This window comes from Streptomyces sp. JJ38 (genome assembly GCF_019303475.1).
Taxonomy (GTDB): Bacteria; Actinomycetota; Actinomycetes; order Streptomycetales; family Streptomycetaceae; genus Streptomyces.
In genome coordinates this window covers 172,446-228,623 of the sequence record NZ_JABLSI010000001.1, presented here as the reverse complement: position 1 = coordinate 228,623, position 56,178 = coordinate 172,446, and the positions used below count along the sequence as shown (strand labels likewise).

Below are 56,178 nucleotides of genomic sequence, written 5' to 3'. Positions count from 1 at the left end.
GGCATGCGTAAACCCATCGCCAGTGTGGCGACAATCGTCGTACTCGCAGGCTGCTCGGCCGACGGCAGCAACAGCGTAGACGTCAACTCAACCAAAGATCTGGTCGATTTGCTTCAGAGAACCACCCACTTCGATTACAACGTCATCGACACGCCCGCAAATCTCCTCGACGTGGCAGATATCGCCGTCGTCGGCGAGGTCGTGTCGGTCGATTCGGCCCTCCAGGACAAAGGATCCGGCCCGCCCGTCGGTGCCGTGATTGTGGGCCTACGTGCCGTGGAGACATGGAAGGACGGCCCCTCGATTAACGGCAACACGGTGTACTACTGGTTCAACCGTCCCACCGAGGTCGATATCTCGCACTACCAGAATGGTCTCCCGCTGGGTACCCGCATCGTGCTGTTCGCTCACGAGGACACCGGCGTGAAGCTCATCGAGAGTACCGCCGAGTTCGATACCCTCTACTCCGCTCACCCGCAAGGCCACATCATCGAGAGCGAAGACAACCACACGGTGAATGTATGGGCGTCGGAGAACGAGAACCTACCCGAATGGGAGGGACTCGACACCGTCGCGGAACTGCGGCAGGCCACCAACAGGCCGTAGTCGCCATATACCGCCCGCAGGCGTGCGCTTCGGGTGACGGCCCAGGGGCGAGCCCTGGGCCGTCACACTGCCGACGGGAAGACGGGCCCGCGACGAGCGTCCCGACCCCCGGCATTGCGAACCGGGGTCGCCTGTCAGCCTCTCCCGACAACGAGGCTATCGAGCGCGTCGTAGTCCAGGGCACCCCAGATACGGCGGACGCCGACGGCGGCAAGCTCCTTGACGCCTGAGCCACCCGGCCCGGCCTTGGCGTTGACCAGAAGGAGTGAACGCTCGGTCAGCGTTGCCAGCGCGTCGAGGTCCAGCAGCCCGGGAACGAACAGGTCTTCCACCCCGTCCACAGCGGACCCCATGGCACGGGCGAGGACGTCCGCCAGACGACCGTCGAGCTATCCCACCCCGAAGAGGTAGACGTCGGCACGGCGGCTTACGACGAGCCCCGGCAGCCCGTCCTGCTCCGCCCGCACTGGCGGAGCGGGACGGGGCGGTGCCCCCGGCCACCGCCCCGTCCTCGCTTTAGTCCTCACCTGTGGCGATACCTTCGGCCCCGCCTACTCCACCTTCAACTCCCGTGCGACATGGGCCCACTGCTCCAGCTCGACCACGCTTCCGAACATGGCTTCCACCGCCTTCCCGATCTTCCGGGTCGGCTTCCGGGCACGGCTGCTCATAGTGCCGAACATCGCAAGCAACTGCCGAAGCCCCTGCATGCCGGACGCCGCTTCCCGGATGTCACCGGCCATTTCAACCACCTGGTCGAGCATGCGCACCGTGCCGTCGGGCCAATCGGCACGCGGCATGTCCCGCACCCACTGGATGCCGGCCCCCGTGACGTCTACGGTGACCTTCATGCGTTCCGCGAAGCGCAACGCTGCCGCCTCCAGTTCCTCGGCTGGCCCCTCGATCGCGGCGGCGAATCGGTTGACGGCCGCGAGCCGGGCACCCATCGGGGTGCCCGGCTGCCCGGACCGACGGATGTCTTCCTGGGACACCTCAGCCATCGCAGCCAGATCCGCGATCGCCACCTCCACCTCCGTCATAGCCTCGGCGATTGACTCCATCTCCGCTTCGGCGAGGGCCACTTGATCGAGCAGTCCGGGAGGCTCAGCCTCGGAGGCCACCGGCTTACCGCAGGCGTCGCCCAGCGCTTGCTCCGGCACTCTCGTGGTCCCGGTCATCGCAGTCCTCCCGGCCAGCGTCACCGGCTGGTACGGGCCCGAGCGCGGGGCGGCCAGCACCTCCGGGAATCGCTCCGCCAGCGCCGCCGTCAGCTTCTCGCGCGCTTCGGCGGATCCCACCGGCAGAGCGGAGTGAACGATGGAGGGAAACATTCCGTCGGCAAAAGGTGCCGCGCCCGTCTCGCCGAGTTGCACGGAGTAGAGGCCGAACGCGTGTCGGATGCGAAGCCCGTGGACAACCTCCGGGCTCCGACCGGTCAGGTCCGCGACGAGGATGTCTGCCGCGGTGAGGTGACGGATCCCGGATTCGCTGAGCGCCCCGTTCTCCATGACATGGTCAGCCCGGATCAGGGCCAGGTCGAGCTGTCGGCATACGGGCCTGACGACGTCCTCGTAGAACGCGGTGCGCGTCCCAAGCGCAAAGCACGTGGGCATGGTCGGTCTCCTCAACACAGGGACTAGCTGGCACAGAGGCAGCGCGGGGGCGGGCGATCACTCGAAGAGAGTCAGCGCGACGCCGTCAGCGAGGTCGTCGGCGTAGATCGGCCGCTCCTCGATACCGAGGGCCCGCATGAGATCCACAGTGCGAACCCGATGGCGGCGGCCGACACGGATCGTCTCGCAGGGAAAAGTGCCGAGCCGCACCTGCCGGTACGCGGTAGCCAGACATATTCCGAATGCCCTGGACGCGGTTCTCAAGTCCACGCTCACCGGGAGGTTCATGACCTCTCGGAAGGACAACGGCGTCTGGTCACGGTCGCTCACGTTCGCCTCCCGACGCTCCGCAGGGACAGCGAGCCCACCCGGCGCCCCCGGCGCGGCAGCTCGGTTCCGGTGGCCACGTCGCTCAGTCCCCAGGCCCGGGCCAACGCCCCGACGCGTACGCCCTCCACACGATGTGCCGGAACAGTGATCCGCACGCTCGCCGTGAGGCCATCGGGTCGGCCGGGAGCGTCGAACTCCGCCTGCCAGACACCTTCCGGCGCATGTGTCCCGACAGCGGCGGCGGTGGCCTCCACATCCTCGACCGCCGACTCCCCGGCTCCGGATCGCGCCGCTTCCCAGGCCCGCCGGCATGCTGTGCGCAGCAGCTTGGTCCCAGGATCCGGGGTCTCCGGTCCGATCTCCCGCAGCGCCTCCAGATAGCCGACCAGCAGCTCCGCTTCAACGTCGGCTACTTCGGCTCGGAGCCGGCGGACGATCCGGAACACTGTCCGGTACAGCCCCGGGAGCCCCACCCACACCGCGGCAAGTGGCCAGCGCTCCCGGTCGGTGTCTCGCCGGGCCAGTTCCGCGAGGCGCAGCCACACCGCGTGTCGTGCCTCGGATTCTGCCGACGTGTCGAACAACATCCGGCGCGCCTGCTCCAGGGTGAGCGACATCGCCGGACCGGCGCTGTACCACTCGGCTTCCACGTCGATTCGCAGCTCCGACAGCAGTCCCAGTTCCGTGACCCTGTAGTCGATTACGTCAAAGAGCCGGGGCGGCGGTCCGGTCAGCCCCCTCATGAGGTCCCCTCCTTCGAGACGTTCTTGCTGTGCCATGCCGCTAGGGCCCGCTCGGCGAGATCTCTGCCGGGCGTGGCGTCTCCGCTGCGCTCAATGGACAGCAGGAGACGCAGAGCGCCGGGCTGGCGGGTGTCGACCAACCGCGCGAACAACTTCTCCAGCGGTGGACGGGGCGTCAGCCCCTGCTCCGTCGCGCTGCACCAGCCCAGGAGCGCATCCCGCATCGCGTAGAACGACCTTGCCTCGTTGAGCGCGCGCACGAGGAGTTCCAGCACCGCGTCCGCGTCCTCGCCATCGCTCCTCAGTTGCTCACCGAACCAGGCAGGATCCGCGTGCAGTAGCGCGGAAGACGCCCGCGTGGCCAGGCGGCCAACGACATCCTCGCCCCGCGACCAGGCGATCAGGCGACGGACGTAGGTACGCCGGTCCTCGGGCCCGCCAGCGGAGAAGAGCCGAGCCAAGGCGGTGACCACAGCAGCGCACGTCGGCGTCTCGACCGTGTCTGACCGGTCGACGACGCGCTGCAGCAGCTCCAAGACGTCCTCGGATGCCAGTGCCTCTCCGGCCCAGCCGCAGGCGTGGGCAACGGCAGTGCGCAGGGCGGGTTCGGCCGCCATGCTCCATTCGCCGAGCACCTGACGCGCCACAGCCCCGGCCTCGGTGTGCCGCAGTCCATTGGCCAGGCACCGGGCAGCCACGCCGGGGCCCGACGGCGCGAGGGGCACGACTACATCACCCATCAAAGTCAAGGTCCGGCCGCCGGTCCTGGCGGCGAGGCCCGACAACACCCGGGCGGCCTGGCTGATCTCCTCGTCACCCTCAGCCGTCATGGCAAGCCAGCGGTGTAGCGAGGGCAACAGCTCCGGGTGTTCTCCGCACACGAGATCCCACACCGCCTCCGCCACGGCAGGCCACAGCAGTTCGACTCGCTCGTCTCCATGAGGTGTGGTCACAGGTCTGGTCCGGATGCGGCGCAAGACCCCCGGCTGGAGGCGTCGCGGGAGCACCGTTGACACAGCATCCGGATTCGGACCAGTAACGAGAAGGTGGCGCAGAGCCCCAGCCCGGTCCATGACTGTGCTCGTCTCCAGGCCACTGTGGGCGCACACGGACAGCAGGAGCGTCAGCGCTTCCGTGTCCTCCTCGGACACGGCCAGCAGTTCAGCGGCCTCCGCCTCGGCGAGCGCGGAGGTCACCGAGCCCGGACACGGCTCGCCTTCAGGAGCGGACCGGACCACTGCCTCCGCCACCGAGACCGCATGCCCCGGGGGCAGCTCAGCGGGTAGCAGGCCGCTGAGCACGTCGAAGCCGAGCGCCTTCATGCGCCGTTCTCGCTCGCCGGGGTCCGGGCACAGCTCCGTCAAGTGAGCGGTGAAGACATCCCTCGGGTCCGGTGGCACGTGCCGGAACACCGGAAGGCCGTGTTCCCTCCGCAGTGCCCTGACCAGACCTGGCTCCTCCACGAGCACGATGACGAGTCGCGCGCCCGCGCCCGTGACCCGTTGTTCGAGGTTGGCCAGATCCCACGGGCGCAGTGCACGGGGGTCTGCAGGGTCCATGACCAGGTACCCGTGCACCCCGTCCGGCGCAGGACGCCAGTTGACCAGGTCGGTGTGCCCGTCGAGTTGGACAAGGGCAGGCTTCTCGTGCCCGTGGGCGAGCATGTTGAGGGCCGCAGTGCGGCGACCGGTGCCCTGCGCACCCACGAGCAGCAGCAAGCCGGATTCGAGTGCGCCGAGCCCCTCGGCGTGACCGGAAGGCGGTACGAAGACGCGCCGGGCCCTCCGGAGGTCCTGTGACCGTACCGGCCCTTGTCGGGTCGGTGCGGTCATCTCGTCCGCCGCTGCCTCGGCCACCTTCGTGTAACGCTGCCCCCCGTTGACGACACCGGCGTTCACCACACCGTTCGCAACGACCAACAACGAGCGGTCCTGGAAGAACTCCGGTGGGATGCCGCCGAGCGGATCCTCCGGCCTGTGCCCCTCATCAGTCATCTTCGACACCCCACGCCTCGCCCTTCGCGACAGTGATGTCCGTGACGTGCTGCCCGCCGTGCACAATGCCGGTGTTGATGATCCCGCCATCGGCGCGCATCCCGCCGGTGTACGGGTTCAACCGTGCGGGCGCGGGATTCTCGGGACGCAGCAGCGCGGGCGGGCGGCCGGACTCCTGCGGCCGCACGCCGGCCTCTTCGCCTCGCAGGGCGCTGTGCGTTCCTTCCCCAATGCCGGAGAGTTCGGTCGCGCTTTCGTCATGCTCACGCAATTCATTCCTCCAGGAACGCTCATCGGTCGACATGCCTGACGACCGGATTCTCTGACACAACGAGATTCCCAGGAATTCAGGGCTTCATCCGCTTCACCAGTGCACAGAAGGAGTGTTGGTGGCCACAAACCGAACAGGGTGACCCGGAAGCGGGCACCGGGATGCACCTGGGAATAGGCATCGCAGGCCCGGGGAACAACAAGAATGGGCAGGCCACCGGAGCGGCCTGCCCATCCCCTTCGTCTATCCGTTCCTCAGCCCGGCTCAGCTCTGCGTATCGGGCTGTCAGCTCCCAGGATTTGGCATGCGATGACCGAGGGCCGTCACCCGCTCGTACAGGAGGTGGGAGAGTTCCTCGCGTTCCTGCTCCGACAACATGCCGAGCAGTGCGGCCATCTCCTCTTGCCAATCTGTGTGGGGCGCGAGGAGGTCCTGGTGCGCAACGGCCCAGTCCACTACCTGGCTCACCTGGTCGGGACACCGCAGGAGCCACAGCGCCGCCAATGACGCCGGCCCGTTACGCAAAGCCTGGAGACAGAACTCGTACTCGCCTCGTCGATTGACGGTCCAGGAATCGGGCATAGGAGCATCGCTCAACCGCCCGAGAATCAGCTCGTCCGGCGATTCCCGGCGTCGCACGTCGAAAACCCTGTAGGTCAGGCCGACCGCGTCCAGACGTTTCGGGTCACCGAGGTGGCGCAGGATGTCCTGCGGGCCCAGTTCGCGCTGTGCCCCGCGCCGGGTCTGATCCAGGATGGTCAGAGCGCGGGTGAGCTCGACGCTCACAACATGCCAACCGTGCACAGTGTGGGACTGCACCACCCGCACGGGGTCATGCACCCACCACGAGACATACAGATCCATGGACTCGGTTCCGTAGACGGTCGGGAGGCCGACCGCCCGAGTATGGAGCCGCTCCGTCAGATCTACCTCGAAAGCGTCCGCATAGCCGCCTCCCAGCCGGGGTGACGGCACGTCGTCGGCGAGCGGAAGGTCTCCACCTGGCTCGCCCGGCACACCGACTCGCGAAAGCAGGTAGTACTCACCGGCCCGGTCTCGAACGACGAGCGCACGCCCCCGGGGCGACACCCACCGGTACCGCAGAATCGCCCGCCATGGGGCTGTGTTCATTCGCTGGAACAGTCCGTCGGAAACCACTTCACTCATGCCTGCGTCCTCCCTCGTCGCCATCGGGTGAGGGCTTTCTGAGCGATGTCCTGTCCCACGAGCCGAGACGTGCCTGACTGGTCATCGCGATCCAAGTCGACGAAGAACCGGAACGCGCCGTGGTCCAGCGGGTTGGCCAGCGCGTGTACCAAGTGCTCGACCGCACACGTGAGATCCTCGTCCCACCTCGCGTCGGAACACCAGCGGAGCAGGACGCGGCTCGTCGCGTCGAAGGTCTCCGCGGAGTTCAACGACGCCCGCACCATGTCCACGATGCGCTCACTGGTTTCCGTCCGCGCTGCCAGCTCCCGCTGGAACCACCGGGGTGAGGCGAGGAGGGCTGGGAACACCGCCAACAGCGAGGCGGCTCCATTCGGCGGATCCGCCGCCCACCGGGCCAACTGTTCGAACACACGTTGCTCCTCGCCTGCGTAGAATAGCTGAGCCAGCGCCGTGCCCACCGCAGCCGACACCACCGCGTCTTCGGCGCCGCTTCCGGTGCCGAAGGCCACCTCACCCAACAGCCGCAAGGCCGCCTCGGGGCGGGACTGCCCGAACGTGTCACCGCAGGCATGCGCCACAGTGGCCCGCAGATACGGATCGCGCCGCCTGCTCCACATACTGAGCCGATGCCACACCTCCGTCGCCAGAACGGGGTCCTCCGCCGCGAGGCCCAGGGCGTGAGCCGCAATTCGTCGACTGGAGCCACGCTCGGACGCGGCCAGCTTCCCGATGTGCTCCAGCGCCTGACGGCCGCCTCCCCAACGCGCGGCCAGGCCCATCACCCGGCCCACCGGCTGGGTCAGCTCCGTGCGCCGACCGTCCACGTCAGCGAGCCAGCCCACCAGCAGATCGGAGAGCGGACCATACTCTCGCCACACGTGCCGGAGAACCGCCTCGGCCTGCTGATGCCGGATGAACGTCACGGCCTCCACGACGTGGGCATAGCCTCCGTCCGTCCGGATCTCCCGAGCACCGGGCTTCGCACCCACCGCCCGTAGCAAATCCGTCAGTGACCGGCGGAAGACGAACGCCGGATTGTCTCGCTCCTCTTGCCCGCCCTCGTCACCCTCCTTGGCAGGTATCCGCGCGGTCAGGCGCCCGTCCGCCAGCTCCAGCAGCCGGTCCGCCTCTTCTCTGACGACCCGCTGGTCCAGACCCTCGAAGACACAGACAGCCAAGAGGAAGGCCAGTCCGTAGGCGTCCTCGCGCAGTGTCCGAATCAGCTCCGGCACCTCGTCCTCCGCCCGGTAGCTGAGACGCTCCCTCAGGTCGCCCAGAGCAGCACGATCCCCGTCGGCCGCCACTACGGCCGCCACGAGTTCCACCACCTCGGCGGGCATCAGACTCGGTACGAGCAACTCGTCCAGCAGGCCGGGTTCCAAGGCCGACAGCAGCCGTTCCCGTTCGGCGGGCGGAGGTACCTCCGCCTCGAACCGTGCCTCGAAGACGCTCTCCGGAGGTGGCGGCTGACAGTCAACGGGCCGCAGGTGGAGGTTCTTCCCCAGTCCCCGCAGCAGTTCGGGATCGTCCGGCAGGACGATCACCATGACTGCCTCGGCCTCACGGAGGAGAGACCGCAGGTGCCCCAGCAGGCCCGCCGTAAGTCTGTCCGGCAACAGCCCTTCCATGAGGTAGCCACCGGAACGCGACGGTCGCCACCGGTCCAGCACCGTTGTACTGTCCAACGCCCGCAGTGAACCGGCGTCCCGGCAATGCCGAAGCAGCAGATTGAGTGCCGCGGTACGGCGACCCGATCCCGGACTCCCCGCCAGGAAGAGAAGGCCGCCGCCCAGGGTCCCGGCCGCCGCCGAGAACCACTTCGGCTCCGCGAAGCCGAAGGTCGCCTGCTCGACCTCGCTCTGCGGGATCGGTCCTTCGTGCACCCTGGCCCGGCGGCCTGTGCCCTGCTCACCGCCTACTCTCTGCCCGCCTTTGAGGCCACCGGTATTGATGTTGCCACCGGGAGCGTAGTTGAACGCGAACGTCGCACGCGCCATGTCCTCCGGTGCCGGTTCCTCGGCATTTCCCGGCCCTCCAGTCTCCGTCACCGGCGGTCCTGGTTCTTGTCACCGCGCACCTGGTCGCCTTGGAAGCCCCGGACCTGTCCCGCCTTGTTGCCGCCCACGTGGTCACCGACGGTGTGGTGGTTCGACACACTCTGCCCGCCCTGCACCGTTCCGGTATTGACGTTTCCGCTGGGTGCGCTGTTCGTTGTCCAGTGCTGCGTAACGTGGTGGCGCTCGCCGGGCCGGAGGCCGTCGTCACCTTCTGGACGTGCCTGCCCCCCGTCTCCCGGGTGTGCGCCCTGGCCGAGAACCCCTGTGTTCCGCAGGGGGCCCGATGGTGCCGGGACGTGGATCCACGCTCTCTGGGCGAACGGCTTGCCCTCGACCGTCGCCGCCACCTCGATGAAGTGGTCCGGATGACGGCCGGTGTAGCCGCTTGCGACGGCGTCCTCGTAGCAGCGGTCGGAGAGGATGGCGGCCACGTGCGTGATGTTCTCGCTGGAGGAGGCCAGCACGGCCTTGACCGGGGTCGAGTCCAGCAGCCGGTGCGTGTCGTTCCGCACGGTCCCATTGCCGCCGAACGCGTCGCCGGTGTCCGGCAGCGGGCCGACGTGCAGGCTCACACGGAGACGGATCGGCACCGTCCCATGTGAGTGGATGTTGAAGTCGGTCAGCGTCTCCTGGAGCGTCAACAGCCAGGGGTGGAGGACGAGCGGCAGCAACGTCGGGTCGAAGCCGAGGACGTAGCCGTCCCCCGTGCTGGCGGGGAAGACCCGGTCCGCCCAGACCCGTGCCAGACCGGCACGTTCGAGCGAGGTCCGGAGCAGCTCCGGCACCAGACGGCTGATGACCTCGTGCTCGATGGCGGGACGGCCGGTGAAGTCCTTGGCGTCCACCGCGAGGATTCCGCGGTACGGGGGAAGCGGGCGGCTGCGGGTGTGCGGAGCGGCTGTGCTCTGGGGCAGATCGGCATCGTGCTCGTACATCGTCGTTCCTTCGCATTGGGGGTGCGTTCGCTGTCCCCCTTGAGCTTCACGAAGGCGCGTGAGGTGTTCCGCTTCCGCAGTGCGGATGGTGCGTGATGCCGGTCACGCGCTTCTCCCCCGAGGGATGCGGCGGTCACGGAGAGCGCGCAGGCGGGCCGCGTCGAGCACCTCGACGCTCGTACGCCCCGTGCGTACGCACTGCGGGCCGAACCGTTCCAGCGCACCGCTGATCGAGTTCCGCCCCACGTTCAGATGCTGCGCCAATTCGTCCCGCGTCAAGGAGAAGACCTGCTTTGCGGAGATCTCCATCAGTTGGAGGAGAGCCGCCGCGAGCCGCCCGTCGAGGTCGCCCTCGACACACTCTGTATGTTCCCGAAGCCGGTGCAGCCCATGGATCTCCAATTCCTCAGCCAGACCGTGCTGCTTGACGAAGTCCCGGAAATCGCGCGCGGGAACGACAGACACCCGGCAGTCGGTCATCGTCTGGACCCTCGCCAGACGGACCTCGCCGGTCCGGACCGCCATCTCACCCAACACCTCACCCGGCCCGCGGAACGCAAGCAGCCGCTGCCTGCCCTCAATATCGTCGCGGACGACCTTCACCATGCCCCGGATCAACAGGAGCACGTGGGTACCCGGCTCCCCTTGACGCAGCAGGACCTCACCGGCCCTGTGCGCTCGTCGCTGGTGACCGGCCAACGCGTCCCACGCCCAGGCCGGAAGAAGGTCTCGCAGGGTCCGTCTCGCCGTCACGCATGCCTGCTTGTCCATGCGATCACACTACGCAACGAGCCGTCACGGCAGGTGCGGAATAGGGAGCCCACCGAGCCCGGGACGGTGATCTCTGACTCCGGGTCCGGCAAGCTTGTGCTCCCCCTTTTCCTGGGGACGGCCGTGCACGTCAGGCGGGTGGCGAGACATGCTCGTCTCTCTCAGTCCGCAGGAGCCCGGCCAGCGGCGCAGGCAGCCGGAGCCGCAGCACGGGCATGAGGTGCCAGCGGGCCCGATGCGGAGCCGAGGTCAGGGCAGGACAGCCAAACCGTCGAGTTCGACGAGGGCCTCCTCGTCCCACAGGCGGGTGACGCCGATGAGGGCCATGGCCGGGTAGTCGCGGCCCGCGTGCTTGCGCCAGAGGCGGCCGAGTTCGGGGGCGTGGTCGCGGTAGGCGGCGACGTCGGTGGTGTAGACGGTGACGCGGGCGAGGTCGGCCGGGGTGCCGCCGGCCGCGCGGAGTGCGGTGAGGAGGTTGGTGAGGGCCTGCTCGAACTGGGCGGGGAGGTCGCCGGGGACGATGCGGCCGTCGGCGTCCAGGGCCGTCTGGCCGGCGAGGAGGACGAGACGGGAGCCGGTGGCGACGACGGCGTGGCTGAAGCCGGAGGGGCGGGCGAGGGAGTCGGGATTGCGGCGGTCGAGGGTCATCGGTAGAGCTCCTTCGCGATGATGGTGCGCTGAACCTCGGTGGCGCCCTCGTAGACGCGGGGCGCGCGCACCTCGCGGTAGAGGTGTTCGAGCAGGTGGCCGCGTTGCAGTGCGGCGGCGCCGTGGATCTGGACGGCGGCGTCGACGACGTACTGGGCGGTCTCGGTGGCGAGGAGCTTGGCCATGGCGGAGCGGGTGGCGACGTCGGGTTCGGCGCGGTCGTAGGCCGCGGCGGCGCTGTAGACGAGGAGCCGGGCGGCCTCGACCCGGGTGGCCATCTCCGCGAGCTGGTGGCTGACGGACTGGAGGTCGCGCAGAGGACCGCCGAAGGCGTGGCGGGAGCCGGCGTGGTCGAGGGCGGCGTCGAGGGCGGCCTGGGCCATGCCGACGGCGAAGGCGCCGACGCTGGGGCGGAAGAGGTTGAGGGTGCGCATGGCGAGCGCGAAGCCGCCCCCGACCTCGCCGAGCAGGTCCTTGCGGCTGACGGGGACGCCGTCGAAGTCGAGGGTGCCGATGGGGTGCGGGGCGAGCATGTCGAGCGGGGTGACGGTGAGGCCGGGGCGGTCGGCGGGGACGAGGAAGGCGGTGACGCCGCGGGCACCGGGCTCCTCACCCGTGCGGGCGAAGACGGTGGCGAAGTCGGCGCCGGGGGCGTTGGAGATCCAGGTCTTGGTGCCGGTGAGCCGCCAGCCGTCGCCGTCGGGGCGGGCGGAGAGGGCGAGGGCGGCGGCGTCGGAGCCGGCGCCGGGCTCGGAGAGGGCGAAGGCGGCGACGGCCCGCCCGGCGGTGACCTTGGGGAGCCAGCGGTCGCGCTGGGCGGCGGTGCCGGCGAGCGCGACGGGGCAGGCGCCGAGCCCCTGGAGGGCGAGGGCCGTCTCCGCCTCGGTGCAGCCGTGGGCCAGGGACTCGCGCAGGAGGCACAGGTCGAGGGCCTGGGCCGGGAACAGGTGGTTCAGCAGCCCGAGCTCTCCGAGGGCGGCCAGCAGGGGCCGGTTGACGGCACCGGGGGCGCCGCTCTCGGCGAGGGGGCGCAGCTTCTCGGCGGCGAGGGCACGCAACTCGGCACACCAGGACGTCTGTTCGGGGTTCAGGGCGAACTGCGGCATGCGGCGAACCTCCTGATATGGCGATCTGTTGACTGTCGTCACCATCACGCTACGCTCAACGGCACCTCGGCACGCCCGGAACACCAACTTCTTCGGTTGCCGCCCAAGGGGAGAACCCGCCATGGAGCTGAGCCGGTCCGCCCACGTCGACACCTTCGCCCGCGATCACCTGCCGCCCCCGGAGCAGTGGCCCAGGCTACTGCTGGACGACGGCCCCACCGCGCACTACCCCGAACGGCTCAACTGCGGGTTCGAGTTGCTGGACGCGGGCATCGCCCGGTTCGGCGCCGACCGCACGGCCGTGCACGACGCCGACGGGCCGCGCTGGACGTACGGGGAGCTGCGCGCGGAGGTGGACCGCATCGCCCACGTGCTCACCGCCGAGCTCGGCGTCGTGCCGGGCAACCGCGTACTGCTGCGCGGGCCCAACACGCCCCGGCTGGCAGCCTGCTGGCTGGCGGTGATGAAGGCGGGGGCCGTCGCCGTCACCGTGCTGGCGGCGCAGCGGCGCGGTGAACTGCGCACGGTGTGCGAGCTCGCGCGGGTGCGGCACGCGCTGTGCGACGTGAGCGCCCTGGACGAGCTGGTCAAGGCCGAGATCCCCGGTCTGAGGACGACGGCGTTCGGCGGCGACCACGACGAGCTGGGGCGGCTGGCCGCGCGCCACGACGGGCCCTACGGCGCCGTGGACACCGCGGCCGACGATGTCGCGCTCATCGCCTTCACCTCCGGTACGACGGGGCGCCCCAAGGGCTGCGTGCACTTCCACCGCGACGTGCTGGCCGTCGCCGACACCTTCTCCACGCACGTCCTGCGGCCGAAGCCGGAGGACGTCTTCGCCGGCTCGCCGCCCCTCGGCTTCACCTTCGGCCTGGGCGGGCTGCTCGTCTTCCCGCTGCGGGCGGGCGCCTCGGCGCTGCTGGCGCAGTGGAGCGGCCCCGAGCAGATGCTGGAGGCGATCGCACGGCACCGCGTCACGGTGCTGTTCACCGCCCCGACCGGCTACCGGACGATGCTGGAGCGGCTGGACGGACACGACATCGCGTCGCTGCGCCGCTGCGTGTCCGCGGGGGAGAACCTCCCCGAGGCCACCTGGCGTGCCTGGGAGCAGGCCACCGGGCTGCGGCTCATCAACGGGATCGGAGCCACCGAGCTGCTGCACATCTTCATCTCCGCGGCCGACGAGGACGCCCGGCCCGGACTGACCGGCGTGCCCGTGCCCGGGTTCGAGGCCCGCGTCCAGGGGCCGGACGGCCTCCCCCTGCCCGACGGCGAGCCGGGCCTGCTGGCGGTGCGCGGGCCGGTGGGCTGCCGCTATCTCGCCGACGACCGGCAGCGCGGCTACGTCCAGGGCGGCTGGAACCTCACCGGCGACACCTACGTCCGGGAACCGGACGGCTACTTCCGCTTCGTCGCCCGCGCGGACGACATGATCGTCTCCGCCGGTTACAACATCGCGGGCCCGGAGGTGGAGGACGCGCTCCTGAGGCACCCGGACGTCGTCGAGGCGGCCGTCGTGGGGCGGCCAGACGCCCGGCGCGGCCAGATCGCCGTCGCCCACGTCGTCCTGCGGGACGGGGTCTCCGGCACCCCAAAGACGGCCGAGGAGCTGGGCGCCTTCGCCCGAACCGAGCTGGCGCCCTACAAGTGCCCCCGGGCGTTCGTGTTCACCACCGCGCTCCCGCGGACGCCGACGGGCAAGCTCCAGCGCTTCCGGTTGCGGGAGGCCGGCGCGGGGGACGGTGCCGGTGCCGGGGCCGGGGAAACCGGTCGGTAACCACGGCCACCGGCGATCCCTCTAGAGTGACGGCGTGGCAGAGCAGCGCACCCCCGGTTCCCTGATCCTCACGTTCTACGGCGCCTACGGGCGCGACCTCACCGCGGACGCCCGCGTCCCCGTCGCCGCGCTCATCCGCCTGCTGGCGCCCTTCGGCGTCGACGCCCCGGCCGTGCGGTCCGCCGTCTCCCGGCTGAAACGGCGCGGGCTGCTCACCGTCGCCGACGCGCGGAGCAAGGCGGCGGGCTACGCGCCGTCGGCCGCCGCCCGGGAGCTGCTGGAGGACGGCGACCGGCGCATCTACCGGCGTCCGGAGCCGGACGGGCGCTGGCTGCTGGCCGTCTTCTCGGTGCCGGAGAGCGAGCGCACCAAGCGCCACCTGCTGCGCTCCCGGCTCGCCCGGCTCGGCTTCGGCAACGCGGCGCCCGGCGTGTGGATAGCGCCGTCCCACCTGATGGCGGAGACCCGGCACACGGTCGAACGCCTGGGCCTCGACGGCTACGTCGACCTCTTCCTGGGCACGCACGCGGGCTTCACCGCCACCGAGGAGACCGTCGCGCGCTGGTGGGACCTGGAGGCGCTGGCGGAGCTGCACCGCGCCTTCCTGGACGTGCACGAGCCCGTCCTCGCGGACTGGGCCGCCCGGGCGTACGAGCCCTCGCCCGAGGAGGCGTACCGCGACTACCTGGCGGCCCTGGACTCCTGGCGCCGGCTCCCCTACGCCGACCCGGGCCTTTCGCCCGCGCTGCTGCCCGCGGACTGGCCCGGCGAGCGCTCGGCGTCGGTCTTCACCGAACTGCACGAGCGGCTGCGCGACGTGGGCGCCCGTTTCGTGGCCGAGCAGCTCACGGGGCGTGCGACGCCCCCGGCGTGACGACCCGCACGGCCGCTGCCCCGAGCGGGCGCCGGGCGTAGCCTGGAGGCATGGTCGGACGCGCATCCCCGGGCGGGCGTCCCCCGACCGGTTCGCAGCCGAAGCGGGAGCGCCGCTACTTCGCGCTGATGGCACTGTGCCTCGCGCTGTTCGTCAGCGCCTGGGCGTTCGTGCGGCTGTTCTCCGTCCCCCTGGCCATCGGCATGAGCGTGGTGGCCGCGCTGATCCCGCCGGTGGCCGTGGTGGTGGCCAACCTGCGCGAGGAGTCCGACCACTGGTTCGACGAGGGCGAGGGTGAGGACGAGAACGAAGACGGGGGCGGGTACGGGAGTGGGACCGGAGGCCGGTGACGTCCGGCGTGCGCGGCGCCGTCCGGCACATCAGGGCAGCAGCCCCGACCGACGGGCCGCCACCACGGCTTCCAGCCGGCCGTGCGCCCCCAGCTTGCGGGCCGCCGACCGCAGGTACGCCTTCACCGTCTCCGGGCGCAGACCCAGCCGCCGGGCCGCGGCCAGGTTCGTCGCGCCCTCCGCGACGCAGCCGAGGACGTCCAGCTCGCGCGGCGTCAGCGAGACCGCCGCCGGTCGGTCACGTCCGGCCGTCGCCAGCCGCCCGCACGCGGCCAGCAGTTCGTCGCGCAGTGCGGGGTCGTCGACCCTCGGGGCCAGGGCGCGCAGTTCGCCGTGGACCTCGCGCACCGTCTCCCAGGCCCCGGGGCGGCTGCCCGCGTCGTTCTCCGGTCCGGGCCGCGGGGCGCGGCTCAGCAGACGCTCGGCCTCGTCGCGCACCACGAGGGCGTGCTCCACGTCCCGTGCGGCGGCGACGACGGCGCCCACCACCCGGTCGCCCAGCGCGGCCGGGCGGCGCAGCGCGCCGTAGAGCAGGCCGCGCACCCCGCGCCGGACGACGACGGGCACCGCGACGACGGAGCGCAGGCCCTCGGCGGCGACTGCCGCGTCGTACTCGTGGCTGATGTGCCGGGCGGCCGGATAGTCCGTCACCGCGCAGGGCCGGGAGAGTGCCATCGTCTTCCCGCCGAGGCCGCCTCCGGGCGTGATGGCGAGGCCGCGCAGCGAACCGGTCGCCGCGCCGGTGAGCTCCTCGATGCGCAGCCGCGGGGCGTCGCGCAGCAGGCCGCCGAACGCGACGGGCAGGCCGGTGTCCCGGCGCAGCCGCAGCAGCGCCGCCCGCAGCACGCCCGCGTCGTCGGCTCCGCTCACGTGGCACTCCTCCCGGCCGGGGACAGTACCCCCGAACGGGGGTAGTGAGACCTGGGTCACCGATTACACGATGGACGCGGCCGGTCCCGCAACTAGGAGGACACACATGACGTCAGGCAGCGCCACGGAGGAGTTCCGGGCCGCCCGGGACTTCCTGCTGGAGCACCGGGAGGACTACGGACGGGCCTACAAGGGCTTCGCGTGGCCCAGGCCGGAGCACTTCAACTGGGCCCTGGACTGGTTCGACGTCATCGCGGAGGGCAACGACAGGACGGCGCTGCGGATCGTCGAGGAGGACGGGTCGGGGGCGCGGCTGTCGTTCGCCGAGCTGGCGGCCCGCTCGAACCAGGCGGCCAACTGGCTGCGTGCGCAGGGTGTGCGGGCCGGGGACCGCGTCCTCGTCATGCTCGGCAACCAGACCGAGCTGTGGGAGACGGCGCTCGCCGCGATGAAACTGCGGGCCGTCGTCATCCCGGCGACGCCGCTGCTGGGCCCGGCCGACCTGCGCGACCGGGTCGAGCGCGGCCGGGTACGACACGTCGTCACACGTCCCGGCGACACCGCCAAGTTCGACGACGTCCCCGGCGGCTACTCCCGCATCGTGGTCGGCGGCCGGAGCGAGGGCTGGCTGCCCTACGGGGAGGCGTACGGCTGCCCGGAGACCTTCGCGCCGGACGGGCCCACCCGGGCCGACGAGACGCTGCTGCTCTACTTCACCTCCGGCACGACGGCGCGGCCGAAGCTCGTCGAGCACACGCACGTCTCGTACCCCGTCGGCCATCTGGCGACGATGTACTGGATCGGGCTGCGGCCCGGTGACGTGCACCTCAACATCTCCTCGCCCGGCTGGGCCAAGCACGCCTGGTCCAACCTCTTCGCACCGTGGAACGCGGAGGCGACCGTCTTCATCCACAACTACAGCCGCTTCGACGCCGGCCGGCTGATGGCCGAGATGGACCGGGAGGGGATCACCAGCTTCTGCGCCCCGCCGACCGTGTGGCGCATGCTGATCCAGGCGGACCTGAGCAGCCTGCGGCGGCCGCCGCGCGAGGCCGTGGCCGCCGGTGAGCCGCTGAACCCCGAGGTCATCGAGACCGTACGCCGCGCGTGGGGCATGACGATCCGGGACGGCTTCGGCCAGACGGAGACGGCCGTCCAGGTGGCCAACAGCCCCGGCCAGCCGCTCAAGACGGGCTCGATGGGGCGCCCCAGCCCCGGCTACCGCATCGAGCTGCTCGATCCCGTGACCGGGAAGCCGGGGGCGGCCGAGGGCGAGATCGCCGTCGACCTCGCCGAGCGGCCCGTGGGGCTGATGACCGGCTACCACGGGGACGGGCAGCGCACCGCCGAGGCGATGAGGGACGGCTTCTACCGCACCGGCGACATCGGGGCCCGCGACGAGGACGGCTACCTCACGTACGTGGGCCGCAGCGACGACGTCTTCAAGGCCAGCGACTACAAGATCAGCCCCTTCGAGCTGGAGAGCGCCCTGCTGGAGCACGAGGCGGTCGCGGAGGCCGCCGTCGTCCCCGCGCCGGACCCGCTGCGGCTCGCCGTCCCCAAGGCGTACGTCGTCCTGGCCGAGGGCTGGGAGCCGGACGCGGACACGGCCAGGCTGCTGTTCGCGCACTCGCGCGCCGTCCTCGCCCCGTACAAGCGCATCAGGCGGCTGGAGTTCGACGCGCTGCCGAAGACGGTCTCGGGGAAGATCCGCCGGATCGAACTGCGGGAACGGACGGCCGAGGGGTCGGACGCCGAGTACGTGGAAGAGGAGCTGCGGTGACGCTCTCGTACGCACACGGCACCGGCACGGCGCCGCTGCTCGGCGACACCATCGGCCGCAACCTGGACCGCGCCGTGGCCGCCTGGCCGGAGCGGGAGGCGCTCGTGGATGTGCCGAGCGGTACCCGCTGGACGTACGCGGAGTTCGGGGCCGCCGTCGAGGAACTGGCACGCGGGCTGCTGGGCTTCGGCGTCGCCAGGGGTGACCGGGTCGGCATCTGGGCGGTCAACCGGGCGGAGTGGGTGCTCACGCAGTACGCCACGGCCCGGATCGGCGCGATCCTGGTGAACATCAACCCCGCCTACCGGTCCCGGGAGCTGGAGTACGTCCTCAACCAGTCCGGGGTCGCGCTCCTGATCGCCTCACAGGCGCACAAGACGAGCGACTACCGCGCCATGGTCGAGGCCGTGCGCGCGTCGTGCCCGCGGCTGCGGTCCGTGCACTACCTCGACGACGCCTCCTGGGACGAGCTGCTCGACGAGGCGGGGGCCGTGGGCGAGGAGCGGCTGCGGGCCCGGCAGGCCGAGCTGTCCTGCGACGATCCCATCAACATCCAGTACACCTCGGGCACGACGGGCTTCCCCAAGGGCGCCACCCTCTCGCACCACAACATCCTCAACAACGGCTACTTCGTGGGCGAGATGCTCGGTTACACCGAGCGGGACCGGGTCTGTGTCCCCGTGCCGTTCTACCACTGCTTCGGCATGGTCCTGGCCAACCTCGCGGCCACCTCGCACGGGGGCTGCATCGTGATCCCGGCCCCGTCGTTCGAGCCGGCGGCCACCCTGCGGGCCGTCCAGCAGGAGCGTTGCACCGCGCTGTACGGCGTGCCGACGATGTTCATCGCCGAGCTGGGCCTGCCCGAGTTCGCCTCCTACGACCTCTCCTCGCTGCGCACCGGCATCATGGCGGGCTCACCGTGCCCGGTGGAGGTGATGAAGCGGGTGGTGGCGGAGATGCACATGGCGGAGGTCTCGATCGCCTACGGCATGACAGAGACGTCCCCCGTCTCCACCCAGACGCGCCGCGAGGACGACCTCGAACGCCGCACCGGCACGGTCGGCCGCGTGCTGCCCCACACCGAGGTCAAGGTCGTCGACCCGGGGACGGGCGTGACCCTGCCACGCGGCACGGCGGGCGAGCTGTGCACGCGCGGATACAGCGTCATGCTCGGCTACTGGGAGGAGCCGGAGAAGACGGCGGAGGCGGTCGACGCGGGTCGCTGGATGCACACCGGGGACCTCGCGGTGATGCGGGAGGACGGCTACGTCCAGATCGTCGGCCGGATCAAGGACATGATCATCAGGGGCGGGGAGAACGTCTATCCCCGCGAGATCGAGGAGTTCCTCTACTCGCACCCCCAGATCGCCGACGTGCAGGTCGTGGGCGTGCCCGACGAGCGGTACGGCGAGGAGATCCTGGCCTGCGTGATCCCCCGGGACGCGGCGGACCCGCCGACGCTGGAGGGGGTAGCGGAGTTCTGCCGGGACCGGCTCGCGCACTACAAGGTGCCACGTCGGCTGGAGGTCCTGAGCGCGTTCCCGATGACGGTGAGCGGCAAGGTGCGCAAGGTGGAGCTGCGCAGCCGGTACGGCACGAGCTGACGCGCCCCGGCAGTGGCTCGGGGAGCGACCAGCCCCAACGCACCCGCAGCCTGCGACACACCGCGCCGGGCGCCCCCTGCCCAGGGGTGCCCGGCGCGCCGGGTCACAACGCGAGCCGGGGGCGGGGCGCGTCGGTGCGGCCCGTCGGCGGCCTGCGGCTGCCCGCGCGGTAGGGCGCGGGCCAGGGCGCGCCGGGGCCGCTGTAGCCCTGCTCGGCGGCGGCGTGCAGCGTCCAGTGCGGGTCGTACAGGTGGGGACGGGCGAGGGCGCACAGGTCGGCGCGGCCGGCCAGGACGAGGGAGTTGACGTCGTCCCAGGAGGAGATCGAGCCGACGGCGATGACCGGCACGCCGAGGGTGTTGCGGATGCGGTCGGCGTAGGGCACCTGGTAGGAGCGGCCGTAGTCGGGACGCTCGTCGGAGACCACCTGACCGGTGGAGACGTCGATGGCGTCGGCACCCCGTTCGGCGAAGGCGGCGGCGATGCCGAGGGCGTCGTCGGACGTGGTGCCGCCGTCGGCCCAGTCGGTGGCGGAGATCCGTACCGTCAGCGCCCGCTCCGTGGGCCACGCCTCCCGGACGGCGTCGAGGACCTCCAGGGGGAAGCGCAGCCGCCCGGCCAGGTCACCGCCGTAGGCGTCGGTGCGGCGGTTGGTGAGCGGCGAGAGGAAGGAGGACAGCAGGTAGCCGTGCGCGCAGTGCAGCTCCAGGACGTCGAACCCCGCACGGGCGGCGCGGCGCGCGGCGGCGGCGAACGCCTCGCGGATCCGGGCGAGATCGGCACGCGTCAGCTCGCGCGGCCGCTGGCTGACGCCGTCGAGGTACGGGAGCGGTGAGGGGGCCACGAGGGGCCAGTTGCCCTCGGGGAGCGGCTGGTCGATGCCCTCCCACATCACCCGCGTGGAGCCCTTGCGGCCGGCGTGGCCGAGCTGCACCCCGATGGCGGCCGTCGGGGACTGGGCCCGTACGAACTCGACGACGCGCCGCCATCCGGTCTCCTGGGCCGCGTTCCACAGCCCGGCGCAGCCTGGGGTGATCCGGGCCTCGGGGGAGACGCACACCATCTCGGTCATCACCAGCGCGGCCCCGCCGAGGGCGCGGGCGCCCAGGTGGACGAGGTGGAAGTCGCCGGGGACGCCGTCCCGGGCGGAGTACATGTCCATGGGCGAGACGACGACGCGGTTGCGCAGCCGGACGCCGCCGAGGGTGAAGGGGGTGAACATCGGCGGGGTGTCCGGCGGCACACCGGCCTCGCGGGCGACGCTCTCGGTGAACTCGGCGTCGCGCAGCCGGAGGTTGTCATGGGTGACCCGGCGGCTGCGGGTGAGCAGGTTGAACGCGAACTGCCGGGGCGGTTGGCCGGTATAGCGGGAGAGATCCTCGAACCACTCCAGACTGGCACGGGCCGCCCGCTGCACCGACCGCACGACGGGGCGGCGTTCGGCCTCGTACGCGGCCAGGGCCTGGGGCACGCCGGGCTGTTCGCGCAGGCACGCGGCGAGCGCCAGAGCGTCCTCGACGGCGAGCTTGGTGCCAGAGCCGATGGAGAAGTGCGCGGTATGGGCGGCGTCGCCGAGCAGGACGGTGTTCCCGTGGTGCCAGCGCTCGTTGACGACGGTGCGGAAGACCGTCCACTGGGAGTTGTTGCCGCGAAGAGGCCGGCCGCCGAGGGCGTCGGCGAAGAGCTTGGCACAGCGCTCGGCCGAGTTCCGCTCGTCCAGCTCGTCGAACCCGGCGGCCCGCCACACCTCCTCGCGCATCTCGACGATGACGGTGGACGCGTCTTCGGCGTACGGGTAGCCGTGGAGCTGCATGACGCCGTACGGCGTCTCGTTGATCTCGAAGCGGAAGGCGTCGAAGGCGAAGTCGGCGGCGAGCCACACGTAGCGGCAGCGGTGGGGGGTGAGGTCGGTGCCGAAGGCCGCGCGGTGCGCCTCGCGGGTGGTGCTGTGCACGCCGTCGGCGGCGACCACGAGGTCGTGTTCGTCCGCGAGCCGCGCCGCCGGCGGGGCCTCGGTGCGGAAGCGCAGCTCGACGCCGAGGGCGCGGCACCGCTCGTGCAGGACGGCGAGCAGGTCGCGGCGGCTGAGCGCCGCGAAACCGTGCCCGCCGGAGGTCAGAGTGCGGCCGCGGTGGACGATGTCGATGGCGTCCCAGCGCACGAAGCGCTCGCGCAGGGCCGCGTAGACGACGGGGTCGGCGTGCTCGATGCCGCCGAGCGTCTCGTCGGAGAGGACGACACCGAAGCCGAAGGTGTCCTCGGGGGCGTTGCGTTCGTAGACGGTGATGTGGCGGGCCGCGTCGAGGCTTTTCAGCAGCGCGGCCGCGTAGAGGCCGCCTGGCCCGCCGCCGATGACGGCGACGCGGCGCGCGGGCTGTGCTACCTGCCCTGCCATACGGGGGCCCTCTTCCCGGTGAAGGCGGCGTGGAACTCGGCGTAGTCGTCGCTGTGCATGAGCAGCGCCTGAGTGGCGGCGTCCATCTCGACGGCGGCGGACAGGGGCAGATCCAGCTCGGCGGTCAGCAGGGCCTTGGTCTGGGCGTGGGCGAGGGCGGGGCCGTCGGCCAGCCGGCGGGCGAGGGCGCGGGCCGCGTCGTCGGCCTCGCCGTCCTTGACCGACTGGCTGACGAGCCCGATGCGTTCGGCCTCGTCGGCGGTGACGGCGTCGCCGAGCATGAGGATGCGGGTGGCGTGGCCGAGCCCGACCACCCGGGGCAGGAGGTAGGCGGCACCCATGTCCCCGCCGGAGAGGCCGACGCGGGTGAAGAGGAAGGAGAAGCGGGTGCTGGGGTCGGCGACGCGGAAGTCGGCGGCCAGCGCGAGGACGGCACCCGCCCCGGCGGCGGCGCCGTGCAGCGCGGCGACGACGGGGAAGGGCGCCTCGCGGATGGCCCGGACGACCTGGCCGGTCATCCGGTTGAAATCGAGAAGCTCCGCGGTGTCGGAGCTCAGAGTGGCCCCGATGATCTCCTCGACGTCGCCGCCGGAGCAGAAGCTCCGCCCGGTGCCGCCGAGGACGAGGGCGCGGGCGGAGCGCTCCCGGGAGAGCTCCGCCAGCAGGTCGCGGAGGTCGGCGTAGGCCCCGAAGGTGAGGGCGTTGAGCCGCTCCGGGCGGTTCAGGGTCACGGTGACGACGCCGTCGTCCCGTTCTACGCCGATGTGGTGCCAGTCGTCGGTACTGCGTGCGGAACCGGTGAACGGGCTCATGCGAGCGAAAGTATCACCGGTTTCTTACTCCCGTCACGAGTACGCGATACACACTTCGACCCCCTCGGGCACCCCACCCCTCGGCGGGACGGGCCGTCAGACCCCGGGCACCCCCGCCCGCTCGGCCAGCGTGGCGACGAGGACGGCCTTGATGGTGTGCATGCGGTTCTCGGCCTCGTCGAAGACGAGCGAGTGCTCGGATTCGAACACCTCGTCCGTCACCTCCAGCGAGGCCAGCCCGTGCCGCGCGTGGATCTCCCGCCCGAGGACGGTGCCCAGGTCGTGGAAGGCGGGCAGGCAGTGCAGGAACCGCACGTCGGGGTTCTCGGTCGCGCGCAGCACCTCCATCGTGACCGCGTAGGGGGTGAGCAGCGCGATGCGCTCGTCCCAGACCTCCTTGGGCTCCCCCATGGAGACCCACACGTCGGTCGCGACGAAGTCGGCGCCGTGCACCGCGTCGGCGACCTCCTCGTCCAGCAGGACCCGGGCCCCGGTCTCGGCGGCCAGCTCACGGGCCCGGTCGACGACCTCCTGCCGCGGCCACAGCGAGCGGGGCGCGGCAATGCGCACGTCCATGCCGAGGAGGGCGGCGGTGATGAGGTAGGAGTTGCCCATGTTCGAGCGGGCGTCGCCGAGATAGGCGAAGGCGATCTCGGTCAGCGGCTTGGCGCAGTGCTCGGTCATCGTGAGCACGTCGGCGAGCATCTGCGTCGGATGCCAGTCGTCGGTGAGCCCGTTGTAGACGGGGACGCCCGCGTACGCGGCCAGCTCCTCGACGGTGTCCTGCGCACTGCCGCGGTACTGGACGGCGTCGAACATCCGGCCGAGCACACGGGCCGTGTCCCTGACGGACTCCTTGTGGCCCATCTGCGAGGCCGAGGGGTCCAGGAACGTCGTCGCGGCACCCTGGTCCGCCGCGGCGACCTCGAAAGCGCAACGGGTCCGCGTGGAGGTCTTCTCGAAGACCAGTGCGATGTTCCGCCCGCGCAGCCGCTGCACCTCGGTGCCCAGCTTCTTGGCGGCCTTCAGCTCAGCGGCAAGCCGGATCAGGCCGCGGAACTCCTCGGGGGTGAAGTCCAGCTCCTTGAGGAAGTGGCGGCCGGCGAGGTCTGTCGCCATGGGAGGGCTCCTGGGTAGCGAACGAGGGACTGGCGAAATTATATACGCAACCCCGTATCTCTATGCAGCCTCCCCTCGAACCGTCACCCGACGGGATCGCGCTGCACGGGGCAGCTCATGCAGCGCGGACCGCCACGCCCCCGGCCCAGCTCGCTTCCGGGGATCTCCACCACCTCGATGCCCTGCTTGCGCAGGTGGGTGTTGGTCGTGACGTTGCGCTCGTAGGCCATCACCACTCCGGGTTCCACGGCGAGCACGTTACAACCGTCGTCCCACTGCTCCCGCTCGGCCGAGCGCACGTCCTGCACGGGGGTGAGCACCCGGATGCCGTCCAGCCCCAGGGCCGCCGCGATGGCGTGGTGCATGTGCTCCGGGGGGTGCCCGGTGACCTTCAGCTCGTCTCCGTCCGCCGCCGGTTCGATGGTGTAGGAGGGCAGCATGCCCAGCCCCGCGTACTGCGTGAACGTGTCCCCGTCGATCATCGTCATGACGGTGTCCAGATGCATGAACGAGCGGGCCTTCGGCAGGTCCAGTGCGACGATGGTGCGCGCGGAACCGGCCTCGAAGAGAACCTTGGCCAGCATCTCCACCGCCTGCGGAGTGGTGCGCTCGCTCATGCCGACCAGCACCGCGCCGTTGCCGATGACGAGGACGTCGCCCCCCTCGATCGTGGACGGGTGGGTGCTCTCGCCACGCGACCAGAAGTGGAAGTCGGACCCGGCGAAGAGCGGGTGGTGCTGGTAGACGGCCTCGAAGTGCGCCGTCTCGCGCTGCCGGGCCGGCCAGCGCATGGCGTTGATGGCCACCCCGTCGTAGATCCAGGCCGAGGTGTCCCGGGCGAAGAGGTGGTTGGGCAGCGGGCTGAGCAGGAAGTCGTCCATGTCCATGACGTGGAAGCGGACGGACATCGGCTCGACGTGCCGCTCCAGGAACTCCCGCTTCGTCTCACCCCCGATCAGCACGCGGGCCAGCTCGGCCGAGGACAACTCGTCATAGGCGGCCCGCAGGTGGTCGGTGGCGAGCGGGCCGAACTCCCGCTCGTCGAAGACCCGGTCCAGGACCAGCCTGCGCGCGGGAGCGAGGTCCAGACTCTCGGTGAGCAGGTCGGCGAACAGGTGCACCTCGACGCCCCGCTCGCGCAGCACGTCCGCGAACATGTCGTGCTCCTGCCGCGCCCGGCGGACCCACAGCACGTCGTCGAACAGGAGATCGTCCTTGTTGGTCGGGGTGAGCCTTTTGAGCTCGAGCCCAGGGCGGTGCAGGATGACGCGGCGCAGCCGCCCGGCCTCGGAATCGACGTGGAATCCCATGAACTCATCCTTGCCGAGCCGAGCGCGCCCTGCCCAGGAAACGGCGGACCTTTCCTCGCTCCCCCACGCCGCCGGGGACCGGATCCCGCCACCGGCCAACCCTCCCCGCCGGGACCGGCCGGGCCGTCCGGACCACGGCTACGGGGCAAGCCGCCGAGCGAGTTGGGCGATGTGGCCCGGGCCGACGCGGCAGCAGCCGCCGATCAGCCTGGCCCCCGCCGACTGCCAGCGCACCGCCTGCCGTGGGTCGTAGGCGACCTCGCCCTCCCATTCCCGGGCCTCCGCGCTCCAGCGCTCCCCGCTGTTCGGATAGACGACGACCGGCTTGCCGGTGACCTCGGCCGCCGACGCGACGGCGAAGCCCGCGTCGGAGGGCGCGCAGCAGTTGGCCCCGACGGCGATCACCTGGTCGACCCCGGCCGCCACGGCGAATGCCTCGGGCAGGGGCTGCCCGGCCCGGGTCCGCTCGCCCAGGACCGTGTAGCTGAGCCACACCGGGACTCCGCAGCCCTCCGCGGCCAGGAGCAGGGCCTCCGCTTCCCGCACGTCCGGCACCGTCTCCAGGGCCAGCACGTCCGGACCGGCCTCCGCCAGGGCCTGGATGCGCGGCCGGTGGAAGCGGACCAGCTCCCGGGTGCTGAGCCCGTACCGGCCCCGGTACTCGCTGCCGTCGGCGAGCACCGCACCGTACGGCCCGACGGACCCGGCCACCCACACCGCCCGCTCCCCCGCCGCCGCCCGCGCCACCTCGACGCTGCGGGCGAAGAGCCCGGCGGCGGCCCGGGGGCCGATGCCGCGTCGCGCGAAGCCCTCGAAGGACGCCTGGTAGCTGGCGGTGATGAGGACCCGTGCCCCGGCCCCGACGTAGGCCGCGTGCGCGGCGCGCACCTGCCCGGGATCGTCCGCCAGCAGCCGCGCCGACCACAGCGCGTCGCCCAGGTCGCAGCCCTGGGCGGCGAGCTGGTTGGACAGACCGCCGTCGAGGACGAGCGTCGCGCCGGCGAGCGCTTCGGCCAGCGGGGAAGGAGGTGGCGTCAAGGGAGCTGCACCTGCACCTGGGAGGAGATCAGCTCAAGGTGTTCCAGGTCGTCGAGGTCGAGCATCTGGAGGTAGATCCGCTGCGAGCCGACCTCCGCGTATCGCCCGATCTTGTCCACCACCTCGGCCGGGGAACCGGCGAGCCCGTTCTCCTTGAGCTCGGCCACCTCGCGGCCGATGGCGGCGGCCCGGCGGGAGACCTCATCGTCGTCCTTGCCCACGCAGGCGACCAGGGCGTTGGAGTACACGAGCTCCTCGGGAGCGCGCCCCTGCTCGGCAGCCGCGGCGCGGACCCGCCCGAACTGGCGGGCGCTCTCCTCGATGGAGGCGAAGGGGAGGTTGAACTCGTCGGCGTAACGTGCGGCGATGCGCGGGGTGCGGGTGGCGCCGTGCCCGCCGATCAGCACCGGCAGCCGCTCCTGGGCGGGCTTCGGCAGCGCGGGGCAGTCGCTGAGCTGGTAGAACCTCCCGTCGAAACCGAAGGTCTCGCCGGGCGGGGTCTTCCACATTCCGGTGACGATGGCGAGCTGTTCCTCCAGCCGGCCGAACTTCTCCTTCGGAAACGGAATGCCGTACGCCCTGTGCTCGGCCTCGAACCAGCCGGCCCCGAGCCCGAACTCGACGCGACCGCCGGACATGGCGTCCACCTGGGCCACCTGGATCGCCAGAACCCCCGGGAGCCGGAACGTGCCGGCCGTCATCAGGGTGCCCAGGCGGATGCGGCTCGTCTCGCGGGCCAGCCCGGCCAGGGTGATCCAGGCGTCCGTCGGCCCCGGAAGGCCGTCGGCCTCCCCCATCGCCAGGTAGTGGTCCGAACGGAAGAAGGCGTCGAAGCCGAGGTCCTCGCTGGCCTTGGCCATGCGCAGCAACGTCTCGTAGCTCGCCCCCTGCTGGGGCTCGGTGAAGATGCGAAGGTCCATGCACTCCATCCTGCCCCGGAGTGCAAGCCCTCCCGGGGCCGCGACGCGGCCCCGGGAGCCACCAGCCGTGCGGCCGCCCCGGCCTACGAGGGAACACGGGGAAGGCTGCCGCGCAGGCAGACCGCGTGATCGGCGGCCTCCCCCGCCGCGTCCAGGGCCTCCAGGCAGTGCCAGTAGAGGGACTCCTCCTCCGCCCCGGCCGCCACTTCGACCAGGGCGGTACACAACTCCGCCAGGAATCCGGCCAGTTCCTCCAGAGCGTGATGAGGCTCGCGGACCCCGGTGAGCCGCACCGCCCGGACCTCGGCGGCACCACCGGGGAGGGAGCGCAACCGGACCCCTGCCCGGGCCAACGCGTCGGCCGCCGGCCGCGCCTGGGGCGGGCCGCTGTCGGCCAGCAAGCGCCCCACCGCCTGGGCGAGCGCCTGGGCCTGCCAGGCCTCCGCCACGATCTGCGCACCGTCCCCGCAGCGCGCGAGCGCCGAGCGGCTGATTCCGATGAGCCGTACCGCATCCATCTGCCCTCTCCGTGAGCCGTGTAGAGCGTCGGGGCTTCACTCGGCGAAGCCTCATCCGCACTCACGGTGACGGGTAGCCGGCAGACGGTCCAGCGCCCCTGGAAAGCGGTGGATTACCGACGGGTTGGGGATAAGTCCCTCACCCGTTCAGCGGTGTACCGGTGCGCCCGCCGCCGCCCGGGGCAGGAAAGCGTTCCTCGTTCCGTTCGATCTTGGCGTCCAGCACCTCCAGCGCGTCCACCCCCAGCACCTCGCAGAACTGCAGCAGGTACGCCAGCACGTCGGCGACTTCGTCGCGCACCCGCGCCGCCTGCTCCGGCCGGTCCATGATGGCGGCGGACTGCTCGGGCGTGAGCCACTGGAAGATCTCCACGAGCTCCCCCGCCTCGACGCTCAACGCCGCGGCCAGATTCTTCGGATTGTGGTACTGACCCCAGTCCCGAGCGGCGGCGAACGCGGCCAACCGCCGCTGCCGGGCCGCGAGACCGCGGTCGTCGTCATTGCTCATGCGTCCATGATCCACCCATCGCGCGGCTCCACGGTCGCGCCCCGTCCGCACGGCGCCCGACGGCCCGCACCGGCCCCCGGCTCAGCCGTCGTCGACCTCCGTACCCACGGGCGTGACGAGGAAGACGTCGCTGTTGATGCGGTTCATCCCGCCTCCGAGCCCGAACACGACACCGCTGGCGAAGTCCAGCACGCGCCGTGCCACGTCCTGTTCCGCGGCGGTGAGGTCGAGCAGCACGGGATCCCCCGCCATCACGTGCTCGGCGACATCCCGCGCGTCCGCGAAGACCTGGAGCCGGACAACGACGAACTGCCGCCCACCCACCTCGGCTTCGGCGTCCTCCGCCGGAAGCCGCGCGTCATCGCCGGCGTCCGCCACGGGCAGCTGCGGGACGGTGGCCCAGGAACCCCACTCGTAGCCACCGCGCAGCGGAACGACCTCGGCCAGGCCCTCCCACTCCTCCTCCGGGGCATCACTCGGTATCCGCATTCCGCGAGTGTAGGAAAAACCCGCCCGATCCCGCGGAGATCACCCCCGTGTCGCAGGCCCGGGCACGTGGCGCTCGTCACCGTGCCCTTTCGCCGCCCGGCCGACGGGACCCCGTGCGCCCGGGCCGCGCGCGGCCTCCGCAGGCCGTCACACCCCCGTCGTCGAGCCGGGGCGGACGATCATCAGCACGACGACGACGGCCCACAACACGTTGAAGAGCCCGGTGAGCATGGCCAGCCGGGGGGCGAGCGCGGCCGGTTCGCCATCGGCGACACCCGCGGCGCGTGGGGCGAGCATCCGCCGCTGGGCCGGGATGATCAGCGCGGCGAGGAGGACGGCGGCGAGCGTGGTCAGGAGCAGGGAGACGATCAGCCACGCGTCGGTGAGGACACCGAGCTGGGCGCCGGTGGCGATACCGAAGACGGGGACGACGACCCCGGCGACCGCGTAGCCACGGCACACACGGTGCAGAAACGCCGCGACCCCGGCGGAGCGACTCTCCTTCCCCTCGGCCAGCGCGTGGCGCGCGTAGCGGGGGAAGAGCGAGGCGGCGACCGCTATCGATCCGACGGTCAGGATCGCGGCCAGGACATGGACGGACAGCAGGAACTTCGTCACGGAGACACCTCTCGGTTGTCCGAGGACGCACTGACTTGGCCCTCAATAGGTTGTCTACCAATAGATAGCACGCCTACATCAAGGCTGGGTACACTGAGGCGACATGAGGACGGATGCGGTACGGGGCCACCTGGACGGACTTCTCCTGGCCGTTCTGGAGCCGGGCCCGCGGCACGGGTACGCGATCATCACCGCCGTTCAGGAGCGCAGCGGCGGCGCACTGGAGCTGCGCACGGGCACCATCTACCCGGCCCTCCAGCGCCTGGAGCGGCTCGGCCTGCTGCGCAGCGCCTGGGACGCGGTCGGGGAGCGGCGCAGGCGCTGCTACGAGCTGACCGACGACGGGCGCCGAGCGCTCGCCGAAGAACGCACCGCATGGCAGGAGTTCACCGCCGCCATCGGTTCGGTCCTGAACCCGGCGCGCCCGGCCGCGGGCGGTGCGGCATGAGCACCGGGTCCGGCGCGGATCGGCGCACCGCGGCGGAGGGCGCCCCGGACGGCGCCCGGGGCGGGGATCCGGCCGACGCCTACGTCGCCGCCCTGGCCGCCTCCCTGCACGGCCCGGCCAGGCACAAGGCACGGCTGCTGGCCGAGCTCAGGGACGGCCTGGACGACGCCGTGGCCGAGCACACAGGAGAGGGTCTCTCGCACGCGGACGCCACCGCCCGCGCCCTCCGCGACATCGGCACGCCCGATGTCCTCATCCCCGTCTACCAGCACGAACTGACGATCGCGCAGGCGCGGCACACCGCGCGGGCCGCCGCTGTCACGGCGCCGTTCACCGCGGCCTGCTGGCTCCTCACGCACACGGCGGAGCACGGCGGGGCCGGAAGCCCGTACGGAGCCGCCCTCCTGCTGGCCGTCCACCTGGTCGCCGTCGCCACGGTCGCCGCCGTCCTGACCGCCGCGAGCCTGGCGGCCACGGGGCGGCTCGCCCGCCGACTGCCCACTCCGCCGCGGCTTCCGCTCGCGGTGGCCTGGACGGGTACGGCGGCGAGCGTCGCCATGGCGCTGACCACGCTCCTCCTCCTCGTCCTCGCCCTGCTCGGGCGGGACTGGCCGCTCGCGGTGGGCGCCGGAGGGCTGGCCGCGGCCTCGCACGCGCTGGTCGCCTCCTCGGCCCGCGCCTGCCGCCGCTGCGTCCGCCTCGTCACGGGCTGACGACCTCCGTCAAGGAGGGCGCCACCCTCGGTCTGGAGGTGTGGCGCGATCGGCCCACCGGGGCCCTCCTGGCCGGGGCCGAGGTGGCCGGAACCTGGCGGGCCAGGGCACGAGACCGCAGACTGGGCGTGACGGTGCGCCCCTTCGCTACGCTCGGCCAACGCGACGGCGAAACCGGCCGAGTTCTGCCGGTTCGCCCCGAAGTGTCGCCGGTGGCGGCTACGGTGACCGGCATGAGTGCCGACCAGATCAGGCCCGAGGACGAATGGCCCCTTCCCCCGGCCTGGATGTGGGCCTGCCAGGAGTGCGCGGACCGTTACCGCTTCATGAAGCGAGCCATCGAGACGGTGGAGGAACTGCGCCTCACCGGGCAACCCCACGTGGACCACGATCCGTTCGACAGCATCGTCTCCTCCCAGATCGCGCTCGCGGAGCACATGGCCGCCGAGCATCTCGACCAGCTCCCCGAGTGGAGCCCCACGTGCGCCACGTGCGCGAGTCACCGCAAGGCGGTCTCCGGGGCGGCCGGTCGCGACGACTCCCGGGCCGCCACGCTGATCCGCATCGGCGGGGAGCACCGGGCCCGCCACATCGTCGTCCCGCCGTCGATCGTCGAACTGTACTGACACCACCGCAGGCGCGGCCGGCGAGCCCGGCCCGACCGGCCTCGCACTCCCGCTGACCGGGTGTCAGCACCGCAGAGCCCCGCCCGTCAAGCAACCCCGGCAAGAAGGTCCATACCAGACCCTTGTCCTTGGTCTAGGCCAATGCAAAGCTCAGGAGTGGCACCCGACTTGAGCACCGCACTGGAGAAGGGACACCCCCACATGTCCGCACGTACCACGGCGGGGGTGGCGGCCGTCGCCGCCGCCGCTCCCCTGCTGCTCCTCCTGCCCGCGGAACAGGCCTCCGCGCACGGCACCATGTACGACCCGGTCAGCCGCGTTGCGGCCTGCTACGCGGAGGGGCCCGAGCACCCGGACTCCCAGGTGTGCAAGGACCTCATCGCGGAGAGCGGCACGCAGCCCCTCTACGACTGGAACGAGGTCAACCTCGCCAACGTCAACGGGCGGCACCAGGAGGTGATCCCCGACGGGAAGCTCTGCTCGGCGGGCCGGGAGAAGTACAAGGCGCTCGACTGGGCCCGCACCGACTGGGCCGCCACCCCCGTCTCCGCCGGGGCCGCCGACTTCCGGTTCCGCGTCACGGCCCCCCACCTGGGCACGATGACCGTCTACATCACCAAGGAGGGCTACGACCCCACCAAGCCCCTGAAGTGGTCGGACCTGGATCCGACGCCGGTGGCCGTGGCCGACGTCACCCGGAGCGCGCCGAGCGGCTACTACGAGTTCGGCGGCACCCTCCCCGAGCGGACGGGCCGTCACCTGCTCTACAAGATCTGGCAGCGCAGTGACAGCCCGGAGGCCTTCTACAGCTGCTCGGACGTGACGTTCTCCGCCGCCGCCTCGGCCGAGTCGGCACCGAAGGCCCCGACGGAGCAGCAGATCGCGGACGGGCTCCCCCACTCCACCGTCAGCCACCACGGCCACGGAGGTGCCCCGGCCGGGGAACAGCGCACCGTCCTGCCGCAGACGCTGGCCGGGGTCGGCGCCGTCGGGCTCACGGCCGCCTGCTTCCTGCTCTCCCGCCTCTCGCGTCGCCGCCCCGGAGCCTGAGCCCGGGCCCGGCCGCGCGCCCCCGTCCGACTCCGACAGCGTCCGCGTCGGGCGGGGGCGTATGGCGATGCGCCGGACCCTGTACGCAGCGCGGGCCTGAGGGTGTCCGGGGAACCCCGGTGACCGCACCCCACGCGAGCGGGTATGACCGGTGGCCCCGAGCCCATGAGTGCCGACGCCCTTCGGGCGTTCCGGCGGGAACGCGCCGACCCGCGGGACGAGCGGGCGAAGGTGGCGGCGAGGCCGCGCGGCGCGGCGGGCGCACGGGGGCGTGACAGCGGACCTCAGACGGTGGCGAGGTAGCGCAGCGCCGAGGCCACCGCGCCCGCGCCGGACATGCCGTGGGCCCCGGGGCCGGGCGGCGTCGCGGCCGAGCACAGGAACACGCCGGGCACCCCGGTGCTGTACGGGTCCAGGGCGGGCCGGGCGCCGAGGAGGAGCTGGGGGACGGTCTTGGCCCCGGTGAGGATGTCGCCGCCGGTGAAGTTGGCGTTGGCCGCCGCGAAGTCGGTCGGACGCGTGACGCGGAGGCCCACGACGCGGTCCCGGGCGCCGGGGGCGAACCGCTCGATCTGCCGCAGGATCACCTCGGTGGCGTCCCCGTCGTATCCGTGCGGCACATGGGCGTACGCCCAGACGGGGTGCACGTCTCCCACGGACCGGGAGGGGTCGGCCAGGTACTGCTGACCGACGAGGACGAAGGGACGCTCAGGCATCCGTCCGGCCACCGCGTCCCTCTCGGCCCGGACCACCTCGGACAGCGGGCCGCCGAGGTGGACGGTCCCGGCCCGGCGGGCGTCGTCGGCCACCCAGGGCACGCCGCCCTCGACGGCGAGGTCGACCTTGAACGCGCCGGGTCCGCGGCGGAAGCGCCGGTAGGCGGCGCGCACCCGGCGCGGCAGCCGGTCGCCGTAGAGCCGGACGAGCTGACCGGGGTCCAGGTCGAGGAGCGTGACGTCCGCGGGCGGGAGCTGCGCTGCGTCGGTGACGCGTTCACCGGTGTGGATCACGCCGCCGTACTCCCTCAACGCGCCCTCCAGGCCGCGGGCGATGGCCTGCGATCCGCCCTCGGCCACGGCCCAGCCCGCGGCGTGGCCGGCGGTGAGGATGCCGAGCCCGATCGCCGAGCTGAACGGTTCGGACAGCGGCCGGAAGGCATGGGCGGCCACACCGGCCCACAGGGCCCGTGCCTGGGGCGTCCGGAAGACGCGGGCGAGGAGGGCGGCCGGAGCGGCCGTCGGCAGGCCGAAACGCGCGACCAGCACAGGATGCGAGGGGACCCGCAGCAGCGGACCCATCACGTCCTCGGCCAGCGTGTCCCAGCGCCGCACCGAGGGGCCGACGAGGGCCCGGTAGCGGCGGCCGTCGGGGCCGAGCCCGGCTGCGGTCTCCTCGACGGAGCGCAGCAGCACTCCGGCCGTCCCGTCGTCCAGCGGGTGGACGCAGTCGACCTCCGGCAGCCGCCAGCGCAGCCCGTGACGCTCCAGTTCGAGCGAGCGGAGCGCCGGGGAGGTGACGGCCAGGGGGTGGATGGCCGAGCAGTGGTCGTGCAGGAGCCCGGGCAGGATCGCCTCGTGGCTGCGAGTGCCGCCGCCGGTCTCGTCCGCGGCCTCCAGCAGGGTGACCCGCAGCCCGGCCTTCGCCAGGAGGGCGGCGGCGGTGAGCCCGTTGGGCCCGCCGCCCACGACGACCGCCGAGGTCATGACGCCGCCGCGGCGGTCGGCAGGCATCCGGCGAGGACGCCGGTCCGGGCCGCGTCCTCCACGCCGGACACCGACGGTGGGACGGAGCCCGAACCCGCGGCGCACACGGGCGGGTCGGCGTCGTCGATGAGCCGGGTCTGGCAGGTCTGGCGGGTCGGCATGCAGTGCACCTTCGCGGGCCGCGTTCGGGCAGGCCGGGGGCGGCCTGCCCGTGGGTTGCGCACACCCGAGGCCGGCCGGCGGCCGGGCCGGCCTTCTCGGCGTCAGCCCGGCCATCGTCTCACCACCGCCCCATCGCGGCCCACGGTGGCGCGCACCGACGTCAGCGGTCGCCCTGGCCCGGCCTCCTCCACGTGCCGCGCCTCCGGCTGGTCGGGAGTGCCGTGCGTCAGCGCCGCCATGGGTAACACCGTCTCTTCGGCAGGGAAGGAAGAGGAAGAGCATGATAGGCGCCGTCTATCAGGTGAGCAGAAACGTCTCTTTGACTTACCCGCGAGCGTGCCAGGACACTGACAGGGGCCAACAGAACAGCAACGCCCTGGGTGTGAGCTGCGAAGGCCGGCACCCGCCGTCCTCCTCCCGCCCGGGGCGCGTCCGAGTGCGCCCTACGCACCGGAAGGGGACGACAGCAGGCGATGAGCACCATCGAGGACCCGTTCGAGGACCCGATCGACACCCACCGGTGTCTCCTCCCGACCCCACGGGCGACAGCCCTCGCCGTGCGCCCGCGCCCCCTCGCCCACCCTCGCCGCCGGCCCGGCTGAACGAAGCCGCCCCGAACCGCCCCGAAACCCGGCCCCTCGGGCCGCTTCCCGGGCACGCCTCCGTGCTGTCCGGGCCTCCGCACCAGCTCTCGCCCGGCCCGCACCCCGCACCCCTCACCCGTGCGGCACCCGCCACCGGGGACTCCGGGCGAGGAGGCGGCACACCCCGGCAGACCAGCCCCGGAACACCCGTCGCCACCGCGGCAGGCGCCGCCTGACGCACCCCTCAGGCCCTCCGCAGGACGCGGCCCGACCGGCCGCGCGGCTCCGTTTCCGCCCCGGCGGTCGTCCCCGGCTCAGCGCGCCGCCCCGGCGGCGGGCACGCCGCCGGCAAACGCCGAAGCCACGTCACCGCGAGGCCGTACGGCTGCCTGGCCGCACGGCCACGCAGGCGCCCGCCCCGCGCGCCGCCACCCCACCCGCACGACGAACACCCGACACGAGCAGAGGAGTTGGCCTAGTCATGCCCACGCCCCGCGTCACACACGGTTGGACTCCGGCGGCCGCCGCCGTCTCCACCGCCGCGTGGGGAGCCAACCAGTTCACCCCGCTCACCAGCGTGTACCGGATGTCGGCCCACTGGCACTCCGTCTCGCTGACCGCGATGTTCTCCACCTATCTGCTCGGCCTCGCGCCCGGTCTCCTGCTCGGTGGCCCCGCCGCGGACCGGCACGGCCGACGGCGCGTGGTGCGGTGCGCGCTGGTCCTGTGCGCCGCCGCGAGTGTGACGCTGGCACTGGCGGCGGTCTCCGAGGTGGCCGTGTACGTCAGCCGCCTGGCCACGGGCGTCGCCGCCGGCTGCGTGTTCGCCGCCGGGACCGCCTGGCTCAGGGAACTCTCCACGGCGTCCGGCCGTCCGGACGCCGGTGCTCGCCGCGCGGTGTACGCCACCGGCAGCGGCTTCGTGGCGGGCGCGCTGGCGGCGGGCGCACTCGCCGAGTGGGCACCGTTCCCGACGGCCGTCCCCTGCCTCGTCCACGCCCTCGTCTGCCTGCTCGTGCTCGGCGCCACCGGCGGTGTGCCCGAGACCGCGCCGCGCCGGGCTGTCACCCGTCGCCGCCCGCACCCCGCCCGGCTGCTCCGGGCGGCCGTCGGCCACCCCCGGTTCCGGTGGGTGGTCCTTCCGGCGACCCCCGCCGTTTTCGGCGCCGCCACAGTGGCCTACGTCGTGCTGCCACCGCTGGTGGCCGGCCACGTCCCCGGCCACGCCCCGCTGTTCAGCGGCCTGGTGGCGGCGCTGACGCTCGCCGTGGGCGCCGTCGTCCAGCCGTGGGCGGCCCGGCTCGACCACGCGTGCGGCGGGCGGGCCACCCTCGTCGCCATGGCCACGGTGATCGCCGGACTGCTCGTCGGGGCCCTCGCCGTGCGGCGCGGCTCCGCCGGCCTGGTGGTGACGGCCGCGATCGTCCTGGGAGCCGGGTACGGACTCGCCCTCGCCTCGGGGCTGCGAGAGATGGAACGCCTGGCGCCGGAGTCCTTCCGGCCGTCGGCCGCGACGCTCTACCAGATCACCGCCTCCGGCGGCTTCCTCACCCCGCTGCTCCTCGCCGTCACGGCGGACGCCGTCTCCTACCCCGCTCAGCTGGAGAGTATGGCCACCATAGGAGTGCTGTGCCTGGTGGTCGCGGCCACCTACAGCCGACGGCATCCGCCCCGCCCGGGAACGCCGCCGGCCGGGTACTTCCGCGCCCCGGCCGCCGGGGCCCGGCCGGCCGGGGGTACTGATGGCCGGAGCGCTGCCGGTGACCGGACGGCACAGCCGCGCGGCAGCGCGCCGAACGACAGGACGAGGAGCCGATGATGGGCCGAGTGACCGTACGACGACCGGTGCTGCGCCTGCGCAAAGGGGTTCCCTCGCAGCGCCCCGACACCCTGGCCGCCGAGGAGCCGATGGAGATCCGGGTCGGCGGCCGCCCCCTCACGGTGACCATGCGCACCCCCGGCGACGACTTCGACCTCGCGGCCGGCTTCCTCGTCAGCGAGGGCGTCGTCCACGCCGTCGAGGACGTCACCGCCATCCGCTACTGCGCCGGCGCCACCGCGGACGGCGGCAACACGTACAACGTCGTCGATGTCGCACTGGCCCCCGGCGTGCCCGCGCCCGCCGCCTCGCTGGAACGGAACTTCTACACCACCTCCTCGTGCGGACTGTGCGGCAAGGCCAGCCTCGACGCCGTGCGCACCTCGGCGGCCTGGACGGTCGCGCAGGACCCGCTGCGCGTGTCGCCGGAGGTGCTGGAGGTCCTGCCCGACCGGCTGCGGGCCGCCCAGCGGGTGTTCGACGCGACCGGCGGCCTGCACGCGGCTGGACTCTTCACCGCCGACGGCGAGCTGTTGTGCCTGCGGGAGGACGTGGGCCGGCACAACGCCGTCGACAAAGTCGTCGGGCACGCCCTGCGGGAGGGGCTCCTGCCGCTGCGGGAGGCCCTGCTGATGGTGAGCGGCCGGGCCTCCTTCGAGCTGGTCCAGAAGGCCGTGATGGCGGGCGTGCCGCTGCTCGCGGCCGTCTCCGCACCCTCCTCCCTCGCCGTGGACCTCGCGCAGGAGAGCGGGCTGACCCTCGTCGGCTTCCTGCGCGGCGACTCCATGAACGTCTACACGGGCGCCACCCGCGTCGACCTCGGGACCGCGGGCTAGCGATGCTCTTCCGTCAGCTGGAGTACCTCGTCGCGCTCGCCCGCGAGCGGCACTTCGCCCGCGCCGCGCGCTCCTGCCACGTGTCCCAGCCCGCCCTGTCCGAGGCGATCCGCAAGCTGGAGGAGGAACTGGACGTGCTGCTGGTCCGGCGCGGCCGGGCGTATGAGGGCCTCACCCCCGAGGGCGAGCGGATCGTCGTACGGGCCCAGCGGATCCTGGCCGACCGTGACGCGCTCCAGGACGAGGTCCACGCCCTGCGGACCGGCCTCAGCGGACGCCTGCGGATCGGCCTGGTCCCGACCGCGACGGGCGCCGTCCCGCTGCTCACCGGGCCGTTGTGCGCCGCACACCCGCTGGTCACAGTGGAGATCCTGGCGGATCTGCCGGCCGGGGAGATCCTGCGCCGGCTGCGGAGCTTCGAACTCGACGCAGGCATCACCTATCTGGGTGAGGACGTTTCCGAGGGCTTCCGGACCCAGCCCCTCTACGAGGAGCGCTACGCGCTGCTGACCAGCGTGGCCGAGGATCTCGCCCGGCACCCGAACGCGACCTGGTCCGCGGCGTCCCGCCTGCCGCTGTGCCTGCTCGCCCCGAACCTCCAGGGACGGCGGCTGGTGGACGACGTCTTCACGGGGCTCGGCCTCCACCCGGCGCCGAGGGTGGAGACCGACTCGGTACCCGCGTTGTTCGCGCACGTCCGGACCGGCCAGTGGGCCAGCATCGTGCCGTACGCCGGGCTGCACGTCGTCGGAGTCCCGCCCGGCATGCGGGCCGTCCCGCTGGTGGAACCGGAGCGGACGGCACCGATCGGGCTCGTGACCGCGGCACGGGAACCGGGCTCGGTCATCGCCAGGGCGCTGCTGGAGGCCGCGCGGCACATCGACACCGCCACCGTCCTGGAGAGCCTGCCGCCCCGCCCCGGTCCGTGAGCCGATGGCCCCGGCGGGCTCGGTCGTGACCTGCACGTGTCTCATGACCGGCTCGTCACTGGCCGCTGTGGGCGCGCGGCTCAGCCTTCCGGCTCGCGTGCCCGGCCGGCACGCGAACACCGCCAGGCGCCGACAGCGGCTCTCGGCCAGGCCGGGAGCGCTGACCACACCCCGCCACCCGACGGGGAGCGGCGGGCCGTGAGTGCCCATGGGGGACGGGGAAGGCCGAGGTCGTGGGGGCTTCCCGGCCGGAAGCGGGCAGGCGGCCGCGGGCGTGGCACCCCGCTTGCGGCGCTCCGGGAGGAGGGTTTCAGTGGTGAGTATCCAGCTCGCTTTGGGAGTGAGATGTCGATGGCGTCCGGTTCGCCCTGCGGCTCTTCGGACCGTTCAGCGAGCAACCACGTCGCCTCGCCGCTCCTCGGCGGCGGGGCCGAACCGGACGGCATGATCGTCGCCGATGTGCACGACGGTGCCCTCCGCTGCTCGGTCCGCTGCTCGGTCCGCTGCCCGGCCTCTGGCCCGGGAGCCACCGCCCCGGAGGAGGCAGTGCCCTGGCGTCCTCCGGGCATCGCGCCCGCAGCCCTTCACCGTCCGGCAAGGCAGGGAGTAGTGCGATGGCCCATCACCACAAGTCGAACAAGGACGTCGAAGGCGCCCCGAACCACGGACACGGGCGCGGCCTGCCCCGGCGGCCGGACGACGGGAAGCTCGAACGCCGCGTCGAGGAGGACCGCGAAGCGGCCGGGCTGACCGGCAGCCGGGCGACGCGACGCGCCCGGCGGACCGCCCGCATCGCGACCCGGGTCAGAGCCCGCCGGGCGGCCTGAGCGCGGCCGACCCGGGGCTCTGGCCACCCTGGGCACGGCGCTGTGCGTCCTGCACGGGGAGCGGCCGCTGCGCCACCTGGCCGGGCTGCTCGCCCCGCGGCCGTCTCCGGTCCCCCGAGGGGCACCCATGCGAACCCTTCGGTACGTTGCTCCCATGGGGACCGATGTCGATGCCTTCCTTCGGCGTCTGGCCCAGGAGGTCAGGCCACGTGCGCCGCAGTACGCCGAAGCGGTGCTGCGGCGCATGCGCGACGAGCTTCCCGAACTGCGCCTCCTCACCACGCCTGCCGAGGGCCGTCACGACGACGACAAGGCCCTGCTCCTCGCGGAGACGGCCGAACACATCGCCACGTTCCTGGACCTCCTCGAACGCGGCGCGGACCCGTCCCGTGCCGCGATTCCGCCCACGGCCCGCGAGGTCGCCCGCAGGGGCGCCGAGCAGGGGCTGCCGCTGAGCGCGCTCCTCCGCGGCTACCGGCACGGCCACCTGGACCTGCTCGAACTGGTCCGAGGGGAGGCGCACCGCCTCACGGACGACTGGGAACTGATCCACGCCGCATCGGTCCGGCTGACGGCGCAAACCTTCGCGTACGCCGACCGCGGTGCGGAGGAAGTCGTCGCCGTGTACCAGGAGGAGCGCGACCGACGGGTACAGCGGAGACTCGTCCTGACCAACGAGGCGAGCCGGCGCATCGGGACCACACTCGATGTCACCCGCACCGCTCAGGAGCTGGCGGACGTCGGCACCGAGGGCTTCGCCGACCTCGTCACCGTCGACCTCCTCGACTCCGTGCTCGACGAGGACCCCACGGGCCCGTCGGCGGATGTTCCGGTGCTGCGCCGCGTCGCCCAGCGGTCCCGTCTGGAAGGCTGCCCCGACTCCACCGTGGACGCGGGCCATACCCACAGCTACCCGGCCGGGTCGGAGCCGGGTCACGTGCTGACCACGGGACAGCCCCTCCTGTACCACGTGACGCACTCGGAGGTGCCCGCATGGCTGGTGCCCCCTCCGCGACCCGGCGGCACCCCGAGGACCATCGGCTTCCACTTCCGTCCTGCTGCTGCCCCTGCAGGCCCGCGGACGCGTCCTCGGCCTCACCCAGTTCGTCCGGCACCAAACGCCGGAGCGCTTCACCGACGACGACCTCCAGCTGGCCCGGGAAATCGCGGCCAGGGCGGCCGTGTCCATCGACAACGCCCGCCGGTACACCCGCGAACACCACACCGCGCTCACCCTCCAGCGCAGCCTGCTGCCGCAACGCCCCGCCGAGCAGTCCGCCGTCGAGGCGGCCTCGCGCTATCTGCCCAGCGGGGCCCGCGCGGGAGTGGGCGGCGACTGGTACGACGTGATTCCGCTGTCCGGAGCCCGGGTCGCCCTCGTCGTGGGCGACGTCGTCGGCCGCGGTCTGCAGGCCTCGGCGACCATGGGCCGACTGCGGACGGCCGTGCGCGCCTTCGCCGACATCGATCTGATGCCGGACGAGCTCCTCACCCACCTGGACGACGTCGTCATCCGGCTGCAACGCGAAGAGGGCCCCGAGGACGGCGAGACCAGCGCGACCTGCCTGTACGCCGTCTACGACCCCGTCTCCCGGGTGTGTTCCCTCGCCAGCGCCGGACACGTGCTGCCCGCCGTCGCCACCCCGTCGGGCGGTGACGGGGCACCCTCCCGGTCGGTCGCCTTTCCGGACGCCTCGATCGGCCCACCCCTGGGGCTGGGCGGACTCCCCTTCGAGACCACCGAGTTCGAGCTGCCCGAGGGCAGTCTGCTCGCCCTCTTCACCGATGGCCTCGTGCGGAGCCGGACCCGCGACGTGGACGCCGCCCGCGCGGCGCTGTGTGACGTCCTCACGCGGGCACCGGGCTCGCCCGAGGAGGTCAGTGACCGGCTGCTGACCGCTCTCCTGCCCGACCGCCCCGCCGACGACGTCGCACTCCTGGTGGTGCGGACGCGGGCCCTCGACCCCGGACACGTCGCCACGCTGGACGTCCCGTCCGACCCGACGGCCGTCTCCGGGGCCCGCGCCTTCACGACCCGGACGCTGGGCGCCTGGGATCTGGACGAGCTGTCCTTCACCACGGAACTCATGGTCAGCGAGCTGGTGACGAACGCGATCCGCTACGGCCGGGACCCCGTCCGGCTGCGGCTGATCCTCCAGTCCACGCTCACCTGCGAGGTCTCCGACGCCAGCAGCACCGCCCCGCACCTGCGCCGCGCCCGCACCTTCGACGAGGGCGGCCGCGGCCTGCTGCTGGTCGCGCAGCTCGCCGAGCACTGGGGCACGCGGCACGGGGGCGAAGGCAAGGTGATCTGGGCGGAACAGGCCCTGCCCGCCGACGGGAGCGCCCGGAACCACGGGTGAGCCCGCAGCGCACTCCCGACGTCCCGGGCGCTGCCGACGGCGTCAGATGACGCCCTGAGCCGTCATGGCCTGCGCCACTCTCAGAAACCCGGCCACGTTGGCTCCGAGCACGTAGTCGTCCGGAGCGCCGCCGTACTCCTCGGCGGTCGCGCGGCACTGGCTGTGGACTCCGCGCATGACCGCGGCGAGCCGGGACTCCGTCTGCTCGAAGGACCAGCTGTCGCGGGCCGCGTTCTGCTGCATCTCCAGCGCCGAGGTGGCGACGCCGCCCGCGTTGGCCGCCTTCCCGGGGCCGAAGAGCACCCCGGCCTCGCGGAACACCTCCACCGCCTCCGGGGTGCAGGGCATGTTCGCTCCCTCGGCTACGGCGAGGACCCCGTTCTTGACCAGCGCCACGGCGTCGTCGCGCCGCACCTCGTTCTGTGTCGCACAGGGCAGGGCGACATCGCACGGGACGTCGTACACCGTGCCGTGGGTCGAGAAGCGCGCGGTCGGCTTCGCCTCCGCGTACGCGGAGAGACGGGCGCGGCGCACCTCCTTGACATCCTTCAGCAGCTCCAGGTCGATACCGTCCTCGTCGACGAGGTATCCGGAGGAATCGCTGCAGGCCACCACGCGCCCGCCCAGGGCGTGCACCTTCTCCACCGCGTACACGGCCACGTTGCCGGAGCCGGAGACCACCGCCCGACGACCGTCGAATCCGCCGCCGCGCGTGGTGAGCATCTCCTCGGCGAAGTACACCGCGCCGTAGCCCGTGGCCTCGGTCCGGGCGTGCGAGCCTCCCCAGGCCACCGGCTTGCCGGTCAGCACCCCGGCCTCGAAGCGGTTGGTGATCCGCTTGTACTGCCCGAAGAGGTAGCCGATCTCACGCGCACCCACGCCGATGTCTCCGGCGGGCACGTCGGTGTGCTCGCCCAGGTGGCGGTGGAGTTCGGTCATGAAGGACTGGCAGAACCGCATGATCTCGCCGTCCGAGCGGCCCTTGGGGTCGAAGTCCGCCCCGCCCTTGCCCCCGCCGATCGCCATCCCGGTCAGCGCGTTCTTGAAGATCTGCTCGAAGCCGAGGAACTTCACGATGCCGAGGTTGACGCTCGGGTGGAACCGAAGGCCCCCCTTGTACGGGCCGAGGGCGCTGTTGAACTCCACCCGGAAGCCCCGGTTGACGCGCACGGCGCCGCGGTCGTCGACCCAGGGGACCCGGAACATGAGCTGCCGCTCGGGCTCGCACAGCCTTTCCAGGATTCCCGTGTCGACGTACTCGGGGTGCCGGTCGAGTGCGGGTGTGAGGGACTCCAGTACCTCGGTCACCGCCTGGTGGAACTCCGGTTCGCCGGGGTTGCGCCGGCTGATCTCCGCCTGGACGGCTTCGACGTGTGCGCTCAGCTTCTTCACCGCGCCTGCTTCCTGTCTGAGAGGTTTCGTCGCCCGCCCGACGCTACCGGCGGCGGAGTCCGTGCGTCGGGGCGCTCCCCTACTCACGGCGCCGGCATCGTGCGCCACCCGCTCTGCGGGACGGTCCGCGCCCAGTCGCCGAGGGCCGTCCTCGGTCAACGGGCCCGGTCAGTCGGCCCCGAGCCCCGCGCCGCGTCGGGCGTTGCGACGGCTTCCGTTGACCAGGTCGTTGAAGCGGTCGACGGTTTAGATGGTCCGCAGCCCCGCAGCGCCCATCATCACGGGACGAGGGAACGTGGGCTTCTTCGCCCAGATCGCCTCCAGGTCCTCATGCCGTTCCCCGTCGACGATCAGGTCGGCGATGAGGGAACCGGTATACGGCGCCTGGGCCAGGCCATGGCCGTTGCAGGGGGCCGAGTAGAAGACGCTGTCGCCGATCCGACCGGCGAGCGGAAGCCACGACGAGGTGATCGCGACCCATCCGCCCCAGGCCCGCGCGGCCGCGACATCGGCGAGCGCGGGAAAGCGCCGCTCGAAGGCGCGGGCGAGATCGGCGACGACGGCCTCGTCCGGCTGCCGCCGGGGAAGTGGGTAGTCCCTTCCCCGGAGAAGCCGACGGACGCCGAACACGATGGTGTTGCGTGAGGTCAGCCGGTAGTTCTCCATGATGTTGTGCTGGGTCACCACCCCCGACCGACTGGTCCACCCCAGCGCGGCCAGGCGCGCGGGGTCGATCGGCTCCGTCTCAACCTCGGTGACCCAGATCGGTACGGAGAGCCGCTTGGGGGTGATGGCCAACTCGCCGCCGAAGGCGTTCGTCGCGAGCACGATCTTGTTCGCGCGCACCTCTCCCCCGGGAGTCCTGATCACGGCGTGATCGCTGTCCCGATCGCCGTCCCGCGTGACGTCGGTGACGCGCGTCCGCTCGAAGACCCGGGCACTCGACGCGAGGACGGCGCGGCGGATGCCCAGGCTGAACGTGCCGGGGTTCAGCATCCCGCCGACGGACTCGCGCATACCGCCGAGGAATCCGCGGGGGATCCCCAGTTCCGCGCTCGTGCCCAGCTCGACCTTCGCACCGGCCTTCCGCAGGAGCTTCGTCACGCGACGCACGCGCCCCGTCTGCCCCCGGGACACGGCGGCGCAGACGTTGCCCGTGGCCTCGTAGTCGCAGTCGATGTCCAGCCGTTCGATCAGCCGCTCCAGGAAGTGCGCGGAGTTCTCCGCCATCCGGACGACGCCGGGGAACCTCCTGGGGTAGAGCATGCTCAGGAGCTGGATGTCGCCCCCCGGGGCGCCCGCCACCTGCCCGGCGTTGCGCGAGGCGGAGCCGTGGCCGCAGAACTCGGCCTCCAGCAGCACCACGTCCCGGCCGCGTTCGGCCAGCCGCAGCGCCGTCGACATGCCGGCCAGGCCGCCGCCCACGACCGCGACCTCACAGGCGACGTCTTCTCGCAGGGCGGGCTGGACGTCGCGGGGCGGGCCGACCCACCCGGTGAAGGTGGTGTACTCGACGTGGTCCGTCTTCATCTCGCGTTCCCTGCTTTCGTCGTACGCGGTGGGGGATGCCGTTGCGGCTCGGTACGGACTCAGGTCAGCTCACGCTTGAGGATCTTTCCGGTGCCCGTCATCGGCAGGCTCGGCACGAGTTCGACGATGCGGGGGTACTTGTAGGCAGCCATCTGTTCCTTGCCCCAGGCGATGAGCTCCTCGGCCGTGACGGCGGAATCCTCCTCGGGGATCACGAACGCCTTGATCTCTTCGCCGTGGCTGTCGTGCGGGACGCCGATGACCGCCGCCAGGCTCACCGCGGGATGGGTGAGCAGGACCTCCTCGATCTCGCGGGGGTAGACGTTGTAACCACCCCGGATGATGAGGTCCTTCACCCGGTCGACGATGTAGTAGAAGCCGTCCTCGTCGCGTCGGGCGAGGTCTCCGGTGCGGAACCATCCGTCGCGGATCGCCTCGGCCGTCTCCTCCGGGCGGTTGTAGTAACCCTTCATGACGTTGTGACCCCTGACGGCGATCTCGCCGACCTCCCCGGCCTCGGTGACCTCCGTCCAGTCCGGCCGGATCAGCTTCAGCTCAACACCCCAGATCGGGACGCCGATCGAGCCCGGACGGGGGTCGTGCCGGGGGTCGCTGAACGTGGCGACGGGCGACGTCTCGGAGAGCCCGTACCCTTCGAGCACGGTGATGCCGAGGCGCTGCTCGACCTGGTTGAGGATCTCGACCGGCAGGGCCGCGCCGCCGGAGATCCCGATCCTCAGGTTCGCGGCGATCCGGTCGACGTCGATGTCGTCGGTGAGGGCGCCCAGCAGTCCCCACCACATGGTCGGAACGCCGGCGAAGAACGTGATGACCTCGCGGTTCATCAGCTCGACCACCGCACGCGCGTCGAAGCGCGGCACGAGGTGCAGGGTCGCGGCGACGGAGAACCCCGCGTGCATCTGCACCGTCGCGCCGAAGGTGTGGAACAGCGGAAGGCACACCACCTGGCTGTCGGCGGCCGGTTCGCTGCGGAACAGCCGGTTGTTGGCCAGCACGTTCATCATGGTGTTGGCGTGGGAGAGTTCGGCGCCCTTGGGCTGGCCGGTCGTTCCCGACGTGTACAGGATGACCGCGGTGTCGGTGGGCTCTCTGACCACCGACTCGAACACGGTGCTCATGCCCGCGAGGGCCTGGCCGAGCGTCTCGGTACCGGCGATCGGGCTGGGGGCCTCCGGGTCGGCCGTGATGACGAAGAAGTGCTCCACCGCCTCGACCTCGCGGTATCCGGCGTGGCCCTCCGCGCCCATGGCCAGCTCCGGAGTTCCCTCGAAGCAGAAGTACGCCGAGACGTCCGCGTCGTCCAGGTGGTGGGCGATCTCACGGCCCTTGAGGAGGACGTTGAGAGGCACCACGACCGCCCCGGCCTTGAGGACGCCGTAGTAGACGATCGGGAAGTAGGGGAGGTTGGGGCAGCTCAGCGCGACCTTGTCGCCGGGCCGGATGCCGCGGGCCACCAGCAGGTTGGCGACCTGGTTCGCCGCGGCGTCGACCTGGCGGTAGGTCAGCCGGTTCGAGCCGAGCACGAGTGCGTCCCGGTCCGGGTACGCGCGGGCGGAGTCTTCGAGGAGGATCGAGAGGTTCAGCATGGGGCTTCTCCGGTGGCGGTGGGTGCGGTCGTCGGGCGGGGCGTTGCTACAGGGGAAGGTCCGGCGAGTCGACGCCGACCACCCGGTCGCCGCAGAACACGCGCACCGACTCGGCCGGGCCGTGGCCGCCGATGCCGGCCGGGCCCCAGAAGCTCTGGGCGGAATCGTCGCCGAGGTCGGCCAGCTTCGCGCCGTTGACGCGCACCTCGCCGGAGACCACCCGCGAGCCGACCTCGATCGCCCGCTCGACGTCGCCGCCGAACACGTAGGCGTCGAGTCCGGAGGGGCTGGAGTTCGCGATCCGCAGCGCCTCCTCGTCGGAGTCGACGGCGTGCAGGGACACCAGGGGGCCGAACAGCTCCGCGGTGGCCTGGTCCGGGTCGGCCCCGGCGGCGACGGTCGGCGGGAGGAAGAAGCCGTCGAGCTCGGGCATCCGGGCCGGCTGGTGGAGGGTGGCTCCCAGGGCGCGCAGTCCCTCGATCCGGCTCTCCAGCGTCGCGAAGTGCGGCGCGTTCGAGATCGGGCCGAGTTCCACGCTCTCGTCGAGCGAGTGCCCGACCACGACCTTGGCGATGCGCTCGGTCAGCGCTTCGAGCAGCGGCTCGAGCACGCTCCGGTGGGCGAGCACCTTGCCCGGTCCCTCACACCACTGACCGTTCAGTTTGGTCATGCCCTCGAAGATGCCGTCGGCGGCGACCTCGACGTCGGCGTCGTCCAGGACGAGCGCGGGGTTGTTGCCGCCGAGCTCCAGCTGAAGGACCTTGAAGTCCTCCGCGGCGGCGCGGGCGATCGCTCGGCCCGCGGCCGGCCCCCCGGTGAACGAAACGATCCTGATGCGCGGGTCACCGGTCAGCGCCGCGCCCACCTCGCCGCGGCCGTGCACAAGCTGCAGTGCGCCGGCGGGCAGTCCGGCCTCGACGAAGCACTCGACGATGATCTGCGCGCTGCCCGGAGCGTGCTCCGACGGCTTCAGGATCACCGGGCAGCCCGCGGCGACAGCGCTCACGACCTTCGCCGCGGGGATGAAGCTCGGGCCGTTCCACGGAGTGAGGATCGCGGCCGGTCCCCACGGGACCTTGTACAGGCGGACGTCGCGGCCGTCCGCCGCCAGCGCGCGGACGCGGGGGATGTTCAGCAGGTCCGCCGCCGTCGCCCGGATCCTGGCGGGCAGGAAGGCCGCCACCTTCCGCGTCACGCTGATCGGCACGCCGCTGGTCAGGGAATCCGTGCGGGCGATGTCCTCGGTTCGGGCCTCGACGAGCGCGGCGACCCGTTCGAGCATGTCCGCGCGCTCTCGACGAGCCTCGTCGTCCCACCGGCCGACGCCGTACACGCGCTCGGCGTGCCGCAACGCCCGTTCGACGTCCGCGGCCCCGGTCGTGACCATGGGGTGCACCGGCCGGCGGGTGTTGGGGTCGACGTTCCAGGCGTCCCGGACCGTTTCGCAGTCGCTCCAGGCGTCCGCGATGTAGTTCACCGGCTGGGGAATGGCCGTCTCGCTGTTCGGCATGTGCGTCACCTCTGCATCCGTGTTCGTCAGTCCTGGAGGTCGACGACGATGCGGGTCACGTCGCCGCCGCGCATCGCCTTGAATCCCTCGTTGATCTCGCCGAACGGGATGACGCGCGTGACCATCTCGTCGAGCAGCAGCCGCCCCTGCTGGTACAGGCGTGCGAGCTGGGTGATGTCCTGGCGCACCTGACCGGAGCCCATGTAGGAGCCGATGAGGCGCTTCTCGCCGAAGAAGAAGTCCGACGCGGGCAGCGTGAGCTCGGTGCCGTCCGGGGCGATGCCCACCAGGCATGCGGTGCCGGTCGCCCGCAGCACCGACAGCGCCGTGGCCGCGGTGCGCGCCGAGCCGACGGCCTCGAACGCGTAGTCGACCCCGTCGCCCAGCAGGTTCCGCACCTCCGCGGCGACGTCTTCGGCGCCTCCGTTCACGACGTGGGTCGCGCCGTAGCCGCGCGCGGCCTTCAGCCGCGCCTCGTCCAGGTCGATCGCGACGACGGCCGAGGCTCCCGCCAGCCTGGCCCCCTGGATGATGGCCGACCCGACGCCCCCGCAGCCGATCACCGCCACCGTGCTCCCCGGACGCACCCGGGCGCCGCGGAAGACGGCGCCGACGCCGGTGATGACACAGCACGCCAGCAGGCACGCCACGTGCGGCGGCATCGCGCCATCCAGCTTGACCAGCGCGTTCTCCCGCATGAGGGTGTGCCGCGAGAACGCGCCGACGTCGCCGAGCCGCTCGACCGGCTGGCCGTTCGCCAGCTGGAAGGCGGGCCGCGGCCGGCGCCGGACGTCCTCGACGCGCCCGCACTGCGTCGACCGGCCGGCCTCGCAGTTGACGCATCGGCCGCACGACGGCGTCAGCGCCCCGACCACGCGGTCGCCCGGGCGCAGTCCGGTCACCGCGGAACCGGTCGCCTCGACCACGCCGGCCACCTCGTGGCCCACCACCACCGGGAGCGGGGTCGGCACCGTTCCGGTCATGTAGTGCAGGTCGCTGTGGCACAGACCCACGTGGGAAACGGCCACACGCACCTCGTCGGGCTCGGGATCGTCCACCTGGATCGCGGTCATCTCGAGCGGCTCGTTCACCGCGGTGAGCACCGCGGCCTCTGTGTCGATCACGTCCCAGTCTCCTCTGTCGTTCGTTGTGTGGATGTGCGGTGTCGCCCCCGTCCCGGGGCTATGCGCCGGTGCCCTTCGCGGCCCAGAAGTCCTCGATGCCGGCGCTGAACACGCCGCTCTCCCAGGCCTTCCGCGCGGCGACGTCCTCGCGGGCGAAGGCCTGCTCGATCTCCTCGGGCCGCGGGCGCAGGAGCGCGAGGTGCAGCGCCGTCGTGTTGTTCTCCGGCGTCCACTCGAGGACCAGGTCGACGGCCCGGTCGACCAGTCCGTCCGACGCGACGATCTCGTCGAGGAGACCGGCCCGCAGAGCCTCCTCGGCGCCGATCCGCGGCGAGCCGAGGACGATGCGCATCGCGTGGTTGCGGACGAGGCGGGGCAGCAGCAGGCTCGACGCGTTCGAGATCGTGATGCCGCGGCCGTTCTCCGGCTGGTAGAACTCCGTAGCCGGGGTTCCGATCCGCGCGTCACAGCAGAGAGTGATCTCGGAGGCGCCGCCCACCGCGAGGCCGTTCACCGCCGCGATGACGGGGACCCGCGTCTCCACGATGGCCCGGGTGATGTCGTGGAAGCTCTCGAACGCCGCGCGGACTTCCTCGTACGAGGTGGGCGCGGACCCGAGGTCCTCACCCGACGAGAACGCCCGGCCCTCGCCGGTCAGCACGATCCCGCGCACGTTCGCGCCGGCGCCGTACTCCCGGACGACGCTCGCCAGCCGTAGCCGCGTGGCGACGTCCATGGCGTTCAGCTTCTCCGGACGGCGCAGTGTCAGCACCGCCACGTCGCGGACGACGTCGACGCCGAGGAAGTCCGTGGACGGGGCGGTGGGCGCACCCGCGGTCTCGCGCCGGGCGCCCAGGTCGTGCACGACGCCGGGCTCGGCCGCGGCACGCTCCTTGAGGGCCGGTTTGGACACGCGCTCCGACGGTGTGCGCGGGAAGTCGGCGACGAACTCGACGTAGCGCGGCACCTTGAAGCGGGCAAGCTGCCGGCCGGCCCGGTCGATGATCCGCGCGGCGGTCGTGCGGTCGGCCGGCACCCCGGCGGCGAGCTGGACGAAGGCCTTGACCTCTTCGCCGAGCATCTCGTCGGGTTCGGCGACGACCGCGCTGGCCACGACCGCGTCGTCGCGTTCGAGTACGGCCTCGACCTCGGCGCTCGCGATGTTCTCGCCGCCACGGCGCACCATGTCCTTGATCCGCCCGACCAGCCGGATGCCGCCGTCCGGCTCGCGGACGACGACGTCGCCGGTGTGGAGCCAGCCGCCACCTGCGGCTACGCCTTCATCGCCGGGGGGACCCCCACGGCGCAGCGCCCGGGCCGTGTCCTCCGGACGGTTCCAGTAGCCGCGCATCATCGGCTTCCCCGAGACGATCAGCTCGCCGGGCTCGCCTTCGGGCACGTCGGCGCCCTGCGGGTCGACCACCCGGACGCGTTTCGTCGGCACCGGGACACCCAGGCTCCCGCTCCCCACGGCGGTGACGTCGTCGACGGGGCTGAACAGGTCGACGCCGGACTCGGTCATGCCGTAGATCTCCCGCCATGGCGCGCCCCAACGCTTCTCCAGCTCGGCGTGAATCCCGACCGGAACGCCCGAGCAGAGGACCAGGCGCACCTCGTTGTCCAGGTCATCAGGGCTCGGCGGCTGCTTGAACAGCAGCGTCGGCATGGACCCGAGAACGTAGAAGAAGGTCGCGCGATGGCGGCGGACGTCGGCGAAGAAGCCCGACGCGGAGAACCGCGGCAGCACGACCAGCGGGGCCCCGGTCGTCAGGGCGAGCGCGGTGTTCCACTGCGGGTCCATGTAGGAGAAGGGCTGGGCGGTGAGCAGGACGTCCTCGGGCCCGAGGCCGGTCACCGCGGCGCAGGTCCAGCCCAGCCGCACCCAGTAGTCGTGGGTGAGCATGCACGCCTTGGGGAAACCGGTGGTGCCCGACGTGTACTGCAGGTTCGCCAGAGTCTCGGCGGTGGCGCGCACCGTCGGCGCGGTCGTCGGGAAGGGCCCGGAGCCGTCCTCAGCGACATCGACGATGCGCAGGTCCGCCAGGTCGCGCTCGTCGGAGGCGACTTCCGTCAGAAGCGGTGCCCGCTCGTGGTCGGTGAACACGACCCGGGCTCCCGAATCCCGCAGGAGGAAGGTGAGATCCGCCTGCTTGTACGAAGAATTGACCGGTACCGCCACGGCGCCGGCCTTCAGCGCGGACAGCCACACGACCGGCCACTGCACGATGTTCGGGAGCATGATCGCTACGCGGTCGCCGGCCCGGACGCCGTCGACCTCGATCAGCCGATGCGCCAGCCTGGAGGTCCAGGCGTCGATCTCGGCGAAGGTCCAGGACTCGTCTCCGAAGCGCAGGAACTCCCGATCCGGCGATCGCCGCGCACGCTCGGACAGCAACCCGGTCAGCGTCGCGGTGGGCGGGTCCTCCCCCATCTGCTCGGGCCTGACGGCCGGTCGCGGACGGTGCGAGGCCACGTTTCCCTCCCGCTGGGGCGTTTCTTTCACGGCCACGACTGCTTCCTCTGCATGGGACGTTCTCCTTGGTTCTCCGCCTTGGTCGCGGCCGGTGCGTTTCTCGCCTCCGCCGGACCGCGGCTGCTCAAGCGCCGGCGACGCGGCTCTGTTCTTGCCGCTCCGGCTCCGCGTCGACCGCCTCGTTGTGGGCGTGCAGGGCGCGGTAGGCGAAGTAGTACATGCACATCTGGAAGCCCCAGGTGCTCAGCGCGGCGGTGTAGAAGAGGGTGTGGGCCTCGTCGTCGCCCGGGATGGAGACGAAGTCGTACGTCGCGGCGATGACGAATGCGGCAGCGGTCGCCAAGCCCGCGCCGATGGCCGGCATCTTCGCGCCGATCGCCCAGAGCCGCTTCGAGAAGTAGACCAGGAACAGACTGGTCAGCACGTTGACGACGACGTAGAAGACGGCCATGCCCAGACCCAGCTGTTCGCCGAACAGCTGCAGGAAGAGCCCGACGGCCGCCGCGAACGCGAACACCCCGATATCGGTCGCCTTGGACGGCTTGTACCTGTGCGTCGCTCCCATCAGGCCCAGGACGAGAATCAGCGTGATACCGACCGACCGGGAGAACGCGTCGAGGAAATGCGCCGCGGTGTACATGGGGCTTTTCTCGTCGGCTCCCAGGAGCGCGTAGACGAGGAAATTCGACCCGGAGGTGGCGACGATGATCCACTCGAGGCCGAGAAGGTAGTTTCCGTAGTTCCGGATGAACTTCCATCCGAAAGTGAACCCGGCGGCGATCATCCAGACGTCGGCGAGCAGGAAGAACAGTTCTCTGAGTTCCATTTTTCCTCGGTTCCTTGAGGCCTCGTCGGCATGCGCGTCTCCGCCGAAGGCCATGAGTCGGGGAGTGGCCCTCCAGTGGAGAGCGGCGAGGGCGGCAGGCCTTCGCGAGGGGATGAGGGCTATGCTGCGCTATCACGGTCGTACGATCAAGTCATATGACTAAATATTTTCGCCACCAGCGCTGCGGCCTGGGACGATGCGGTCGACCCGCCTGCTAACCTGGTCACCGACTTGATCGATCGTCCAACTTCGGTAGGGGGACACGTGGCACGCGTACCGGCGGCCAAGCGGCGCGACGACCTGGTGAACGCCGCCATCCAAGTGATCGCGACTCACGGTGTCGACGGTGCGACGACCCGCCGGATCGCCGAGCAGGCAGACGCTCCGCTGGCGACGCTGCACTACTGCTTCCAGACCAAGGAGCTGCTGTTCGCAGCCGTCTTCGAGAGGCTGGCGGAGCGGTACCGCGAGGTGCTGACCGCGAACGACGTGCACGGCGACGTGGCCACGACGGCGCGTGCGATCCTCCGCGGACTCACGGACTGGTATCTCGAGTCCTCGGACTTCGCCTCCGCGACCATCGAGCTGATCAGCTGGGCGCAGCGCACCAAGGAGCACGCGGCCGAGTCGGTGTACAACGAGGCGTTCAAGGTCATGTGCTCGATCCTCGAGAGAGCGGCCTCCGGACAGGACGTCGCGCCCGAGACGATCGACCAGATCGGCTACGTCGTCGGCGCCCTGTCGGACGGCTTCGTCGTGAACTGGCTGACGTACTCCGATCGCGCCCAGGCCGCCCGGCAGGCGGACGTCGTCATCGACGTCCTCGACGCGTGGCTGGCCGCGAAGCTCGCCTGATCACGAGCGCATCCGCGATCGGCGCCGCCGAGCCGGGAGAGCTCGGCGGCGGACCGCGGCGGCGGATCCGAGTGTGCCTGCCCTCGGCCGCGGGCGGGCGCACTCAAATCCCCCTCGTCACAGGCGTTTCACGGATTCCTCGACGATCCAGGTCATGGTCGGGTCGTCGCTCTCCATCCACTCCGGATGCCACTGGACCCCCAGCACCGGTGCGCCGGGGAGCTCCACCGCCTCGACCACACCGTCCGCCGTCCGGCCCGTCACGACGAGCCCCTCGCCGCAGCGATCGACGGCCTGGTGGTGCCACGAGTTGGTGACAGCCCGCGCTCCGAACAGTCCCGCCACGGTCGATCCGGACTCGAAGGCCACGAGGTGGTCGGCGGTGCCGTCGGTGAGCGCGGCCTCCTGCGACAGATGCCGCACCTCACCGGGCGGCAGGTCGGCGATGAGCGTGCCCCCGAGCGCGACGTTGAGGATCTGCATGCCCCGACACACGGCGAGCACCGGGATTCCTCGGTCGAGCACGGCGCGCACGAGCGCGAGCTCGTACGCGTCCCGCTCGGGGTCGTGGACCATCGGGTCCGTGCGCGGGTCGACATCACGGACCACGGACGCATCCCCGCCCCAGCACGCCGGATGCAGGTCCTGCCCGCCGGTGACGACGACGCCGGCCAGCCAGTGGCAGACCGCCTCCGCATCCGTCTCGTACGGGAGGCCGACCGGAAGACCGCCGGCCCGGGCGATCCGGATCGCGTAGTCGGACATGTAGCTGTCGGCGCAACGATCGCCGTAGCGGCGGTCCGCACCCCTGATCAGGTCCAGCCGGATCCGCCGGCCGGTGATGCCGATGAGCGGCCGCACCGCGGTCGCCCCGTCGCCCCGCCCGCTCACGGCAGCTCGAAGTACCGGTGGGACTCCCACGAGGAGAGTTCGGCGAACGGGTCCCCGCCCGCGGTGTGGAACTGCATCCACTCCCACCGGCGCGATCCGACCCAGTAGTCCACGAACTCGGCCCCGAGGAGGTCGCGGAGGATCGGATCCCCCTCGAGCGCGGCGGCGGCCTTCGTGATGGTGTCCGGCAGGCGGGTGATGAGCCCGGGCGGCATGCACCAGGCCATGTCCGTGACCGGCTCCGGCGGTTCGATCTTGCGCTCCAGCCCCGCGATGACGCCGGCCAGCACGCCGGCGAGCGCGAGGTAGAGGTTCGCGTCCGCGCCCGGGACCCGGTACTCCAGGCGGGAGTACGACGGGTGCCCGCACACGGCCCGGACCGCGGTGGTCTTGTTGCTGACGCCCCAGCTGACGGTGACCGGCGGACCGCTGAGATCCACCAGCCGCCGGTACGAGGTGATCTGCGGGAGCACGATCGAGCAGTTGCCCTCGAGCGTCGCGAGCAGGCCACCGATGGCGTGGCGCATCGTCTCCGACGGCCCCTCCTCCGCGTAGAACACGTTGGCGCCGTCGCGCTGGAGAGACAGATTGATGTGCGAGGCCTGTCCGTAGCCCGCGGTGGGCTTCGCCATGAAGGTGACCGTGTGCCCGCGGTCGAACGCGACCTCGCGCATGACCTGGCGGGTCCGCGCCCAGGCGTCGCAGAGCGTGAGGGGGTCGCCGGGCGCCAGGTTGATCTCGACCTGGCCGGCGGCGTCCTCGTCGCTCCAGGCCTCCCACTCGATACCGACCGCCTGCAGCCGGTCGGCGACGGCGTTCATGTACCCGCTCCAGTCCTTCGACTTCGCGAGGTGATAGGCCGTGCCCGCGCTCCCGCCGAGCGGTGTCAGGTCGCGGTATCCGCGGGCGCGCGCCTCGTGGACGGACTCCTCGAAGACGGTCGCCTCGATCTCGACGGCGACGGTGGCGGTGAAGCCGAGCGAGGTGAGGCGGTCGATCATCTTCCGCGTGAGATTGCGCGGACAGATCGGGACGGGCGTGCCGTCCTTCAGCCAGTAGTCGCCGATCACGGCGTCGAGTCCCGGCTCCCACTCGACCAGAGTCGACATGTCGGGATGGAAGTAGACGTCGTCCAGGTGTCCGCGCCAGTCGGGGAAGGCGAAACCGAGAGCCGGGGCGTTACCGAGATCGAGCCCGAACAGGAGGTCGGCGAAGGCGAACCCCGCGTTCACACCGGAGGCGAACTTCTTCGGCGTCACCCTCTTGCCGAGGAACGAGCCGTCGAGGTTCGTCGCCTCGAGCCGCAGGCCCCGGGGGCGGGCGTCAACTCCCGCGTACGACTGGGTGAGTTCAGACATCGTAACGAACCTTCCAGGATGCGCCGACCATGACCGACAGCTGGGAGAGGGTGCCCTGAACCCCGAGCACGCCCGCGGACAGGGCGGCGAGGAGGTCATCGGCACCGGAGAACACGCCGGCGAGAGTCTCGGGGGATCCGGCGATCAGGTACTGCGTCGCGCCCTCGCCGAGCACGACCTGCTCCAGGCCGTCGGGGCCTTCGGTGATCGCGACGAGCACGTCCGGAATCCCGGGCACGGAGCGTGTGGCGGTCCAGAACTGCTCGGCGGCCGCCTGCCAGTCCGGCACCGGCGGAGACAGGGCGAGCAACACGTCCGCGGCGAGCTCCGCGTCGCCCGAGGGGGCTTCGGCGGACGAGAACCTGGCGTTCAGATCAACGGTGATCGCGGCGTCCGGTTCGGCGGGGACTCCACCCGACACCTCGACGGCTCCGCCGCCGAACGTGATCGTCGCCGCCTGCGGCGTGTCGTGGGACCGGATCGCCACCGTGGCGGCCGGTTTCCGCAGCACCGGGAGCGCATGGCCCGCCCTGGCGGAATCCCGCAGGGCGCGGCCGATCAAGCGGACGAGGGGCGTCGCGTCGTCCTCGATCCGTACGGCGACCTCTGGGGCCGCCTCTGCGCCGGACACCGCAGGGACCGTCGTGGTTTCGGTCATCCTCCAGTCCTTTCGACTTCGGGAGATCGCACGCGCCGTGCATCGGCGGCTCCGGATCTCGCATGGGAGTGCTCGACATGACCAAATGACTCGATCAGATGACTAGGATGGTGGGGCACGGGTTACCACATGTCAATGACTTCGAAGGGGTCCCACCGTGAACGAAGCCCAGCCCCCGCACTGGGAACAGTTGGACGCCGACGCCCAGCTCGCCGCGCGCGTCATCGCCGGAACCCTCAGGCAACCGCTGCACGAACTGGGCGTGGAGGCCGCCCGGAGGCTCCTGGCGTCCACACCGCCCGACCAGCCCCTCACCCAGCTCAAGCGGGTCGACGACCTGACCCTGCCCACCCGCTCCGGCGACCTCCGGGCCCGCCTGTACCACCCGGACCACCCACCGTCACCCGCGGGCCCTCACCCGGCGCTGCTGTACCTGCACGGGGGCGGATTCGTACTCGGCACCCTGGACGGAGTCGACGAAGTCTGCCGTGCGATCGCCGCCCGATCCGGTTGGGCGGTGCTCTCCCCGGAGTACCGGCTCGCGCCGGAGAACCCCTACCCGGCAGCACTCGACGACTGCTTCGACGCGTTCACCTGGCTGCGCCGGTCAGCCGCCGGGTTCGGCATCGATCCGCGGACGATCGCCGTCGGAGGAGACTCCGCGG

The 56,178-nt window shown here is 71.8% G+C and carries 54 protein-coding genes and 1 pseudogene (1 of these 55 cut by a window edge); 19 read left to right on the top strand and 36 right to left on the bottom strand.

Translation table 11 applies throughout. The annotated features are described in order from the left end of the window. Window positions 1-3: 3 nt before the first annotated feature. The gene (locus HPT28_RS00965) at window positions 4-606 is read left to right on the top strand and encodes a hypothetical protein (RefSeq protein ID WP_219088259.1); all 603 of its coding nucleotides are present in this window, start codon (window positions 4-6) and stop codon (window positions 604-606) included. Window positions 607-740: 134 nt separating this feature from the next. On the opposite strand, the gene HPT28_RS00960 is transcribed toward HPT28_RS00965, so the two are convergent. The 12 genes from HPT28_RS00960 to HPT28_RS00905 form a co-directional block, all read right to left on the bottom strand. Beyond that, window positions 741-947 carry an isocitrate lyase/phosphoenolpyruvate mutase family protein gene (locus HPT28_RS00960; protein WP_219088258.1) on the bottom strand — a complete coding sequence of 69 codons (207 nt, stop codon included), beginning with the start codon at window positions 945-947 and terminating at the stop codon, window positions 741-743. A gap of 210 nt (window positions 948-1,157) precedes the next feature. After that, entirely contained in the window at window positions 1,158-2,219 is a 1,062-nt protein-coding gene (locus tag HPT28_RS00955; protein ID WP_219088257.1) for a hypothetical protein, read from the bottom strand. 57 nt (window positions 2,220-2,276) lie between these two features. After that, window positions 2,277-2,549 (bottom strand): DNA-binding protein, encoded by a 273-nt coding sequence (locus HPT28_RS00950; RefSeq protein ID WP_219088256.1) that lies wholly within the window; start codon window positions 2,547-2,549, stop codon window positions 2,277-2,279. Continuing rightward, window positions 2,546-3,292, bottom strand: a complete 747-nt coding sequence (locus tag HPT28_RS00945) for a hypothetical protein (RefSeq protein ID WP_257577841.1) — start codon at window positions 3,290-3,292, stop codon at window positions 2,546-2,548. The genes HPT28_RS00950 and HPT28_RS00945 overlap by 4 nt, the downstream gene beginning before the upstream one ends. Continuing rightward, window positions 3,289-5,286 carry a hypothetical protein gene (locus tag HPT28_RS00940; RefSeq protein ID WP_219088255.1) on the bottom strand — a complete coding sequence of 666 codons (1,998 nt, stop codon included), beginning with the start codon at window positions 5,284-5,286 and terminating at the stop codon, window positions 3,289-3,291. Before HPT28_RS00940 ends, HPT28_RS00945 begins: the two co-directional genes overlap by 4 nt. Then, complete coding sequence (locus HPT28_RS00935; RefSeq protein ID WP_219088254.1) at window positions 5,279-5,590, bottom strand: hypothetical protein; 312 nt, start codon at window positions 5,588-5,590, stop codon at window positions 5,279-5,281. The genes HPT28_RS00940 and HPT28_RS00935 overlap by 8 nt, the downstream gene beginning before the upstream one ends. Before the next feature lie 252 nt (window positions 5,591-5,842). Then, complete coding sequence (locus HPT28_RS00930; RefSeq protein ID WP_219088253.1) at window positions 5,843-6,724, bottom strand: hypothetical protein; 882 nt, start codon at window positions 6,722-6,724, stop codon at window positions 5,843-5,845. Then, window positions 6,721-8,775, bottom strand: coding sequence for a hypothetical protein (locus HPT28_RS00925; RefSeq protein WP_308119031.1), 2,055 nt, complete (start codon window positions 8,773-8,775; stop codon window positions 6,721-6,723). The genes HPT28_RS00930 and HPT28_RS00925 overlap by 4 nt, the downstream gene beginning before the upstream one ends. Beyond that, a complete protein-coding gene (locus HPT28_RS00920; protein ID WP_219088252.1) occupies window positions 8,772-9,719 on the bottom strand; it encodes a hypothetical protein in 948 nt (315 codons plus the stop codon). Before HPT28_RS00920 ends, HPT28_RS00925 begins: the two co-directional genes overlap by 4 nt. 102 nt (window positions 9,720-9,821) lie before the next feature. Continuing rightward, a complete protein-coding gene (locus HPT28_RS00915; protein WP_219088251.1) occupies window positions 9,822-10,490 on the bottom strand; it encodes a Crp/Fnr family transcriptional regulator in 669 nt (222 codons plus the stop codon). A gap of 249 nt (window positions 10,491-10,739) precedes the next feature. Then, the gene (locus HPT28_RS00910; RefSeq protein WP_219088250.1) at window positions 10,740-11,138 is read right to left on the bottom strand and encodes a RidA family protein; all 399 of its coding nucleotides are present in this window, start codon (window positions 11,136-11,138) and stop codon (window positions 10,740-10,742) included. Further along, window positions 11,135-12,244: an acyl-CoA dehydrogenase family protein gene (locus tag HPT28_RS00905; protein WP_219088249.1), complete on the bottom strand. Its 1,110-nt coding sequence runs from the start codon at window positions 12,242-12,244 to the stop codon at window positions 11,135-11,137. The genes HPT28_RS00910 and HPT28_RS00905 overlap by 4 nt, the downstream gene beginning before the upstream one ends. A gap of 121 nt (window positions 12,245-12,365) precedes the next feature. On the opposite strand from HPT28_RS00905, the gene HPT28_RS00900 reads away from it, so the two are divergent. The 3 genes from HPT28_RS00900 to HPT28_RS00890 are packed head-to-tail and all read left to right on the top strand — an operon-like array spanning window position 12,366 to window position 15,245. Then, window positions 12,366-14,021 (top strand): AMP-binding protein, encoded by a 1,656-nt coding sequence (locus HPT28_RS00900; RefSeq protein ID WP_219088248.1) that lies wholly within the window; start codon window positions 12,366-12,368, stop codon window positions 14,019-14,021. A gap of 34 nt (window positions 14,022-14,055) precedes the next feature. Next, window positions 14,056-14,895: a PaaX family transcriptional regulator C-terminal domain-containing protein gene (locus HPT28_RS00895; protein ID WP_219088247.1), complete on the top strand. Its 840-nt coding sequence runs from the start codon at window positions 14,056-14,058 to the stop codon at window positions 14,893-14,895. A 50-nt stretch (window positions 14,896-14,945) separates the two neighbouring features. After that, a complete protein-coding gene (locus tag HPT28_RS00890) occupies window positions 14,946-15,245 on the top strand; it encodes a DUF3099 domain-containing protein (RefSeq protein ID WP_219088246.1) in 300 nt (99 codons plus the stop codon). A gap of 30 nt (window positions 15,246-15,275) precedes the next feature. Here the strand turns inward: HPT28_RS00890 and HPT28_RS00885 are convergent, their stop codons facing one another. Beyond that, window positions 15,276-16,115, bottom strand: coding sequence for a helix-turn-helix transcriptional regulator (locus HPT28_RS00885; RefSeq protein WP_219088245.1), 840 nt, complete (start codon window positions 16,113-16,115; stop codon window positions 15,276-15,278). Window positions 16,116-16,221: 106 nt separating this feature from the next. Between HPT28_RS00885 and HPT28_RS00880 the strand changes: the two genes are divergently transcribed. Both HPT28_RS00880 and HPT28_RS00875 read left to right on the top strand, forming a co-directional pair. After that, the gene (locus HPT28_RS00880) at window positions 16,222-17,898 is read left to right on the top strand and encodes an AMP-binding protein (protein WP_219088244.1); all 1,677 of its coding nucleotides are present in this window, start codon (window positions 16,222-16,224) and stop codon (window positions 17,896-17,898) included. Beyond that, the gene (locus HPT28_RS00875) at window positions 17,895-19,502 is read left to right on the top strand and encodes an AMP-binding protein (protein ID WP_219088243.1); all 1,608 of its coding nucleotides are present in this window, start codon (window positions 17,895-17,897) and stop codon (window positions 19,500-19,502) included. Before HPT28_RS00880 ends, HPT28_RS00875 begins: the two co-directional genes overlap by 4 nt. A gap of 103 nt (window positions 19,503-19,605) precedes the next feature. Here the strand turns inward: HPT28_RS00875 and HPT28_RS00870 are convergent, their stop codons facing one another. The 10 genes from HPT28_RS00870 to HPT28_RS00825 all read right to left on the bottom strand — a co-directional run bounded on the left by HPT28_RS00870 (window position 19,606) and on the right by HPT28_RS00825 (window position 29,229). Continuing rightward, entirely contained in the window at window positions 19,606-21,897 is a 2,292-nt protein-coding gene (locus tag HPT28_RS00870) for a bifunctional salicylyl-CoA 5-hydroxylase/oxidoreductase (protein WP_219088242.1), read from the bottom strand. Further along, window positions 21,882-22,709, bottom strand: a complete 828-nt coding sequence (locus HPT28_RS00865) for an enoyl-CoA hydratase family protein (RefSeq protein WP_219088241.1) — start codon at window positions 22,707-22,709, stop codon at window positions 21,882-21,884. Before HPT28_RS00865 ends, HPT28_RS00870 begins: the two co-directional genes overlap by 16 nt. A 96-nt stretch (window positions 22,710-22,805) precedes the next feature. Continuing rightward, window positions 22,806-23,828, bottom strand: coding sequence for an ornithine carbamoyltransferase (gene argF, locus HPT28_RS00860; protein ID WP_219088240.1), 1,023 nt, complete (start codon window positions 23,826-23,828; stop codon window positions 22,806-22,808). An 83-nt stretch (window positions 23,829-23,911) separates the two neighbouring features. Beyond that, window positions 23,912-25,138, bottom strand: a complete 1,227-nt coding sequence (locus tag HPT28_RS00855) for an arginine deiminase (RefSeq protein WP_219088239.1) — start codon at window positions 25,136-25,138, stop codon at window positions 23,912-23,914. Window positions 25,139-25,276: 138 nt separating this feature from the next. Beyond that, window positions 25,277-26,176, bottom strand: a complete 900-nt coding sequence (mmuM, locus tag HPT28_RS00850; protein WP_219088238.1) for a homocysteine S-methyltransferase — start codon at window positions 26,174-26,176, stop codon at window positions 25,277-25,279. Continuing rightward, entirely contained in the window at window positions 26,173-27,096 is a 924-nt protein-coding gene (locus HPT28_RS00845; protein ID WP_219088237.1) for an LLM class F420-dependent oxidoreductase, read from the bottom strand. The genes mmuM and HPT28_RS00845 overlap by 4 nt, the downstream gene beginning before the upstream one ends. An 83-nt stretch (window positions 27,097-27,179) precedes the next feature. Continuing rightward, window positions 27,180-27,614: a DUF6099 family protein gene (locus tag HPT28_RS00840; RefSeq protein WP_219088236.1), complete on the bottom strand. Its 435-nt coding sequence runs from the start codon at window positions 27,612-27,614 to the stop codon at window positions 27,180-27,182. 139 nt (window positions 27,615-27,753) lie between these two features. Continuing rightward, on the bottom strand, window positions 27,754-28,122 hold the full coding sequence (locus tag HPT28_RS00835) for a nucleotide pyrophosphohydrolase (protein WP_219088235.1): 369 nt from the start codon (window positions 28,120-28,122) through the stop codon (window positions 27,754-27,756). An 81-nt stretch (window positions 28,123-28,203) separates the two neighbouring features. Continuing rightward, a complete protein-coding gene (locus HPT28_RS00830) occupies window positions 28,204-28,611 on the bottom strand; it encodes a cell division protein SepF (RefSeq protein WP_219088234.1) in 408 nt (135 codons plus the stop codon). A 147-nt stretch (window positions 28,612-28,758) separates the two neighbouring features. Next, the gene (locus tag HPT28_RS00825) at window positions 28,759-29,229 is read right to left on the bottom strand and encodes a hypothetical protein (RefSeq protein ID WP_219088233.1); all 471 of its coding nucleotides are present in this window, start codon (window positions 29,227-29,229) and stop codon (window positions 28,759-28,761) included. 103 nt (window positions 29,230-29,332) lie between these two features. Here HPT28_RS00825 and HPT28_RS00820 point away from each other — a divergent pair, with 103 nt between their 5' ends. The 4 genes from HPT28_RS00820 to HPT28_RS00805 all read left to right on the top strand — a co-directional run bounded on the left by HPT28_RS00820 (window position 29,333) and on the right by HPT28_RS00805 (window position 32,066). Then, window positions 29,333-29,677: a PadR family transcriptional regulator gene (locus HPT28_RS00820; RefSeq protein WP_219088232.1), complete on the top strand. Its 345-nt coding sequence runs from the start codon at window positions 29,333-29,335 to the stop codon at window positions 29,675-29,677. Next, window positions 29,674-30,390 (top strand): permease prefix domain 1-containing protein, encoded by a 717-nt coding sequence (locus HPT28_RS00815; protein ID WP_219088231.1) that lies wholly within the window; start codon window positions 29,674-29,676, stop codon window positions 30,388-30,390. Before HPT28_RS00820 ends, HPT28_RS00815 begins: the two co-directional genes overlap by 4 nt. A gap of 233 nt (window positions 30,391-30,623) precedes the next feature. Further along, window positions 30,624-31,016 (top strand): hypothetical protein, encoded by a 393-nt coding sequence (locus HPT28_RS00810; RefSeq protein ID WP_219088230.1) that lies wholly within the window; start codon window positions 30,624-30,626, stop codon window positions 31,014-31,016. A 201-nt stretch (window positions 31,017-31,217) separates the two neighbouring features. After that, window positions 31,218-32,066, top strand: coding sequence for a lytic polysaccharide monooxygenase (locus tag HPT28_RS00805; protein WP_219088229.1), 849 nt, complete (start codon window positions 31,218-31,220; stop codon window positions 32,064-32,066). Between the two features lie 284 nt (window positions 32,067-32,350). Here the strand turns inward: HPT28_RS00805 and HPT28_RS00800 are convergent, their stop codons facing one another. Together HPT28_RS00800 and HPT28_RS00795 are read right to left on the bottom strand one after the other, a co-directional pair. After that, the gene (locus HPT28_RS00800; RefSeq protein WP_219088315.1) at window positions 32,351-33,769 is read right to left on the bottom strand and encodes an NAD(P)/FAD-dependent oxidoreductase; all 1,419 of its coding nucleotides are present in this window, start codon (window positions 33,767-33,769) and stop codon (window positions 32,351-32,353) included. Further along, the gene (locus tag HPT28_RS00795; RefSeq protein ID WP_219088228.1) at window positions 33,766-33,930 is read right to left on the bottom strand and encodes a hypothetical protein; all 165 of its coding nucleotides are present in this window, start codon (window positions 33,928-33,930) and stop codon (window positions 33,766-33,768) included. Before HPT28_RS00795 ends, HPT28_RS00800 begins: the two co-directional genes overlap by 4 nt. 474 nt (window positions 33,931-34,404) lie before the next feature. Here HPT28_RS00795 and HPT28_RS26525 point away from each other — a divergent pair, with 474 nt between their 5' ends. The 5 genes from HPT28_RS26525 (at window position 34,405) to HPT28_RS00775 (ending at window position 38,926) form a co-directional block, all read left to right on the top strand. Further along, window positions 34,405-34,533, top strand: a complete 129-nt coding sequence (locus HPT28_RS26525) for a hypothetical protein (RefSeq protein ID WP_257577840.1) — start codon at window positions 34,405-34,407, stop codon at window positions 34,531-34,533. A gap of 463 nt (window positions 34,534-34,996) precedes the next feature. Continuing rightward, window positions 34,997-36,334, top strand: a complete 1,338-nt coding sequence (locus HPT28_RS00790) for an MFS transporter (RefSeq protein WP_219088227.1) — start codon at window positions 34,997-34,999, stop codon at window positions 36,332-36,334. Beyond that, the gene (gene fdhD, locus HPT28_RS00785; RefSeq protein WP_219088226.1) at window positions 36,334-37,170 is read left to right on the top strand and encodes a formate dehydrogenase accessory sulfurtransferase FdhD; all 837 of its coding nucleotides are present in this window, start codon (window positions 36,334-36,336) and stop codon (window positions 37,168-37,170) included. Before HPT28_RS00790 ends, fdhD begins: the two co-directional genes overlap by 1 nt. Window positions 37,171-37,172: 2 nt before the next feature. Next, window positions 37,173-38,099: a LysR family transcriptional regulator gene (locus tag HPT28_RS00780; RefSeq protein ID WP_219088225.1), complete on the top strand. Its 927-nt coding sequence runs from the start codon at window positions 37,173-37,175 to the stop codon at window positions 38,097-38,099. Window positions 38,100-38,713: 614 nt separating this feature from the next. After that, window positions 38,714-38,926, top strand: coding sequence for a hypothetical protein (locus tag HPT28_RS00775; RefSeq protein WP_219088324.1), 213 nt, complete (start codon window positions 38,714-38,716; stop codon window positions 38,924-38,926). Here the strand turns inward: HPT28_RS00775 and HPT28_RS27325 are convergent. After that, the gene (locus tag HPT28_RS27325) at window positions 38,904-39,479 is read right to left on the bottom strand and encodes a hypothetical protein (protein ID WP_306824557.1); all 576 of its coding nucleotides are present in this window, start codon (window positions 39,477-39,479) and stop codon (window positions 38,904-38,906) included. The two genes, HPT28_RS00775 and HPT28_RS27325, sit on opposite strands and share 23 nt — an antisense overlap. A 502-nt stretch (window positions 39,480-39,981) precedes the next feature. Here HPT28_RS27325 and HPT28_RS27550 point away from each other — a divergent pair. Next, window positions 39,982-40,056 (top strand): annotated as a pseudogene (locus HPT28_RS27550) (hypothetical protein); the annotation flags it as partial. Between the two features lie 51 nt (window positions 40,057-40,107). Continuing rightward, window positions 40,108-41,289, top strand: a complete 1,182-nt coding sequence (locus HPT28_RS27320) for a serine/threonine-protein phosphatase (protein ID WP_308119030.1) — start codon at window positions 40,108-40,110, stop codon at window positions 41,287-41,289. 42 nt (window positions 41,290-41,331) lie between these two features. On the opposite strand, the gene gdhA is transcribed toward HPT28_RS27320, so the two are convergent. The 7 genes from gdhA to HPT28_RS00735 form a co-directional block, all read right to left on the bottom strand. Then, window positions 41,332-42,681, bottom strand: coding sequence for an NADP-specific glutamate dehydrogenase (gdhA, locus tag HPT28_RS00765; protein ID WP_308119029.1), 1,350 nt, complete (start codon window positions 42,679-42,681; stop codon window positions 41,332-41,334). 246 nt (window positions 42,682-42,927) lie between these two features. After that, a complete protein-coding gene (locus HPT28_RS00760; RefSeq protein WP_219088224.1) occupies window positions 42,928-44,211 on the bottom strand; it encodes an FAD-binding oxidoreductase in 1,284 nt (427 codons plus the stop codon). 59 nt (window positions 44,212-44,270) lie between these two features. Then, window positions 44,271-45,818 carry a long-chain fatty acid--CoA ligase gene (locus HPT28_RS00755; protein WP_219088223.1) on the bottom strand — a complete coding sequence of 516 codons (1,548 nt, stop codon included), beginning with the start codon at window positions 45,816-45,818 and terminating at the stop codon, window positions 44,271-44,273. A gap of 46 nt (window positions 45,819-45,864) precedes the next feature. Next, entirely contained in the window at window positions 45,865-47,328 is a 1,464-nt protein-coding gene (locus tag HPT28_RS00750) for an aldehyde dehydrogenase (protein ID WP_257577839.1), read from the bottom strand. A gap of 26 nt (window positions 47,329-47,354) precedes the next feature. Next, the gene (locus HPT28_RS00745) at window positions 47,355-48,452 is read right to left on the bottom strand and encodes a Zn-dependent alcohol dehydrogenase (RefSeq protein ID WP_219088222.1); all 1,098 of its coding nucleotides are present in this window, start codon (window positions 48,450-48,452) and stop codon (window positions 47,355-47,357) included. Window positions 48,453-48,510: 58 nt separating this feature from the next. Next, entirely contained in the window at window positions 48,511-50,961 is a 2,451-nt protein-coding gene (locus HPT28_RS00740; protein WP_308119028.1) for an AMP-binding protein, read from the bottom strand. A gap of 88 nt (window positions 50,962-51,049) precedes the next feature. Then, window positions 51,050-51,751 carry a transporter gene (locus tag HPT28_RS00735; protein ID WP_219088221.1) on the bottom strand — a complete coding sequence of 234 codons (702 nt, stop codon included), beginning with the start codon at window positions 51,749-51,751 and terminating at the stop codon, window positions 51,050-51,052. A 264-nt stretch (window positions 51,752-52,015) separates the two neighbouring features. On the opposite strand from HPT28_RS00735, the gene HPT28_RS00730 reads away from it, so the two are divergent. Further along, on the top strand, window positions 52,016-52,606 hold the full coding sequence (locus HPT28_RS00730; protein WP_308119027.1) for a TetR/AcrR family transcriptional regulator: 591 nt from the start codon (window positions 52,016-52,018) through the stop codon (window positions 52,604-52,606). 117 nt (window positions 52,607-52,723) lie between these two features. On the opposite strand, the gene HPT28_RS00725 is transcribed toward HPT28_RS00730, so the two are convergent. The 3 genes from HPT28_RS00725 to HPT28_RS00715 are packed head-to-tail and all read right to left on the bottom strand — an operon-like array spanning window position 52,724 to window position 55,513. Continuing rightward, window positions 52,724-53,497, bottom strand: a complete 774-nt coding sequence (locus HPT28_RS00725; RefSeq protein ID WP_219088220.1) for a gamma-glutamyl-gamma-aminobutyrate hydrolase family protein — start codon at window positions 53,495-53,497, stop codon at window positions 52,724-52,726. Beyond that, complete coding sequence (locus HPT28_RS00720; protein WP_219088219.1) at window positions 53,494-54,855, bottom strand: glutamine synthetase family protein; 1,362 nt, start codon at window positions 54,853-54,855, stop codon at window positions 53,494-53,496. The genes HPT28_RS00725 and HPT28_RS00720 overlap by 4 nt, the downstream gene beginning before the upstream one ends. Continuing rightward, complete coding sequence (locus HPT28_RS00715) at window positions 54,848-55,513, bottom strand: hypothetical protein (protein WP_257577838.1); 666 nt, start codon at window positions 55,511-55,513, stop codon at window positions 54,848-54,850. The genes HPT28_RS00720 and HPT28_RS00715 overlap by 8 nt, the downstream gene beginning before the upstream one ends. 157 nt (window positions 55,514-55,670) lie before the next feature. Here HPT28_RS00715 and HPT28_RS00710 point away from each other — a divergent pair, with 157 nt between their 5' ends. Then, a protein-coding gene (locus HPT28_RS00710) for an alpha/beta hydrolase (RefSeq protein WP_219088218.1) crosses the window boundary here: on the top strand, window positions 55,671-56,178 show its 5' portion. Its footprint extends 464 nt past the window's final position; 508 of the gene's 972 nt are visible here — the first part of the coding sequence; the start codon lies at window positions 55,671-55,673; its stop codon lies off the right edge, out of view.

Coding starts and splice junctions, on each gene's coding strand:
- HPT28_RS00750 (WP_257577839.1), bottom strand. CDS start 47,328: ATGCCGAACAGCGAGACGGCCATTCCCCAGCCGGTGAACTACATCGCG.
- HPT28_RS00965 (WP_219088259.1), top strand. CDS start 4: ATGCGTAAACCCATCGCCAGTGTGGCGACAATCGTCGTACTCGCAGGC.
- HPT28_RS00820 (WP_219088232.1), top strand. CDS start 29,333: ATGAGGACGGATGCGGTACGGGGCCACCTGGACGGACTTCTCCTGGCC.
- fdhD (WP_219088226.1), top strand. CDS start 36,334: ATGGGCCGAGTGACCGTACGACGACCGGTGCTGCGCCTGCGCAAAGGG.
- HPT28_RS00810 (WP_219088230.1), top strand. CDS start 30,624: ATGAGTGCCGACCAGATCAGGCCCGAGGACGAATGGCCCCTTCCCCCG.
- HPT28_RS00865 (WP_219088241.1), bottom strand. CDS start 22,709: ATGAGCCCGTTCACCGGTTCCGCACGCAGTACCGACGACTGGCACCAC.
- HPT28_RS00795 (WP_219088228.1), bottom strand. CDS start 33,930: ATGCCGACCCGCCAGACCTGCCAGACCCGGCTCATCGACGACGCCGAC.
- HPT28_RS00800 (WP_219088315.1), bottom strand. CDS start 33,769: ATGACCTCGGCGGTCGTCGTGGGCGGCGGGCCCAACGGGCTCACCGCC.
- HPT28_RS00775 (WP_219088324.1), top strand. CDS start 38,714: ATGGCCCATCACCACAAGTCGAACAAGGACGTCGAAGGCGCCCCGAAC.
- HPT28_RS00900 (WP_219088248.1), top strand. CDS start 12,366: ATGGAGCTGAGCCGGTCCGCCCACGTCGACACCTTCGCCCGCGATCAC.
- HPT28_RS00955 (WP_219088257.1), bottom strand. CDS start 2,219: ATGCCCACGTGCTTTGCGCTTGGGACGCGCACCGCGTTCTACGAGGAC.
- HPT28_RS00915 (WP_219088251.1), bottom strand. CDS start 10,490: ATGGACAAGCAGGCATGCGTGACGGCGAGACGGACCCTGCGAGACCTT.
- HPT28_RS00945 (WP_257577841.1), bottom strand. CDS start 3,292: ATGAGGGGGCTGACCGGACCGCCGCCCCGGCTCTTTGACGTAATCGAC.
- HPT28_RS00760 (WP_219088224.1), bottom strand. CDS start 44,211: ATGAAGACGGACCACGTCGAGTACACCACCTTCACCGGGTGGGTCGGC.
- HPT28_RS00715 (WP_257577838.1), bottom strand. CDS start 55,513: ATGACCGAAACCACGACGGTCCCTGCGGTGTCCGGCGCAGAGGCGGCC.
- HPT28_RS00935 (WP_219088254.1), bottom strand. CDS start 5,590: ATGTCGACCGATGAGCGTTCCTGGAGGAATGAATTGCGTGAGCATGAC.
- HPT28_RS00870 (WP_219088242.1), bottom strand. CDS start 21,897: ATGGCAGGGCAGGTAGCACAGCCCGCGCGCCGCGTCGCCGTCATCGGC.
- HPT28_RS00805 (WP_219088229.1), top strand. CDS start 31,218: ATGTCCGCACGTACCACGGCGGGGGTGGCGGCCGTCGCCGCCGCCGCT.
- HPT28_RS00855 (WP_219088239.1), bottom strand. CDS start 25,138: ATGGGATTCCACGTCGATTCCGAGGCCGGGCGGCTGCGCCGCGTCATC.
- HPT28_RS00910 (WP_219088250.1), bottom strand. CDS start 11,138: ATGACCCTCGACCGCCGCAATCCCGACTCCCTCGCCCGCCCCTCCGGC.
- HPT28_RS00790 (WP_219088227.1), top strand. CDS start 34,997: ATGCCCACGCCCCGCGTCACACACGGTTGGACTCCGGCGGCCGCCGCC.
- HPT28_RS00830 (WP_219088234.1), bottom strand. CDS start 28,611: ATGCGGATACCGAGTGATGCCCCGGAGGAGGAGTGGGAGGGCCTGGCC.
- HPT28_RS00735 (WP_219088221.1), bottom strand. CDS start 51,751: ATGGAACTCAGAGAACTGTTCTTCCTGCTCGCCGACGTCTGGATGATC.
- HPT28_RS00835 (WP_219088235.1), bottom strand. CDS start 28,122: ATGAGCAATGACGACGACCGCGGTCTCGCGGCCCGGCAGCGGCGGTTG.
- HPT28_RS00920 (WP_219088252.1), bottom strand. CDS start 9,719: ATGTACGAGCACGATGCCGATCTGCCCCAGAGCACAGCCGCTCCGCAC.
- HPT28_RS00845 (WP_219088237.1), bottom strand. CDS start 27,096: ATGGACCTTCGCATCTTCACCGAGCCCCAGCAGGGGGCGAGCTACGAG.
- HPT28_RS00930 (WP_219088253.1), bottom strand. CDS start 6,724: ATGAGTGAAGTGGTTTCCGACGGACTGTTCCAGCGAATGAACACAGCC.
- HPT28_RS00905 (WP_219088249.1), bottom strand. CDS start 12,244: ATGCCGCAGTTCGCCCTGAACCCCGAACAGACGTCCTGGTGTGCCGAG.
- HPT28_RS00890 (WP_219088246.1), top strand. CDS start 14,946: ATGGTCGGACGCGCATCCCCGGGCGGGCGTCCCCCGACCGGTTCGCAG.
- HPT28_RS26525 (WP_257577840.1), top strand. CDS start 34,405: ATGAGCACCATCGAGGACCCGTTCGAGGACCCGATCGACACCCACCGG.
- HPT28_RS00880 (WP_219088244.1), top strand. CDS start 16,222: ATGACGTCAGGCAGCGCCACGGAGGAGTTCCGGGCCGCCCGGGACTTC.
- HPT28_RS00720 (WP_219088219.1), bottom strand. CDS start 54,855: ATGTCTGAACTCACCCAGTCGTACGCGGGAGTTGACGCCCGCCCCCGG.
- HPT28_RS00815 (WP_219088231.1), top strand. CDS start 29,674: ATGAGCACCGGGTCCGGCGCGGATCGGCGCACCGCGGCGGAGGGCGCC.
- HPT28_RS00940 (WP_219088255.1), bottom strand. CDS start 5,286: ATGACTGATGAGGGGCACAGGCCGGAGGATCCGCTCGGCGGCATCCCA.
- argF (WP_219088240.1), bottom strand. CDS start 23,828: ATGGCGACAGACCTCGCCGGCCGCCACTTCCTCAAGGAGCTGGACTTC.
- HPT28_RS00780 (WP_219088225.1), top strand. CDS start 37,173: ATGCTCTTCCGTCAGCTGGAGTACCTCGTCGCGCTCGCCCGCGAGCGG.
- HPT28_RS00755 (WP_219088223.1), bottom strand. CDS start 45,818: ATGCTGAACCTCTCGATCCTCCTCGAAGACTCCGCCCGCGCGTACCCG.
- HPT28_RS00840 (WP_219088236.1), bottom strand. CDS start 27,614: ATGGATGCGGTACGGCTCATCGGAATCAGCCGCTCGGCGCTCGCGCGC.